Source organism: Roseobacter sp. YIN89 (genome assembly GCF_057219365.1).
The window spans coordinates 1-56,568 of sequence record NZ_JBXVVD010000002.1; the positions used below are offsets into that span (position 1 = coordinate 1).

Consider the following 56,568-nt stretch of genomic DNA (forward strand, 5'->3'; position numbering starts at 1 on the left):
CCCAGGTTGAGGCTTTGCGCAAGCACAGAAACGGCGGCAAGCAGACCGTCACAGTGCAGCATGTCAATGTAGAAGACGGAGGTCAGGCCATTGTTGGCAATGTTGAGACCGGGGGGAGGGGCACATATGAAAAGTGACGCCAACCCCATGCACAAGGCGCACGCGGCCCCTCGATGCACTGCAACCTCGAAGCGCAACGGCCAGCCATGCAGGGCTCCGGCTGTCAAAGGCTGGAATGTATGCCGGATGCACGGCGCTGGTGGCGGACAAGGCGCTGGCAAAGCGAACCCCGCTTATAAACACGGCGTACGCACGCGCGAGTATGTCGAGATGCGCAAGGCGATCAATGAGCTGGTGCGCACAGAACGCGAACTTGCCGCCCTTATTGATGATAGGACGGGCGAAGATCACTTTAATCTGCCCAATTAACTACTCTCTGGGCCAATAATCCCGCGAAATACCAAAAACCGGACGTTCAGGCAAAGCGCAGCTAATGACTGGAACGAGCCCACAGGAGACATTGCCAGTCGTCTAGTGATTATGAAACAAGGCCGCCGGTGGTACGACAACGGCGCGCTCCGGCGAGTAACGGTCGAAAAGATCAACCAGCCTTGCGGCTTCGGTCGCATCACCTGTCACTTCGATTTCACCATTCGCGACCAGATCGCCCGGGGTTTCCGTGCTTACGTAGATCTTCGCCCATGTTTCCCCGCTCATGGCCAGAACCATGTCAGGGTCGCGGTAGTGCTCATCCGGCTCTGCGACGAACTCGGCGACGGCGCGGCGGATGTGCAAACCGGCGCTGCTGCCATCGTCAAAGTTGAAGCGCATGTATGCGTCCGTGTCGCCGCTCAGTTCAGGGTTTATACGGACACGGAAGTAATCGAGGTAGGTGGTCGGAGAGGCCGCAATGACCTCGGGGGCGGGTGGGATCACACGCGGGACTGTGACCTTGCCTTCCAGCGCGAGCGCTTGCGTCATCAGGTGCGCGCGGTCGTTCGCCCCGGTCGAGACATAAGCCATCTGACGCAGCGCGTCGGCCTTGGCCTGCCGTACTTCACCATCTTCCGGATCAAGCCGGTAAAGGTAGTTCACCAGTTGCGCAGCCCAAGCGTATTCCTTTTTCTCCATCGCTTCAGCAGCGGCAGCAAGAACCGCCTCTCGCCCGCCCATCAACGGGACGATGCGCGACGCCTCGTCCCACGGGGCGACCGGCTTCAGGTTGGCGGCATCATTGTCGTACCACCCGACGCATTGGTAGTGGATCGCGGGGGCATAGCTGGAGATTTCACCGTAGTTTTGCAAGTTGTTTGGAGTCTCGTTCAGATACTCTGGGAAAGTAACGAGGTGCCGCAATTCATTTGGGCCTTTCCCGCCGAGAATACCACGCAAGCTTTGGTCCAGAACAAAGCTCGCACCGTCAAGATAGCCTTCCAACGTCTTCTGGATTACATCTTTGCCCACGATTGGACGGGCGGCAGCGGAAATGAGAACCTCGGGTTGCAAGTCGCGATTGTGCTTGAGGCCCTCGATCCACTCGCGTGGGTCACGGAAGATGTCTCCGCGGACGGAATAGAGCTGCGGGGGGCTGGACCAGAGCATGGTGGTAAGCAGGATTTCCCGTTCCGGCAGCCAAACAGTGCAGCGAACCTTGTCATCCGAGCCGTAACGCGTGAAGAACTGCATCTTCACGCCCAGAACCTCCATTTCCTGCCCGTCTTCAACCGGTGTGTTCACTGGGATGAAAGCACCCTCATCAACTTCGAGATTGGTCGGCACCACCCAGGCGTCTGGTCCCTCGTTCGGCATGAACGTGTTGAACTGGATCAGCAAACGCGCGGTCAGGTAGGGCCCGATCTCGGGGAAATAAGCCGGTGCGCCGCCCGCGTTGCGTGCAACCACGTCATTGAGGTTGGGGTGGCCGATAATCGGGATATCATCGTTTCCTTCGGTCAGCACGCCAGCGCCGAGGCAAGTGTGCGAATGGCCGTAGATGATCGCTTTGACCGGTTTGTCGCTGACCGTGCGCAGCGCCTCGAACATCAATTCACCGTCATGCTTGGTGTCGCCGGTGTCAAAGGCGATCAGCCCCTCGGGCGTGTCGATCACGGCCATCGGGGCCAGCCCGTAGCCACCAAAGACCCAGACGCCTTCTGCGGGTTCTTCGATGGTCGGCTCGGGCCACGCAACCGTGTCTATGCCGTCCAGCAGCCGTTTGTTGGTGATGGCGCCGTTTTTCGCAGTAGCCCGTTCGACTGGCGCGCCCATATAGGCGTCGATCTGTGCAGTTGAGGAGGACAGGTCCCGCGTCCGCGCCGCCTGCGCGATGGCCGGACTGGCAAGAAAGCTTCCGGCGGTCGCGGGCACGGCGGCGAGGGCTGCGGAAGAGAAGAGAATATCGCGTCTGTTCGGGTTCGTACTCATCGTTTTTCTCTTATGAAACATATTCTTTGCTTTGGTCTTGCGACAGGGGCGCGCAGGCTGAAGCGCCTGCGCTGCTTGGTTCAGTTCAACTTGCGCGCAATGGGCGCGGACCAGTTTTCGTAACGCTCGAGATCAGGCGCGTAGAGCCGCATGATGATATCGAGGTCCATGTCTGCACGGTTGATGGGCAGCCAGTTTTCCTCCGCTACGCCTTCGGGCTGTTCGGCGGCGATAACGATGCGGATGCCGCCGTCGTCATCGAGTTTGAAGCCTGCGTTTTCACCCACGGAATACTTGAACCGGTCGTTGGGGATGAAGAAACCGGTTTCGTTCTCGTAGAGCGTAGCCGACCAGAACGCATTGACCGGCGGTAGTTCCTCGGCCGTCATGACGATCTCGTAGTCGTACATGGCGTTCATGGGCGCGCCGTCCTCGGTAAGGATCGCCGGGTAAAGCGCTTGGTCGGCGGGTTGGCCGATGGGGCCGGAGACGGACTGAAAGGTTTGCCGCTCGAGGTTGATCTGCCCCTTGGGTTGGAACAGGCCGGTCAGGTTCTCGTCGAGAAAATCCTGATCGCCGAACTTGGCCAGTTCGACCACAGCAACCTTCTGGGCAACGTTGCGCAGCGCTTCGCCGTCGATTTCGGGGGCCGTGTCGGGATCGTAATCCTTTCCCGGTTCGATGCCGAGCGGTTCCAGAGCGACCAGAAGGCCTGCATCCAGTTCGTCATCCGGATCAAAGGTCGTGTGGTTCACCACGAACTGCATGACCTCGATGAAGCGGTCCTCGAAAATATCGAAATCCGAGCCATAGGGCGGGAACCGCGCCGTGTCCTCGCGGAGGTCGAGGTTGCGGCCCACCATGCCCGGGCTACCCCAAGAGCGGACATGCGGTTCACCGTCGCCTTGACCGAGAAACTCCGACAGCGGCTCCACATCGACGCGGCGCATGGCGTCAAGGTTGCGCTCCAGCCGTTCCGGTTCAGCGGCGTGGGGCATGATGCGGAACACGGCACTGACGAAATCGCCCGTGGTCTCCATGATCATGTCCACGCCCTCGACCGGCGCGCCGTCGTAGTCAGGCGTCCGCGCGCTGTAGAACAGGATGTTGGCCGGTTCGTCGAAGTCGCCCTTGGTGGTCGACATCGGGATGTTCACGTAGTGGTCGTAGCCTGTGACCATCAGCGAGACATAGGTTGAGTCGAAAGCCGGAATCTCCAGCACGACGGGCTCTTCGGTGACATCGATCATCGCAACCGTGTAGAGTGTATCGTTGTTTGGACGCGCGATGGCACGCAACGTGTGATCGGCGAGTTCTGTGTTCGGCTTGACGCGATTGTAGCCACTCGTGTTCTGCGGGTTGTCGGGGTCAAGCGCGCCTTTCTGGTTCACGTTGAACATGGCGACATACTGGTAGGAGCGGCGGACCAGATCCTCCATCTGGGCGTCGGTCAGGTTCACCGTTTCGCCGGACTGGGCAGAGACGGCGCCGGGCAGCGACAGGCCGGCGGCCAGCGCCAAAGAAAGTACGATGTGTTTCATTCTTGAGACCTCTTTCAGTTGTTGGGTGAATACCAGATGGGGGAGGTGTAGGCGCGTTCCTGCTGCACCATCACTGCGTCCTCGGGCAGGTCGATAGTGCCGTAAAACGCCTGATCGTAGGCCAGCCAAGACGGCGTCGGAATTTCGAGAATGCGGACGTAGTAGTATGCGCGTTGTGCCGGGTCGAATTCGGGGTCCACCCAGTAGCCGCCGAGCGCCGCCGCCCCAATGGTGTTGGAGAACTCGGCTCCCTCGACGGTACTGCCCATAGGCGGCAGCTTGCCATCTGCGTCCATTTCACGCTCGCCTGACCACGCCACATCGAAGACCTTGGTCATCGGCTCACCGTCGTCGCCGACCCAGCCCTTGACCATTTGGATGCGGTCGAGGTTGGCGCCGTCGGGGTCGCGCAGCGCGCGGATCATAAAGGTGGGTGCGGCACCCTCCGGCCCGGCGAACATGTCAGCCCCCATCGGCACGCCGCGCGCGTAACCCTCGGCCGCGAAATCCGCACGGTGCACCTCATCGGCCTCGAAATCCCAGCCGGCAAAGACGCGCACGACCATACGAGAGCCGGTGGTAGCGTAGACTTCCTTGCGCTGAAACGCGTCCCAGATTTCTTCACGGGTGTTTTCGCGCGCCCATGCAACGGCAAGACCAGCGGCGAGCGTCTCGTAGTGACGGATTGCAACCTCTTCACCGATGATAGCGTCCTGGACAATCAACTCCTCGTAGCGTTCCGCGCCCGTACCAGGCTCACCCGGGGTCGCTTTGCCGTAATAATTGTCCTCCCGCGTGGTTGCGAGCGAGGTGTGGCTGTCGGTAGAGCCGATCTGGCCGAACTTGAAGGGGTTCGCGCCGATCTCCTTCTCTATCACAAGGCCGCGCGCCAGTGCCTCGCGCGCATATTCCTTCGGCAGCATCTCGGGCGATTTGAGCTCGAAGCCGAAATTGCCACGATCCCACCGGTAGTAGTCGGCGAACTCATCGTTTGGGCTGAGCATCGGGTGCGTTTCGCCGTCGCCTTTGATCTGCGTCATCTCGTATACCGGCTCCCATCGCGCCCGGCGTTCGGCATAGTCTATGTCGATGGGTTCCCCGTTCAGGCGGATTGTATCGAACATCATTCCGTTCGACAGGTTGCCGCCATGCGGGATTGCCATGACCTTGCCACCCGTTTCCTGCTCATAGTCCTGCATCCAGTTCCACAGGTCTTCGGGATCGCTGCTGTCGTAATTGGAAAAGGGTATCCGTGTGCCAACCTTGTCGGCATCATCGCGGAACATCACCACCCGGTGCAGATTATTCCCTTCGGGCGTTGATGTCCATTCGAACCCATGCAGAGAGGTGAAGACACCGGGCTCGTTGAAGCGCTCGGCGCTCTCGACAATCCGGTCCCAGATCGAGCGTGTCAGATCGTCATCGTTGATGGGATCCGACAGCTCTGCCATCGCGGTTCCCCACATGACATAGGCTTCGTTGAGTTGCCCTGCCTTGACGAGATCATGCACTTCGCGCCCCCACGTGAGCGTCAGCAACGCCGGGTTTGATTCCGCAATCATCGGGGCCAAACCAAGGTTCTCGGCGTGATCGGCGATCACAAGAAAATCCAGCGGCCGGATCAACTGGGCATACTCGCCAGCCGAAGCGCGCACCTTTTCGCCGCGCGCAAAGCGGAAGGCTTCGTCCGGTCCAAGCGTATTGCCTATCATCCCCGCATCGGTGGAATAAGAGGTGTGCAAGTGCGTGTCGCCGAAGAAGACCCGGTTCGGGTAGGACTGGTCGAGATAAGGCGAATAGTTCTTTTGCCCGATCACCACATCCTCTTCATCGATGGCAACGTCGCCAACGTAGCCTTGCGCCAAGGCAGTCGTGGCCCAGAGGAATGCCGCACCCGCGACAGTGATTGGAAGTATGCGTTTCATGTTCCTTTTCTCCTCTTTAATCGGTTGGCTCAAGTGCTGGGAAATTCCAGCTTCCGTCGAGGATCTCTTGGCGCGGCTGGTAGAGGCGCACGGCATAGCTCCACTCTGGCGTGATGGGGATACAGTTCACGCGGCCGTCGTCGCAGCCGCCCATGTGGATGGTGATGGAGCCATCTTGGTTCGGCTCGGCGGTCACATTGTTGTAGTTGTTGCGGCCCATGTCGTTGGGTTCCATGTAACCAGCCGCGTTGTAGACCGTGATCGACCAGAAGGCGTCTACCGGCACGTCCTTGGCTGTTACTGCGTAGGGTGTTTCACCGTCGTTTTCATCTACGGAATCGACGAGATAGATAGCGCCTTCCGGGGGCAGGCCGGCCCACCCGGCGATCCCGCCGACCAAGTAGTGTACAGGGTCCACATCGTCTTTGCGGCCGAAGGCCAGCGCGGAATCGAAACTCACCTCGGCGGCGAGGTCATTCAGCGCCTTGCGCACTGCCTCTAGTTTCTCGGTGTCCCAGTCTGGTGCCTCGAATGGTCCGTCCCCGCCGCCCGAGACAATGATCCCGTCCTGTGCCGCATGTGCCGCTTGCACATCCTCGGGGTCAGACGGCTCGATAAAGGTGCGGAAACTCACCGCCGCAAACCGTGTTCCAACGTTTTCTTCGGTGAGTTCGTAGGTTCCGGGTGCGGCTTCGACGAACATGTGGTGGTCTTGATTGACCACGTGCATCGACTGATAGCGCCCGTCGATTTCGGGCAGCGTGACCTCGACCGGTTCTGTCAGATCGAGGACAAGCGAGGAATAAATCGTATCTACGTTCATCCGGATCACAGGCTGATTGGCCAGATCCACCGTCTCGCGCTGGTGGACGATCTGCCCAACCTCGAGCCCAAAGGCCTCGATATTCTGGCGGATCATGTGGTCGGTTTCCGCCCGAAGCAGGTTTTCAAGGGTAATGTCTTCGGCGAAGACCACCGTCGGAGCGCAGAGCGCAAATGCAAGTAGCATTCTCATGTCAGCTTTCCTTTTCAGTTGACTGGTTCGACGTCCGGAAATGTCCAGCTGCCGTCGAGAATTTCCTCTCCGGGCTGATAGAGGCGGACAACATAGTTCCAGCCCTCCATGATCGGCAGGCAGTTCACGCGGCCATCGTCACACCCTCCGAAGTGGACGGTCATCGAGCCGTCGTCGTTGCGCGCGCCCATCACGGAGTTGATAACGTAACCATCGATGGCGTTTTTCTCGAAGAACCCGTCTGCGTTGTAGAGGCTTACAGACCAGAAGGCGCCCACGGGCACCTCGGCGGGCACCTCGATCCTGTACTCTCCCACAGGCAGATTAGGCGCATTGGAGGGATACATCGCCTCGGTCTCGGGCAGGCCGCCCCAGCCGATGGCCGTTCCAAGCAGGTGGCGCACCGGATGGACATCTTCTTTCGCGCCAAAAGTACCCGTGATGCCGTCGACAAAGGGCAGGAACCCTCCGATCAGTGCGATCAGCGCATCGTAGGCCTCTTCGTCGTAGTCCGGAAGGATGAAGGGATTCGCCGAAGCTGCTTCGATTTTTATCTGGTCCTGAATCGCGTTGACTGCTGCGACGTCCTCTGGATCGTCCGCGTCCACCAGCGTGCGCATGTACACGATGACGTAGGGCGTATCGAATGTTTCCATGTCGAGCGTGTAGGTGCCGCCGCCGTGGAACACCTTGTTGATGAAGTGGTCTTGGTTGACGATCATCGCTGACATGTACCGCTCGCCCACGTCCGGCAAAGTCAGTGTCGCGCCTTTGGATATGTCGACAACCGCGGTGCTGTAGAGCGTGTCCCGGTTCATCCGGATGGTCGGCTGGTTGTCCACCGGCGTGGGTTCGCGGAAGTGGTAGAACCGGTTTATTCCTCCAGCGAGCGTCACGTATTTGTCGAGCTCGATGTCACTCGCGGCTCGCGCAAAGTTGTCGATCGTCACCGGGATTTCGCGGGCGTCAATCAGTTCGGTCAGGTTGTCGTCGGCCAATTGCGCTGGCGCCTGCGTGGTGACAGTTGCCGTCAGCCAAATCGCACACAGAAAAGTCTTGCTCAAAGTCTTCATCTTTCACCTCCTGATTGAAGTTCCACAGGTATTTTATAGTTGATACTATCAATTATAATTTGATTGATCATGTCAATTACTAAAGGTACGAGTTACGCATGAAATCGACTGCTAAAACCGAAACCAACGTATCAATTCATCAAAGCGTAGGGTATTGGGTGGGACTTCTGTCGCGTTCCATGGAAGCCGAATTCAACCGTTGCCTTGCGCCGCATGGTATAACCCGCATGTCCTATGCTGTTCTTGGAGCGATGGTTTTTGACGGCCATAAAGCACCTTCTGGCATCGCTGACTTTCTTGGTGTTGACCGTGCTGCGGTCACGCGCTTGCTGGATAAACTCGAAGCACAAAAGCTTATCTCACGCGACCGAGATAAAGGAGATCGCCGGTCGATCTTGATCCGTGTGACACCAGCAGGCAAAGCTTTGGCGTTGGAAATGCAGGCCCATTCGCGCGCCGTAAATACCCAATTCACAGAAGCTCTTACCTCCGAGGACAAAGAAAGACTGGTCTCACTCATCAAGGCGATGCTGGCCAAATCGGATACCCTGCCGGAAATTCTCTGATCTCAATCGTATTGCTCCATCGTTTCCTTGATCGCGATATCCACAGCACCGGCCAGCAACATGCCGGGATCATCGTCGCAAGCGTCTTCCAGTTCTTCTACGAATTCGTCACGTAAAGCACCGCTTTCAGCTTCTTCCGGCGCAACTGCAAGCACGTCGATTTCCCTGTTGTAAAGCGAGACGAAAGCCATTTCCCGCACAATCGTATTGATTGCTTCTTCGTCATCGGCGTAGGTCTCAAGGATGCTTGCGCAGCTGTGGTGCATGTGAGGCATCGCGGACTGGATGACTTCTTCGATGTCCACCTCTTCGGCATGCGCAATTCCGGAGAACGCGATAACAGATGCCGTGGCGTAGGTGATAATTCTATTTTTTTTGAGCATTTTTTTGTCCCTTGTTCCCAAAGCGGAAGCCCTGATTTGATGAATTATTTCTTCACAGCGCCAGCGATAGCGCCAACGACCAAGCCAGTACTGGCGCCACTTTTGCCACCAACCAGCGCGCCTACGCCTGCACCGATTGCGGCCCCCTTAACGGTTCTCTTGAATTGCCTATTGCTTGCATCGGCAGGGATCGCAAACCCGAATGCCAGAGCTAGGGTGATTGCAGTTGTGAACAGTTTTAGTCTTGTCGTCATTACATGGTCTCCATCATTGCCAATTCTCGCACTGCTTTGTGTACAAGCGTCATCACGAGAACATCTGAAACGCGCTGGTTCGTTTAATCATCCTGTGCGACCCCCTTTTCACGGGATGTGGTTATAATTCAAAAGCGAAACGTGCCGCCCAAGACGGGGCCCGATTGCGCCACGTTGTAGAGAATGCCGTTGCTGTCATAGTCGACATCCAGATGGCGCCAGCCCAGGCTGACCGTGAAACGATCGTTGATATGGTATGTGGCCCCAGCAAGAAGCGACCATTCGCTTTGGGCACCGACGCCAAATCCTCCAATGTCGAATGCCCCGAACAGGCTCCATTTTTCGGATAGGGTGTAGTACCCTGCGGTACCGATCAAAGGACTGATCCAATCCTCCTTTTCCCGCACGTTCGAAGATCCGCCACCGACTCCATTGAGTGTGAAGGAATTGTCGAGCCACCACGCGCGCGCGCCGCCATAAACGTCGACCGACGCCTGTGATGTCTCAAAGACTGTGCGCCCGACAGCCAAGGCAAACGTGGCTGTATCACTTTCGATTTCAGCCGCGTCAAAGACAACTCCCCCGAGGCTTTCTCTGGTTGATACTTTGACCAGCGTCGCATCCAGGTAGACGACCCATGGGCCGTTTCGAGCACTGGCCATGATCATGCCGCCAAAGTCGAGGTCGTCCAGAACATCAGAAAAAGAGATATCTACATCAGCAGGCGGCGCGCCGGAGAATGTACCTAACGTCCCATTCAGGCCGGACGTCCACGCGTAAGGGGTCACCTCGAAATCCCAGTCCGAAAGGCTTTGCGCCTGACTTTGACCGCTTGCGCTCAGACCAGCCACGAACATCGATAGAAAAATGTATTTTTTCATAGTTTCGCCATCGCCTGCATGGTCGAAGATTAGCATGGCCAATAGGATCATTTTGCGACAAAATGCGGTATGGCTTACGAAGTGATAAACTCGATCGAATTTTCACATGTAATTGATTTACTTGATCGAATAGCTTCCCCAACGCTTGTAGATCGGGCTCTCAGGGCTTCAGGTCTCAGTCGCAGGGCGGTCAGGCAATCCCGCGGTTATTTGCCGTACCGACTGGAGGCCAAGGTAATAGAATATGTCGCCCGCGCGACCGGTGACAGCCAGCTCGGTGCAAAGCTGGGTGAGCAATTCAACTATACGGCCTATGACGCTTATGCGCGCTACGTCTTGAGCGCGCCGGATCTGAAGACCGCAGTAACCCGTGGCCGTCAGGCTTTTCCGCTGATCAGTCCAGGCAGTGAACTCCACATCGATGTTCGAGGGGACATCATGGTGGTCGGACGCCTTTCAGGAATTGATGGCGTTGTAGGGCACCGCCACCTTGATGATGGCGCCATCGTAATCATAGCCAAAGTCTTTCAGCACTTCCTCGGCCCGGACTGGCAGCCGGAATGGGTGGAAGTAGGGGGTAAAGATATTCAACGCGCGGCTTACCTCCAAGACTTGTTGGGGGCGCCTTTGCGGACTGGGGCGAGAATGCCGGGGGTCGCCATACATCTCAACGACCTGTCCACAAGAAACCCTTACCCACCCACTCCAAATGAAGTGATCACTCTTGCCCAGCTTCCGACCATGATGGGAATTCAACCCGCGACAACGACCCGTGACCTTGTCTGGCACACACTGGCGGTTCAGCTTGCGATGGATGACATGGCTCAGGAGAAAGTAGCAGAAAAGTTGAATATGGGATCCAGAACGCTCCAGCGGGCCCTGAAGCTTGAAGGCACATCGTTTCGGGATGTTAAGACAAGTTTCATAGAGTCCCGCGCCCGGGTGCTTCTCTCTGAAACTGATTTTGACATCCCCACCATTGCGCGCGCACTGGGCTATGATGAACCCAAAAGCTTCCAACGGGCTTTCCGAAAACAGACAGGCATGACACCCAGAGCTTTTAGAGTGGTTACGGCACATGCCCGATCGCCGAAATGCAGGCGTCGGCCACCAAAGGATGAACCAGATCATTCGTGGTAGCGGCTTCTAGGTATTGACGGAACTTACCATCAGCATCAACAATTGCAGCAGGTGTGTCGCAGCCGAAATTCATGCGGATGATCGCTGGACCGACATCTGGAGGCCCCAAGTACATGGAAACTAACCTCATTGAATTGTACAGCGGCTTCACCAAGCCGCTGTTGCCGTTTCCCTATCTCGTTGTTGTGATTTTGATTTCGTTTCCGGTCGCAGTGTTTGTAGGGTTCAGGATAGGGGCGTTTGAAAGACGTCGACTGGGATATGAAAAGTTACCTGCAGACCAGTTACCCGGTGCGACATCTCTTGGAGCGATGCTTGCGCTTTTGGGGCTGCTTCTCGGTTTCGCGTTTAACTCCGCGATTAACTGGCGCGAAGACAGGCAAGCTGGGCTGGTGCATGAAGCCAATGCGATCAGCACCGCATTCCTCACGGCGAGCCTTCTTGCGGAGCCAAGTCGAACCACTCTCCAAGAAAAGATACTGGCCTACGGTAAAACGCGCATCGCAACAGCGGATGACATAGCATCGGTCGAGGCATGGAACGCATTCCTATCAAGAACGATACAGGCGCAGTCAGCGATCTGGCCAGCTGTGGAAAATTCCCTTTCCAACACAGTTTCTGATCCGATCCGTGCGACCGTTGTCCAGAGTTTAACGCATATGCTTGACGCTCATAATCTTCGAATAGCTGCCGCTGCTCAGCAAATCCCAATACCTGCAAAAATGATGATCTCAATCGCCGCCCTTGCAGCATTGGCGATTGTTGGCAACCGGTCTGCGCTGCACGGAAGATCACTTACTTGGCGGACGTTCGCGTTAGCCTTTTTGCTCGCGGTTGTAATCCTCGTAATTTTCGATCTGGATCGATCACTTGAGGGCACAATGAGAACCAAACCCGACACTATGCTTGCAGTTCTTTATGAAATCGAAAGTACGCTGGCAATCAGAGAGGAATAACCGATATTCGGCTAACCCTTCCGTAATTTTGCGTGGAGGCTTTGTCCTAAGTCTTCCCAGACTGTATCCCCTAGGCCAGTTCTCTTACAGATTATACTGCAACCGGCAGGCTGACAAAGTTACCGGTTCCGCAAGAACCTCCTTAGAGGAATGAGGTGGGAGTGCCAGGCGGTTTGAATGGATGTTTTGTCCCGCTGAGCAGTCGACTACCTGAGTTTGCCAAATGACCGCTTTTATCCGGAAATTTATAGGCAAAGATCTTGACTATTCTGCGATGAATTCACCGCTACCACCCCAATCGGCCGGCATGTCCTTGAGTTTTGGCAAACCGTCTTTGATCGGCAGCACTGCATTTTCGTAGTTGAGATGAACCGTTGGAGTGAATTTTAGATCAGAAAAGAGACCAGCAAAAACATCGAATAAGTCTGCGTCAGCCAAGTATACCCCGACCAGCCCATTGCAAACACTGCACGTAAAGACGCCACCTTCGGGCTGATTGTTTTTGGAATAGCGCCGAAGTTTGTCCTCCCCAGCGGTAAACCGAATTTTTGGTCTCGGCCAGAGAACTGGCGCGCTCAACGGACTTCCTGTGCGACTACGACATGAATTGCAGTGACAATAGCACTGAACAAGTGGTTCTCCGTCTGCCTCTAGCTGCACCGCCCCACAGGAGCATTGTGCGTGATAAATCATATCGAGCCTCGTGATCCTGAAAACGTCACTGGCACAGTTGCACAAAAGCTTGTTTTAACCAAGGCAAAGCCATTTTGCATGCGCTTTGAATGACTGCTTGGTCCCGCAGAGCGGAAGTAGAAACACTGCTCTACGAAGGTCCGCTTTGCCACGGGTGACGCTGTGCCGATGTCGTGTTTATGGACCCTAGGGCGGAGACCTTCAGCGGACATTACTGCATCAAAGTGTAGCGCGCCACCTCGCCCCGCTCCTGCGCGGCGTCATATTCATCAGCCAAGCGCATTTCGGCACGGGCCGAATGTCATTAGCGGCCATTCAGTGGGGTTTGAGGTAATGGCTGAGTTGCGGACCAAGCAGCCTCTTGAATTCCAGACATTTCATGTACCTTCGAGCGCTGAATGCCTGGAGTGACGCTTTTTTGATCCACCGCAGGTCTCACTGTCGTACTTCTGCTCAAAATTTCCAGCGTGCCCCTAGCGCGACTACGTCGATGTCAGAGTAGGTCGATCCAGGCTCGCGGAATTCATGCCGTCGCCACGCAACGTAAAACTCGAGATTGTAATCGCTCACTGCCTGAACCACGGCCAGTCCGACAGACTTGCTCTCTGATCCATCCGCGACGTAATTGTTGCCGTCAAAGAAATCCACCGATAGCGACGTGATCCCTATGGCAAACCAGTCCTGTACCCAACCAACCTTACTATAAACGTAGCTGTCGTTGCCCTTCTGTTGCGCGCCAGACGCAAACGCGAGGTTGAGCCCCGTAGGCACGTGAAACACGGCAGCCGAACCGGAAAGCAACTCTTCGCCACCGCTGATCCATGAATAGCCAAGGCGCGCATCAAGCTTTACATCGCCGAAACTCGCGGCGTATTTGGTTGCTATATCATAGTATTCGTTGTCGTCGTCCTCGTTCAGCACCTCCTCGCCGCCTGTGATAGAAAACACGAGCCCGCTCCACGACGGCGTGTCGTAGCGCAGCCGGAACCGTCGCGCACCGTCGAAAGACTTGAATACGTCAGCGATGGCGATGCCAGAACCCATCCCGGCAGCATCTCGAAACTCAAAGCTGCCTGCGAGATCTGCGATGCCCGAGTAGGCAATAACACCCGTCCCGGACAAATCCGCCTCCGCGACACCATCTGTGGCCATGCTGCCCTGACCAAGATTAAAGCTGCCGATATCGGGCGTGGTGTAAATGAACTCAAACTTTCGCAACTCTTGGCGGTCATAGTCGAACGCAAGGTCCTGGTCTTCGATAGTAACACTGCTAGACCCATCCAGCCCCAGTGCGGTTTCGAAGTTGAACCGCAGCGAGCGATTTCCACCGAAGTCGTAGAGCCAATTAAAGCCGATACGGGAATTGGAGTTGTCGTTGTCTGTGAGATAAGTTTCAGTCTGGAAGCCGTCATCGGTACTGTTCAGCCCGAAATTCAATTGTCCGTAGAAATCAAATGAGGATTGCGCCTGCGTAGCCATGGGCGCTGCACAAGTGACGATTGCCAAAAAGCAAGAAACTACACGGGACATGAGTTAAGTATGACACAAAAATAACAGGTAGGAAGCCATTCTTTGCCGCAGCACCGCACGCATGAGCACTTTCAATACCATTTAAGCGGGGGCAGACGTCTTATTGAGCGTCTCCTATGGGCTCAATGCAGTCATTCACGGCGAGGCGAGTGAATGACTGCTTGGGGAGAATGATGTGTTCTCGATGGTGGCGCGTCGGACTTTAAAGCGGCTGCATCGAAACACATGCACTTGATATTACAAGCGAGCTTGCACCAAATTAGTCGTCGAGACGTGTAATCTTGGAACCTTCGATAGTCGCGCTGGCCATCAATCCGGTTTCATCGAAGACGAAGGCAATGGTATCCGCTTTTATGCTCGTTGTATCAACTTCGACCGTCGCTCCGGTTTCAATCACGGCAACGGAGCCATCTACTCCTAGCTCAAAACCTTTCTTGGATTTAAAGCTGTCCAAAGCCTCCTGTGTCATGAACAAAATGACGTAGCCGTACGTTTGGAATCCTGCCTGCGCACCAACAGAAACGCTCAACGTACGGTAATAACCGTCTTTGCTGTCGCCCACGTGCAGAACACCTTTACCTACTTCTCCGCCAACGCCCAAACCAGCCTTTGTGATTTTGGGGAAAACGAGCTTGGCAACAGCGTTTTGCGACAGCTCTCTGGCAGCGCTGTTTTCGTCGTATAATTTTGTAAGCGACGCCGTCGCGAGCGCATCTACTTCCGCGTTGTCGGCCGCAAAGACGGACCCCGACAATGTAATCGTCCAAAGCGCCGCAACGCCTGCGAAAAGCAATGTGCCAAAAAATCTATGTTGAAAAATTACCATCCTACTGTCTCCTTGGTTCGGTTGACTCGATCATTACGCCCTCAGTTTGGCACTAGAATACAGGCCCGCAAAGCGACAACTCTGATTTTGGCAAAATTGGAGAAGGCATTAGTACATTATTTGTCTGCTTCGGGCTCTAAGCAGTCGATCACTGCAACGCGGGCAAATGTCCGCTTTAACCTGTAGTAGCATTTTTGATGCTCCTGAAGCAGTTTAGTCATTCTATCAGAAAGCCGCGTTGAAATTCCTTAAGAAAGCAATGCGTAAGCATGGTCGGCCCGAGGTGATCGTCACGGACCTGCTGCGCTCTTATGGTGCTGCGCTCAAAGAGATCGGCGCCGCAGACAGGCAGGAAACGGGCCGCTGGCTGAACAACGGAGCGGAGAATTCACATCTGCCGTTTCGACGACGAGAACAAGCCATGCTTCGGTTCCGGCGCATGCGAAGTTTGCAGAAATTCGCCTCCGTCCACGCCTCGGTCTATAATCACTTTAATCAAGAAAACAGCCACTACTCACGAAACGATTTCAAGCTGAACCGCAACGCCGCACTTACCGAGTGGCGTCAGCTATGTTCCGGATAAGTTCCGGCATTTGGCGGCCAACTGAGACTGGTTCGAATTCGTCTGGCAGCACCGAGCGGTGGCCTATTCGGTCGGGTTGCGGTCGTCGAGAAGGTCTTCGCCCGCCGCTGCGGCTGCGGTCGCCCTTTCGCGGTTCACCACATCCTTGGCGCTGTCCGTACTGCGGGTCGGGTCCGAGGCTTCATGCACCTCTGTTGGTGCGGAACTTTGCGGTTCAGGTGCGGGGGCCTTTTCAGGAGGGGCTGCTGCGTCGGTTTCCGACAAAACGGCATTGGCCAGAGCGCTGGCCTGTTTTGAGCCATCGACGCGCAGCCGGTAAATCGGTTCCGGCAGGCCGTATCCGGCAGCTTCGAGCGCCTCTTTCGCGATGCGGATCGCCTCGCCCCGTCCTTTGAGAAAATCGGCGTTACGCTGGTCGAGCCATGCGGCAAAGGACAGTATCACATTGCTGTCGCCGACTTCGCTGATCCAGGCGGAAACGGGTGGATCTCGCAGTACGAAGGGCAGGGAAGAGATGGCATCCGCCGCCGTCGCCAGCGCGCCGGACAGATCTGCATCTGCATCGACACCCAGATCAAAGGTAAAGCGACGGTTGGGGTCGCGCGTGTAGTTGATGATGCGGCCCTTGTAGACGGTGGCATTGGGGATGCGGATCAGGTTGCCATCGGGCGAGATAAGGATGGTCGCCCGCGAGGTCAGCCGAGCGACCGAGCCCAGGTCGCCGCTGATGTCGACGAAATCATTGGGCCGGAAAGGCTGGCGCAGGCTGAGCAGTATCGAGGCGATGAAATTTTCGACCGTATCGCGAACCGCGAAGCCAAGCGCCAGCCCGACAACACCGGCCGCCCCAAGCACAGCGCCCAACAACGCGGTCAGGTTCAGAATATCGAGGGCCACAACCACCCCCAGCAGGACAAACACGATCCGCGCCACCGCACGGTAGATATCGGCAATAAACCTGTTTGGCGCGATCCAGTCCCACAGGCGCAGCCGCGGTGTGAGTTTCCACCCAGCCCATGCGATCAGCAGAAATACGGTGAAGGCCAAAAGATAGATGGGCGCATTGGCCAGAACGATTTGACCGCGTTCGGTCATCCGCTCCAACGCGGGGGCGAGACGCTCTTCAAGGTCGGTGCTGACGGCGGTTTCGTTCTTGATCGTGACGACGCCGGTGACGCGGTTGACGATCGCGACCAGCTCATCCCTGCGGGTGGTGTCGAGCACTTCGCCGCGCAGGGTCACAACGCCACCGGACACTGTTATGGTCACCTCGTCATAGCCGTCGATCTGGCGCAATAGCTGCTGGATGCGGGTGCGAATCTGCGCATCGGAGGCGGCGTTGTCCTCAACTGCGATGCTTTGGTCTGTCTGCACAGTTTCCGGTGTGCTTTGCGCAGCAGCAGGCAAAGGCGCAACAGCGTGCAGGGCAATCATCAGCGCAAGCGCGCAACGGGTCATGTATGTCATGGTCAGTATTCTGCTTTGAACGTCTTGATCAGTTTGGTGATGGCGGCGGCATCGGTGCCGCTGGCGTGGCTGTGCAACCGGGTCAGCAAGTCGCGGGCGTGATCCCGTACCAGACTGTCTGTAGTGACATAATCGGCGCTGGCGCCGAACGAGGCGGCCAGCAGCGCGGCAAAATCAGTCTCAGGCACGGTGACCAGCGGGTGCGACTGCTGCTCTGGAGGTTCTCTTAACCGGCTCGACAGACCCGCGTAGAGCCAGTTCAGGCAGTTGATTGCGGTGAACGGGTCGTTGACGCCGGGAGACAGGGCGCGCGCAACCATTTCCACCAGCTTGTCTGCGATAAAGCGGCTGTTTTGCGCCTCGGTTGGGCCGTTGCCCATTGCAATGGCGGTGCGCAGCGCGTCCTGGTCATCGTGATCAATGGACGGGCCGCGCAGTTCGAACACCGGATCACCTTGGGCGACAAACCCGCCGGGTCCATGCGTCAGGGTCACGTGTACGCCGGTGCGTTCGGCCACCTCGACAATGCCGCCGACATCAACGGTCTGGATGTAGCCGGTCTGGTTGGCCAGCAGATCAACGCGTGGTGCGGTACGGGCAGGGGGCTTGGGCAGGTCGTCGCCCGCTTCGGGCAGGGGCAGGTCATGCGCGCGCACCGCCGCGCAAAACCGCTGACCCAGACCGGCGGAAATAATGCTGACGTTCACCGCTTCGGGAATGTGGTGAAAGAAGTAGATCATCGTCGCAACAGCCAGCAGGGCAAGGATGATCGCGGTCAGCAAAGAGTACTGGGGCACAAAATAATCTTCGGTGCCGACGCTGCCCTGCACCTCGCGCAGGACGATGAGCGCGTAGGTGAAGGTGGCAATCAGGATGCCAAGGCTCCACTGGTTGCCGCGGTCGCGCATGAAGTTATCGATCAGCCGCGGCCCGTATTTGCCGGAGGCAAATGTCACGGCAACGATGGTGACGGAGAACATGACACCGGTGACACCGATGATGGAGGTGGCAATAACGCTGAGCACCGATCGCGCGCCCGCAGCCTCGGCATCGCGCATTTCTTGCGGCAGAATGTCAGGGTGCCATTCGGGTGTGCTGTCGAACCAAGCCATCACCAGCGCAAGAAGCACAGCCACCGTCATAAGCGCGCCGGGGATGAACCAGTAACTTGCGCGTAAATCTGAAACGATCTTGAGCAGCTGCGCCGTTGGAAGCTTCATCTAGGCAGCCTCGCCCTTGCTGTCCGGCGTTTCATTCCGGACGGGCAGAGGCTCGTTGAAAGTGAGCGTACGATACGGGAAGGGAATTTCGATCCCGGCTTCATCCAGCGCGCGTTTGACGGCAGCAATCACCTGATCGCGTGATTGCCGGATGTCGATGGGACGCGACCCGGTCCACCATGTCACCTCGAAATTGATCGAACTGTCTCCGAATTCCTGCGCGAATACCTGCACGTCGCGCACATCATCGCGCACTGTATCCACTTTTTTCACAGCATTGAAGATCACCTCGCGCGATGCGTCGACGTCTTCGCCATAGGCAACGCCGCAAATGACGGTAATGCGGCGCAGGTCGCGGTCAGTGCGCACGGTGACGGGGTTTTTGAACAGCATGTGGTTGGGCATGACGACCAACTGACCATCCGTCTGGCGGATGTGCGTGTCGCGGATCGTGATTTCCTCGATCTGGCCCTCGACGGCTTCACATTCGATAAAATCGTGAATGGCGAAAGGCTCGCGCAAAAGAATAAGGATGCCCGCGAGGAAGTTTTCAAATGTGTCCTTGAAGGCAAAGCCGATGGCGACCGACCCGAGGCCGAGTGTGGTCAGTGCTTTTGCCGGTGTGATGGTCGGAAAAATCACCGCCAGCGCAATCAGAGAGCCCATGAGCCACAGGCCCGTGCTGGCCAGCATCTGCAAGACATCGGTGAGGTTGCTGCGCATTCGGGTGCGTTTGGCGACCTGCCGGATGGCAAAACGACAAAGCTTTACGGCACCTAAGGTCAAAATCAGGATAAGCACAGCCGCCGCAATCCGCGGCGTGGCGGCAACAAGCGCCTCTGCATATCCCACGAGTTTTTCCTCGACGAGCGGTACGATGTTGTCCCAGTCCATTTGCGCTCCGTTCAGTTTTATCTGCAGCCCAACGCGCTGATGCAACAAGCGGTTCCTCAGGCTTGCGGGAACATTTCAGCGCAGCGGCACGTTGGCTAGGTGAATGCCGCACCACATGCGGCGCTTTTGAGCAAAGGAGAAAGCCATGGCTAAAGACGACAAACTTGTAAGCTACCCCGATCTGCGCGGGTCCGACCAACATCACGACCTCAAGAACCAGCCGGGCGAGAAGGGTGACAAGGACCACGCGGAAACCGACGGCGAACTGTCAAAGGAAAACGCCAAGGCGGTGAAGTCGTCAGAGGCTGATACGCAGTTGGCTGACGCTCTGCGCGACGTGTCCAAGTAACACGCGCACCTTCCCGGCATCGAGTCCCATATGACCCTGTCACAGACAAATAGCACCGCCGCCGTCCGCGCAAAGGCGTCGTCTTATGGCGACGACCGTGCGCGGCGTTTGGCGCGACTGGACCGTGTTGCATCAGTGATGGACACTCGATTTCGCATTCCCGGGCTCGGGTTGCGTTTTGGCTGGGACAGTATTCTGGGTCTTGTGCCCGGCGCGGGTGATCTCATCACTGCGGTGCCAGCAGGCTATATGATTTACGAGGCCTACAGGCTTGGCGCGCGGCGCAGGCTTTTGGGGCAGATGGCGCTGAATTCAGTGCTGGATATTGTCATCGGAGGCGTTCCGGTTCTGGGCGACGCCTTCGATCTGTTTTTCAAGTCGCACAAGCGCAATATGGCGCTGCTGCGCGACGCCTTGGGTGCCGAAGCGCGCACCCCTGCTGTTGCCTGATCAGCGCGCCTTGCTAAGCTCTGATCCGGATTTCAACACCTCATCACCATCTTCCTGTTCAACAAGGTAGGCCGGATCGTTTTCTGTGGCGCTTCGCGACACGTCGGTTCCCTTTATGGTGCGGGTCACGTCGCTGGTGAAGGTTTCCTTGACCTCGCCGGAACCTGTGCCGTTGCCCCAGTTCCATTCGACCTTGTCGCCTTTTGCATATGTTCCCATGTACTCACTCTCCTGATGTTATGCGCAGTCAGAACGTGCCGCGCGGTCGGTTTGTTCCCACGCAACCAGGGCGCGCTGTTGGCGCACAAAAAACCCCGCTGCGAGGGGCAGCGGGGTAATACTCGTTACTTCAAATAGGGCGGCTGAATTAGGCAGCGATCAGCCGATACGGAACTGAGACGTTGCACTGGGGAAGTGATGGCCTCAGCAAACTTGCTGGTCAGTCGGGGGGGAAGAAAACCGTGCCAGCACAAGGATAACCCCCCGCCCGGTCAAAAGTTCCCGAAGAGGAGATGTTTTTCCTAAATATTTTTCGGCAATAATTTCAATACGCTGGAGACGATTGGCGGCAGAGCAGGGGGCTGCTCTGCCGCGAAAAGCGATGGGTCCGGACGAGGTAAATTAACCGGTCATCTGCGCCTCAACGCGTCGGGGCCTTGTCGGTTCTCTAGATAAAAAAAACCGCGCTCCGAAGGAACGCGGCTTTTGGACAAATGGTGTCAGTTATTGACTTTCAGCGACACGATCGTCTTCTTCAGGTGCCTCAATGTCGACCGTTGGGACTGTTACTTCGACTTCGGTTGTACCAACGTCGATGTCGCCGGTTTCTGCTTCGAATTCAGGCAGGTTGCCACCTTCTACACTTACATCCACGTCAGGAAGCGATGCTTCTTCGGTCTGGTCGATGTCGATAAAGAAGATGCCGAAGGCGATGACTGCAACGGCGGCGATGGCTGCGATGATTGTACCAGTTTTCATTTTTACAACTCCTTTTGCTTTCATCGACAAAACGCGGCCCCCCAAAATTATGTTCCGAAATTTCTTTGCGGCAGTCCGGGGAACCATTGTCTGTGCAGGGGCGTTGACCAGCCAATCGACACGTCATCAAAAGGAGTAAGACAATGGAATATGGTATCATCGGTTTGATCGTCCTGATCGCTAACATCTACGCGCTGATCAAAACATGGACGAGCAGCGTATCGCTGGGTGCAAAACTGCTTTGGACGCTGTTGATCCTCGTGCTGCCGGTCATCGGCTTTATCATCTGGTTCTTTGCAGGGCCAAAAGGCTCCACACAAGTTTCCGCTTAAGATCAAAAGCTTTGGTGCCGACCTTCTTGCGGGGTCGGCACATTCTTTTCCACTTTTTTAAGGCGGTCCGTGATGAGTCTCGACAAGAACACCAATTATCTTCTTCGCATCGCTTTGACCTGCCTCGGTTTTGCAGCGCTGGTGTGGCTGTTTGAAACCGGAACGCCCGTCTTTCTGCCGCTGGTATGCGCGCTGGTGGCAGGCGTGGTATTTGCACCGCTGGCTGATTTTCTCGACAAGATCGGCGCGCCGCGGGTTGTGGGCGCCATGGTGGTCCTGTTGCTGATCCTTGCCGCTGTTGTGCTGGCAATCGTTGTATTCTATCCGATCGTTTCGTCATTTTTCGCACGCGTCCCGTATCTGTGGAGCGAGCTGCAGTCCTCGTTCAGCGGACTTAAGGAAACGATGGAAAACGTTGAGAGCGTTCAGGACAAGGTGTCGGAGACCATCAATTCCGATGCCGGTGCGGAGACTGTGAAAAAAGGCGTGGAGGTACCGGGTCTGGCAAACATCCTGTCTTATCTGCCTTCAATTGCCGCGCAGATCATGGTGTTTGTCGGCTTGCTGTATTTCTTTTTGCTCACCCGCACCGATATCTACGAGTTCATCGACCGCAAAAGCGACACGGTGGATTTTCGCGTGTTGTGCCGTGCCGAGGCCGAAGTTTCGCGCTATTTTCTGACCGTGACGACAATTAACGGCGTCTTCGGCGCGCTGGTTACGCTGATGCTGATGCTGTTGGATATGCCAAACGCTATCTACTGGGGTATCGGCGCGTTTTTGGCCAATTTCATTCTTTATCTCGGGCCGATCAGCTTTGCTGGCGCGCTGCTGATTGCCGGGCTGGTCACATTTGACGGCGCGAAGAGTTTTGCGCCACCGCTGTTGTTCCTCGCGATGAACATGGTCGAGGGCCAGTTCGTCACGCCGAGCCTTGTAGGCCGGAACATGAAGGTGAACCCGCTGCTTGTGTTTCTGTCACTGGTTTTCTGGCTTTGGATGTGGGGGCCGCTTGGTGGCATCATCGCCATTCCAATCCTTGTATGGATGCGCCAGATCAACAAGGCGGTGCATGCCACGGACAGGGCCGAAGCAGCCCCTGAGCCGGTTTTCATTCAATCGACCTCGACACAGGTAACGTCATGACCAAACTGAAAGCTTTCGACGTTCTGATTACCGCGCAGGAGGCCTATCCTGCTCTTGAGCGTGCGGTCATCGGGGCCAAGGACCGTATCGACATGGGGTTTCGTGTCTTTGATCCGCGTACCGCGCTGCTGAGCCGGCGGGCCCGCGAGATCGGGGGCACGTGGGTGGACCTGCTTGTAGCCAAGCTGGACGAGGGCGTCCGCATCTCGATCAGCCTGACGGATTTCGATCCGGTGGTACGGGCAGAGATGCACGCCGGCACCTGGAAGGCGCTGCGCGTCCTGCAGGGAATTGCAGAGATGTCGAAAAACCCGAACCTGATGCAGGCGCGCGTCTATGATCATCCCGCGCGGGTGGGCTGGGCGCCGCGGCTGGTACTATGGACAAAGATCATGGATCAGCTGCGCGCGACTTGCAGCTGGCTGGGCGAGCTTGACCGGAGCGCACGCAAGGATGTCCTGCGCTCCATGCCACGTTTGCAGGGCATGGTATGCGAAAACGACGACGGTAGCTTTGCCCCGGTACAGGCGAATATCCCACCGATGATCCCGGTGACGCACCATCAGAAGGTCGCGGTCATTGATGACAGATGGTTGTACATCGGCGGGCTGGATCTGGACCGGCGCAGGCTGGACACGCCTGAACACAAAACGGCGGCGGCACAGACTTGGCATGATGTGCAGGCGATATTGCACGATCCGGATCGCGCGCGCGCCGCCCGTATCCATCTGGACAGGTTCCAGCGTGAGTGCGCGGGGAAATGCGCGGTGCGTCCGCCTGCCGGGTTGCTGCGCACCCTGTCGGTTCGCCGGACAACGCAAGATACCCATCTGTCACCGCGCGTCTGCGATACGTCGATCCTTGACGCCCATCTTGATCAAATCTCGAAAGCCGAGCAGTTCATCTACCTTGAAAGCCAGTTTCTGCGCGATCCGGTGCTGACCGACGCGCTGGTAGAGCGCGCTGAAACCGCGCCGGATCTGGGTATTGTCGTGATGCTGCCTGCGGCCCCGCTGGAAGTGGCCTTTGATCACGACGAAGGGCTGGATATGCGGTATGGCGAATACATGCAGGCGCAAATGCTGACGCGCCTGCAAGACGCCTATGGTACACGACTTTTCATCGGCTCTCCGGGCCAGCAGCGCGCCTCGACCAGCAACGATCGCGCCGCAATTTGTGGTGCGCCCATGGTCTTCATCCATTCCAAGGTGTCGGTGTTCGACAACCGGTCTGCGATGATCACTTCGGCCAATCACAACGGGCGCAGCATGCGCTGGGACACCGAGCTTGGCATCGAAGTCACCGACCCCGAGCAGGTGGAAATGGTCCGCAAGCGGGTCATGGGCACCTGGCTGCCGGACAACGCACCGGACCGGATGACAGAGCCGGGACGCAAGACCGTCGGCCTGTGGCGAAGCCTTGCGCAATCAAATGCCAACACCGATCCCGCAGAGCGGCGCGGCTTTGTTCTTCCACATGACGTCGAGGCCTCGGTAAAGTTTGGCCAATTGCTGCCCGGTGTACCTGTGGAAATGGTTTAACATATTCATTTTATTTCTTTTTCCGCGACGTAATTTTGAAAATAATATCAGGTAATCCGTCGCACCTGCGGAACCAAAACAGCCCGCCGCGCGTTTGTCAGTCAAGCAACTCAACGGAGGGTTTCATGACTGAAGACCGCAAAACACAGACCAAGGCCGCCATTCGCGACGGCGTGGATCACGCGGCTGAAGCCGCACATGACAAAGCCCGTGAAGCAACCGATCACGTGGCGCAGAAGGCCGAGCAGCGTGTGAGTACAGCGGCCGATGCTGCCGCTGCCGCATCTGCCGAATTTGAACCGGGCAGCCTGCAGGCGCAGGCCACTCAGCAGGTGGCTGCGCATCTGACCGATGTCGCCAATCGCATCAGCCGCACCGACTTTGATCAGGCCGCGGGCAAGGTCACGCAGTTTGCGCGCGAAAACCCGCTGATGTTTCTGGGTGGTGCCGCGCTAGTCGGATTTGCCGCTGCACGGTTTCTCAAAGCCAGCGACCGCACAACAACTGTCTCGCGGACACCGTCCGAAGACCCGTGGACGGGCTATGTCAGCGCCGCGGATACGGCACCGCAGGGTGATCCCATGTCACGGGGTTACACCAACGGGAGGGCAGACGCGTGAAGGACCATGTGCATCCCCAACCCGACGTAACGGACGCGCCGGAACTGATGCGCTCGGCGCTAGATCACGGCGCACGCCTTGTGCGCAACGAGATCGAATATGCCAAGCGCGAAGTCACCGCCGGCGTGACGCGGGCGCTGATCGGCGTGGTCATGATCCTGACAGCACTGCTGCTAGTCTTTACCGTGCTCGACATCCTTGCTGCTGCCGCCATTGCCGCGCTTGCTGCGGCTGGCATCCCCGTGGCTTGGGCCTCGTTGATTGTCGGTGGTGTGGCCATCGCCATCGCCGCTGGTTTGTTTCTTGCCGGCAAAGCACGTCTAAACCCGAAAAACCTCAAGCCGCAGCGCACGATGAAGCATCTGCGCCGCGATGCTGAGACCATCAAGGAGACAGTCAATGTCTAACGACCTGAACCAACTCGAAAATGATATCCAGCAGGACCGTTCCATGCTGGAACAAACGCTCAGACAGTTGACCACCGCGCTGTCACCTGAGCGCATCTCATCCTCCGTGGCACGCGAAATCGATGCCCGCGGCGGTGCGCTGGGTCAGACGGCGATGGATATGGCACGGGCAAATCCCGCCGCCTTGCTGTTGGTTGGTGCAGGTGTGGCCGCGATGCTCGCAGGCCCGCGCAAACCGAACTCCGCGCCGCCCTATGACGCGCGCGCAGGTCGTTCGCCTGTGGGCGAGTTGCAAAATGATGCGTTAACCGGTGCGTTCGACCGCCGGGTCGCGGCGGCAGACGCGGCCATGGACGATGAACCGCGCGCGCCAAAGCTGCGCGCCGCGCTGAACGCCGGTCTGGCAAATCTGCCCGAACCGGCACGTCACCGCGTGATCAAAGCACGCGAAGCGGCCATTCAGGCGCAGGAAAAGGTTGACCGTCAGGCTGCAATCGCCAAACGCAAGGCGCGGAGTTTTCACCAGCGTCAACCATTGTCGACAGGCGCTGTTGCGCTTGGGCTTGGTGCCGTTCTGGCGGCTGTTCTGCCCCGTACCCGCGTTGAAGACAACTTGATGGGCGAGCAGCGCGACGCGCTGTTGCAGCAGGCCGAATTGACACTGCGCGACGAAATCGCGCGCGCCCGTGCGACCGGCGAGGCCGCACTGCGCGAGGGGTTCGACGCAGGCACACAACGCATTAGCCAACACTGAACCCGCTCCGGTTGCGCCCTTTGAAGGTGTACCGCGACATCAACACAGACAGGAGAACGAACATGTCTACTATTCATTCCGCCGATCCCGAAACACTCGACACAGCCACGACCCTCGATACAGAGCGCGGCACGACCGACAAGGTCAAGGAAACCGCCATCGAGGCGCGCGACAAGGCCACCGAAATGGCCCGCGACGGTCTTGAGACCACACGCAACGCCGTCGAGAGAGGCGCGACCGAAGTGCGCGACAACCTTGTCACGGCTGGCGAGAAGGCCCGCAAGTTCACCGAAGAACAACCGCTTGCCGTGGCCGCCGGCGCCCTGGCTGTCGGCGTCATCCTTGGCATGGCACTCAATAGCCGCCGCTAAGTTAACAGCGGATCTGAGACTGAAGGGGCGCGCCTTAACCGGCGCGCCCTTTTTCTTGACGTTGGGTCAGTCCTGTCGAAAACCGCAGTTCTTATGTCATAGATTAATGCGACAATTTAGGTTCTTTGCCATCGTTGCTCTTTAACAATTGGGGGGCTGGACGTGTTGGACCTGAAGCGAATAGCCATCATCGAAAAGAACATGTTCATCTCTATGGACATGAAAGACATCTTTCTTTCCGAAATGCCGACCGCTCAATGCGAGATTTACGACAGCGTCAGCGCCGCGCGCGCGGCCAACAAGGGCACAACGCCGGATCTGGTGGTCGTTGCGGCAAACCAGAACGGCCAGATCGATGCCTCGGACAAAGATGTGATGTGGTTGTTCCAGTCGCGTGTCATCGTCATTGACCCACGCCTGAGTGACGCCCCGCCCGGCTGGGCGCATCTGAACAAACCGTTCACCGAAGCACAGCTGATCGACGCCGCGAGCAGCTTGCTGTCAGTTTCGAGTGTCGAGGGCCATTCCCATCAGCCCTGACCGGCAGACATACTTTGTTTTTCTGCTTCAAAGTCAGCAACCGGGAAATCGACCCGAAGGTGATACTCACCTTCGCTTTCGTTGGTTCTTAACTCCCCGTCCAACTGGCTGGCAAAGGCGCGCATGAGCTTGCTGCCCAGTGATGTGCTTTCAAAGTCTTGTTGTTTGCTTTTGGCATGAACAACATTCGACATTTCGAGCGTTGCGCGGCGTTGTGCGCCAGCTTCTTCTGGCGCTGAATAGGCTTTGAGAGATACAGCGATTTGCGCATCGCCAGACTGGGAGTACTTGAGCGCGTTGGTAATCGCCTCGGATACCAGCAGTATAAGAGGCAAAGCCTGATCGGGGTAAAGCACCACGGCATCCAGATCAAAACTCACCGGTGTTTTCGCCCCCTTTGGGACGCCAACCGCGATGCTTTGGTTGACGACCTCTTCGACGATGGGTGCGGCGTCTACCCTGTCCATCTGCTCGGCTTCGTAAATCATTCGATGCACCGACGCGAGCGCCAGTACGCGGTCTTGCAACCGGCGTACCACGTATACTGTCTCATCGCTCGGCTTGCCCCGCAGCACCATGTTAATGATCGAATTGATGAGCTGCAGGTTGTTCTTTACCCGGTGGTGTACCTCTTTGAGAAGCACGTCTTTTTCATGTACGGACGCCTCGAGCTTCTGCTCGTCTTCGACCAGCGCCCGGGCAAGCGTTCGAAAGTCTTCCTCCATCGCGTATAACTCGCCGCGTCCGCTTATTGCCCCCTCCGGGACTTGGCGCGCGGCATTGAATCTCGACATCTGCCTCGAAAGCCGTTTGATCCCGCGGATCACAAGCCGGTGCATAATCAGATACACCGTCAGGACGCTCACGGCCCAAGCCGCAACCGCAAAAAGTGTGGTGTTGAGGAACGTGCGATTGGTATTGATCAGGGCGGCGTCCGAAGGCCAGGTTGCCAGCGCATAAACGGCATCCGGCACCAGTGGCAGTACGATATAACGATATGGCTGCCCGTTTCGCGCCGTATCGTCAAATGCGTATTGGAAAGGCCGGGTCAGTTCGGCGAGGTTGATCTTTGGCGGCAGAAAATCCAGCGCCGCTGGCTTGTTGTGATCCTCAACCGTCAGCACCTGACCCAGGTTGTTGAAAGTAATGAGCCCCGCCGGTCGTTGATCCGATGACGCCTCTGGCCGTGGAAAGAGAAGTTGCGGCGAGACATGCAACTGCAACTGGCCGCGATATGCGCCATCTTCCAGCACCGGTGTGACCACCACCAGTGATGCAGAACCGGCCACGTCATCCGCTTCGCTGCGATAGACGGCAATATCCCCTCGTAAGGGCAAATCCTGCACTCTTGTGTCTAACAGGTCTTGATCCTCCGAGGGCACAGAGGCACAGGCAAGCCTGTTGGTATCATCGAAAAAAGCCACAAAAGTATAAAGCGCGGAATTTCCAACGAACCGGCGCAAAACGGTGCGGCACAGGGCGGGTCGGTCTTTGAGGGAAAATGCGCTGGTTGCCAGTGCGGCAGCGCCCCCGATTGCGCGTTCCATGATCTGACGGTCTCTTGCGGCTGCCTTTTCGGACAGCGCGATCATGCCACGCTCACCGGCCTGTCGCTGATCCTGCAAAATAAGGCCGGTTTGCCAAAGCGCAATGAACCCAAGGGGCAGCAGCGCAATCGACACATACAGCACGGCGCGAGTGCTCAAACTTATCAAGCGAAGGTTTCTGACCATTACTGATGTGCTTATTCATGATCTGCCGTGGGACGGGATGGCGCGTTCGTCTGTTCCTTCAATGCCTGTAGCAAGCGATCAAAAATCGCATCAGGCTCAGGCGCTTGCGCGTCCGGAAAGGCGCGGCGTAAATTCTCTTCGACCAATTCGGTCGAGCTAAAAGGTCTCGAACGTACCACTCAGATGCTCACAAATTAAATTTTTTCCGACTTTGGGGAACTAACGCGCTGCCCAGACGTTTGTTCCCGAGTTTTTTAAAAAAGGTACATCATCAAATGAGCTCGACACACAACAGCCCGGATCTTGCAACCGCTATCGGGGAACAGTTGCCTTTTTTGCGGCGCTACGCCCGCGCGTTGACGGGAAACCAGGCAGAGGGTGACACCCACGCCGCCAAAACGCTCGAGGCGATCCTGCACGACCCATCCATGTTTCAAACAGACGTTCCGGCGAAGCAGGCGCTTTTCACCATATTTCATAAGGAATGGAACAGTGTAACCTCGGCAGAGACGCCGGATCACGGCGGCATCGAAGCGGCGGCACGGCGGCATTTGTCAAAATTGGCACCCGGTTCACGCGAAGCGCTGTTACTTTCGGTGATCGAGGAATTCACACCCGACCAGATCGCGGGGATCATGGCGCTGCAGACCGAAGACGTTCACAACCTGCTGGCGCAAGCCTATGACGACATGGAAAAATCCATTCGCGGCAAGGTCATGATCATCGAGGACGAAGCGATTATCGCAATCGATCTTGAAGGGATCATCACAGACCTTGGTCACGCGGTGACAGGCGTGGCCCGTACGCGTGATGCTGCGGTCAATCTGGCGGGTCAAACCGCACCGGACCTTATTCTGTCGGACATTCAACTAGCGGATAATTCGTCTGGCATCGATGCCATCGACGACATCATGAAGGATCTCACTGTGCCTGTGATTTTCATCACAGCCTTCCCCGAGCGGCTGCTGAGCGGTGAAAAACACGAACCGGCGTTTCTGATCTCCAAACCTTATACCGAGGAACAAGTACGTGTCGCCGTAAGTCAGGCCATGTTCTTTGCCTCGACAGAGACGCTTCGCGCATAAGAGTTTGACAGAAGCCTCGTGCACGCGCCTTGCGGCGTCACCGTTTCGGTACCGTGTTCAGCACAAAAGAAAGCCGGTCAGCACGTTCACACGTGCGACCGGTTTTTCTGTGTCGCAGCCGCCCACGAAATGTTGCGCGACGCTCGGCATCGTCCGTTTGGTAAAGGGCGGCACTTGAATGGCCCTGTTGCGGGCGATTGGGCTGCGCGCAACCCAACTGCGTTAGATCAACGGGCGCTTTTTGACCTCTTCAAGCTCCATGTCCGCCGCGTTGGCCAAAGCGCCCAGATCATGCACTGTCAGCTTGCCTTCAGCCCATGTTACGAGCTGCCTTTCGCGCAGTCGCGCCAGTGTCTTGTTTGTATGCACCAACGACAGCCCGAGCGCATCCGCTATGTCCTGTTGTTTGAAGGGGAAGGGCATTGTGTTTTCATTGACCAGATTCAGCGACTGGCCGCGCTGAAATATCCGTACAAACGCCCATGCCACTGCAGCAAAAGCATCGCGTTGACCTACCGTGGTCAGCGTGTCGCCGAGAAAGTGTTCCTCCGTCGCCGCCAGCCACGTGATGTCAAACGCGCGGTTCGGGCTGCCGCTGAAGAACTCAAAAAAGTCGCTGCGGTCGAACACGCAAAGTTTCATCCGCGTTGTCGCCTCAACCGAATGCCCCATCTCGCCCAGCATTCCGGCCTGAAGACCGATGAAGTCGCCGGGGAAAATCAGATTGATGACCTGTCGCCGCCCGTTGGGGAGGATCTTATATCTCAACCCCATACCCTTTAATGCCGTAAACAACTGTGGCGAATTTGACCCCTCCATCAGGATGGGCGTGCGCGGATCCACATCCAACTCGCCCGATTTGTACCGGCTCGTCCGCTCCAGTTCCGCCTTTGTCATGTCGTCGAATATTTCGAGTTTACGCAGCGGACAGTTTGTACAACTGGTAACCATAAAAAAACCTCCCGTGAGTGTCTTAGTTTAATGCGGCAAACGGGAAAGGGTTCCATAAGTGGATCAGGTAGACCGAGAAGCCGTACGACAAAAAACGATCGTTTGGGGTATCTAGGAACAACGCCGCAGGGTGTCCGACGATACCCTTGGGCCTGTGTGTGTGTCCGTACCGGTCGAATATGTTGTAGCGCCACTTGGTGGACCGCGAAGAAGGCGCGTAGCGCCTGCGCGCCTTCTTCGAAACCTGATCTTGCGCTGTTGTACCGTTCCAGCCATCGACGTTACGGGACGATCAAACGCCTACAAGGGCCTCATGAAACGCCATAAACGCTCGGTAGCTGGTTGGTTTTGCGCGACGCCTTGCTGGATGTCGGACAAATTGGGTCGTCGCTCATGCCCTGAACACGCGCAAGAATTGCAACGGGCTGATCGCACAACGGTATGCGGGCGATCTTTTCGCGTTTTCAACTGCTCGTCCGGTATAAACATCTTGGTCCCAAGATCGATTTCCTTCTCGGCCGCATGCCGTTCTTCTGCGCTGCGGGTCGCGGTCAATATGATCCAGCGCAGGCAAAGGCGGCCACGGCTTTCTTTTGCTCCGAAATGGCACTCCGTCGCGGTGGATACCTCCCGTTGATAAACACTGTCGTGGTCTAGCGCCGGCAGAGCCTTAGGCAGACCGCCGTCAACTGCGTTTGGTTTTTCCGGTAAATTTACCGTTGGAACACGCGAAAGTATCCCTGAAACACTGTTTCAATCGTTTGGTTACCGGGTGTCTTTCGATGGAGATTGGGCGCAGGACATTCAAGTTTATCCTGCCTATGAATGGTGGCTTCATCGCGATCGCCTGACGGTTTGAAGGCGTTGTTTTGTGTGCAGAAAGCTATTGCGCTGCGTTCTTTTCATTCTTGAATCTGCACTTGAGTGAACTGTGCTGCTCTTGAGCAGCTAACTTGAATAAAACCGTAAGGACATCACGTTCGGCTTTGCCATCACAACCTGTTTGAGCCTGCTTTGAAGATCTCACTGCATATTTGCGCCCGCGTCACAGATACAAAACGGCCCGGGCCGTATTCAGTGGGCGAAACGCACAGAACGATCCCAACAGGTTTTTCGCCCGATCCGAGGCATCAAAAATAAATGGAGCGAAGCACAACCAAGTGCTTCGCTCCATTTTGTGGTTCGAGCCCTGCTGCTTGCACCTCAGGGCAGTTTTGAAACGGGTTTATTGTGACATGCCACCTTCGCTGGAAACCTGTTCTTCGACGTTATTTTGGTTTGCAACTGCAGAGCCACGCGGTGGAAAGTCCTGAAAGCTTTGCAAGTGTTTTTGTACCAGCTTGGCTGCCGGCCCAAAAGCCCACATTTTTTTGCCCATCCAATTGGTATACATACCGGATTCTTCGGCAGCCTTTTCATATGGATCGCGCCGCAGGTTGAAGAGCAAAGGCGCATTCAACTCATCTTTTGGTCCAGCCCAGCCATGATGCTGTACAACAAAATGCGCTTTCCAGTCGCGGTACCTGACGGCCTGCAAATTGGTGCCTTCGTAGTAGATGATCTCGTCGCGGCTGCTTTCTTCGCCACCGGTGAGATAGGGCAGCTGGTTGTAGCCATCCAAATGGACCTTGTAGCCCTGATAGCCCGTCAGCAGTTCCGCAGGAAGATCGTCAGGCCCGCCGGCTGCGGCGACCAAGGTTGGCATCCAGTCCATTCCGGAGAATATGCCGTTGGCGACCCTGCCTTCGGGGACTTTTCCCGGCCAGCGGATGATGGCTGGGACGCGGAAGCCGCCTTCCCAAGTCGTGCCTTTTTCGCCATGGAAGGGGGTTGTGCCACCGTCAGGCCATGTCAGCGTTTCAGGGCCATTGTCCGACGTAAAGACAACGATCGTATTTTCCCTGATGCCCAGTTCGTCGAGGCGCGCGAGCACTTTGCCGACGTTGTCATCAAGTTCTTTCATCACAACATCTTGCAGTCCGCGCCCGTCACCGAGCATTGCCTCGTACTCCGGGCTGAGGTGGGTCCAGACGTGGGCGCGCGCAGGTGCCATCCACACAAAGAATGGCGTTTCGCTCTCGACGGCTCGGTTGATGAAATCAACCGTTTTCTCGGTGACTTCGTTGTCCAGCGTTTTCTGACGCTCTGGCGGTGCCGGCCCGTCATCGATGATGCGCTGGTTGCCGACCAGTCCCCACCGGGGATCAACGGTTTCATCTGTTTCTTCGGTCGCGTAGGCATGGATGACGTTGCGCGGGCCAAACTGGGCCGCAAATTCCGGATCATCGGGCCAATCCGGGTCGGATGTATATTCCATGGCGTTCAGGTGGTAGAGCCATCCCCAATACTCATCAAAACCCTTTGTTGTCGGCAGAAACTGGTTTTGGTCGCCCAAGTGGTTTTTGCCAAACTGGCCGGTTGTGTACCCCAGTGACTTCATCATGTTTGCCAGCGTCGGGTCCTCGTTGCTCAACCCCACGGGATCGCCCGGCAATCCAACCGTATGCATGCCTGTGCGGATCGGCAGCTGACCAGTCAGAAACGACGAGCGGCCTGCTGTGCAACTCGGCTCTGCATAGTAATCTGTAAGCCTTGTGCCCTCGGCAGCAAGTTGGTCGAGGTTCGGGGTCGCTATGCTTTTTATGCCTTGATGATAGCTGCCCAAACTGGCCCATCCGACGTCATCTGCCATGATAACCAGAATATTGGGGCGCTCCTCCTGCGCCGTGGCAGCGGTTGCCATCACCACGGTCGCCAGAATGGCGCCCGCGACCGAGCGGCTGCTTTTCAGATTAAAGTTCAACAATTCTCTATCCTTCTTTTAACTTGGGGTACGCGTCTGATTTCGGCCAATGCATCGGCAGCAGATGCGCACTGAAGGGGACATCTGCTGGCCGGTATCATCCGAGGTTGTCTTTTCATTCCCAGATTGCTTTTGTGAAAGTCTCAGTCAGTCTTTTGTTCAACATTGCGTGGGGTTTAGCGGACTGACCGTAGTGCAACTCGGCCAGCGCCGCGATGTCATTATAAAGCACAATCGTTTTGCCATCTTCATCCGCATAGACCAGCAGCTTTTGACAGAACGCATCCAGCCCGATGGAGGGATACTCCGCCATTGCGACCCCACCTGGCGCAGGCCCGCCAAACAGGAGAAGCTGCGCGGGTTTCACCTCAACACCGTGTGCTTTCGCTTCTTGACGAAAGTCGATTTCACCAAACCAGATCGTGTCAGACTGCGCCGTAACCGCTGACCTGAGCCGGGCAACGGTTTCTGCAACCGGAAACGGCGATACCAGTTCAATGATGCCAAAGTTCTGGGTCACGCCGTCAACAGCAACGGGATGCGGAACGACACCTTCAACATCCGCAAGAACGGTCGCGATGCGGTCGTCGAAGTCAGACAGGGCGGCACCGTTCGCCAGTGCGTGGCGCTGCGCCAGAAATGCGCCGGAGGTGTAGGCAAGAGCAGACCCTCCGTTTTCAGCGTAGGACAGGGCACGAAACGGCAAGTCCAGCCCCGCGCGCAAGTTTTCCTGCAAAATCAAAACGTTCAGGCGCGTGTCTGAAAACAACTGAACCCGCGCAGGCGGCATTTCCACCCCCTCGGCAGCAGCGAGACGAGCATGGTCAATGCTGAGCACCGGCGTAAGTCCTGCATCCTCTACGGCGCGGGCCACTGAGCTAAATGATCTGTCAACGTCCGCCTGTAGCTGTTCTTCGCTCACTGCGGGAACGGCAAGGCAAAACGCCGCGAGCGACGCGAGACCAATCCTTGAAATCAGGGTCACATTATTCTCCTAAACCACGGCGGCGTTTTGTTTTCTCAGATTGGCCACGGCCAGGAGGGCAAAGGCGATCTCTGCGCAAAGGTAGAACAGCAGCACGAAATTTGGCAAGCCATCTACCACAAGGCTGATCAGCCGACCCGCCGCAAGGCCTGTCATAAAGACCAAAAGCAGCCAAAGCGCAGGCCGTGTCAGGTTTTCATTAAACGCACCCGCAATCCAGAACACGAGGTTAGCGAAATATAGCCCCATGATCGCACGAAAGACATGCGTGAGGTGCGTGCCTTCCACCTGAAATTCCAGCAGCAGGGGCAAGGTGACAGAAGGTGCGAGACCGTAGGACAGCGCAATAGGTACAAGACCTGCGGCTGCTAACAGCAAAAGTAGTCTATCGGACATCAATTCTCTCCCGATTCAGCGTTTTGAACTTCCACAAAGTACCTGCAACGCGTAACGGCAATACTTCGGGACGGGCATGGTGACGTATGTGCTTTGACCGCGTCCGCATGATCCCCGCAGAGATCATGCAGGCGCGACGCTTGCGTGATTTGTCACGCAGCATTTTGCTGTTGGTCGGTAGCCGCTTTTGCCGCTGCCGCTTCTGCGCCAGCCATCGAATCCACAACCACACGCGGCGCTGCAAGTTCAATGTCGTTTTCGGCAAATGCCTTTTGGATCGCAATCAGCGCCTTGCGACGGATCAGGAATTGCTCACCCGGTTTGGAGGTGAACTTAACACCGATCTTGTAGTTTGACCCTACCAGAGCAACAGCGCCCTGACTTTTGAGAGGTGCCAGAAACTGGCCTTCAAGCTCGGGATCATCCATCAACTGGGTGCCAACTTTCTTGACCAGTTTGCGCACCTTTTCGAGATCTTGTTTCGGGGATACTTCGAAGGAGAGCTTGACAGTAACCCAGTCACGGCTGTGGTTTTGAATTGTCCCCATGGAACTGAAGGGGATGGTGTATACTGCACCCAGATGATGGCGCAGTCGGACCGATCGCAACATGATCGCCTCGACAACACCTTTGCCTTGGCTCGTTTCGACGTACTCACCCTTTCGGAAGGCGTCCTCAACCAGATAAAGCACCCCGGCAATGATATCTTCGACGATTTTTTGCGCCCCAAAACCGATCGCAAGACCAAGAATACCTGCTCCGGCCAGAAGCGGCGCGATCTGAACCCCCAGCGACGACAACGCAAGCAAGACTGTCACCGTGCCGATGAGAACGGCGAGGGCAGTGCGCAGAATCGGAAACACGGTTTCAATGCGACTGCCGCCGACACCGCCTTCGCCCTCAGGCACACCGTCGCCGCCATCGTTCTGATCCGGTGTTCCAATGGTGAGAAAACCGCTCAACGCACGCCATGCAGAAATACCGATGACCGTTACAATTGCAGCGCTGACGAGGCCGGGCAGAATACGCTGGGCACCTGTCAAATCTGTCGCGAAAGGATCAATGTCCCATGCATAGAGGATTAGGATGGCCGCTCCGACAGTGACGCCGCCTTCCAAGATCGAAAAGATACCTGCAATTCGGCCGGGATATGCTTGTTCCTGCCGGGAAAGCAGATGTTGTTTCCAGCCATTAATGGCAGCGACAATAAAGGGGGTGACGACAAACACGGCAAAAGACCGTTTTAGAGCTGCCGCCTCGCCACCAAGGGTGCCTGACAGGTAACCCCGTGCCTCTGCCAGAACCTGAAGCACGAACAGGACCATATAAAGCGCTGGCCAGAAATTGCTGAGCATGCGGACCGACGGAACAGGTCGCTCTGGATCGCTGGACAGCGCCCGCGTGATCAGTTTGCCAATAGGCCGCCGGATCGTGAGGAAGAACATCGATGCAGCGATACAATCGAGTACGCGTGTCAGGACGGCAAACAATGCTCCGCTTTCGCCTGCGTCAACAACGCTGATGACGAAGTCACGCGCAAAGGCTGTCGCTGCGAGAACGAGGACCAAGAACATTGCTGCACGCATAATGCCGGTCGCTTCGTGGTCAGACAGGCTGTTTGCCCGCCTGCTGGCATCACGAGATGCGCTGAGAAGCTCAACGACAAAAAGCCATGCACGCGGCAGCATCACACTGGACAAGGCAACGGACGCCAGCGCCGACGCTTCGTTTTCTGAGCCGATGATGGCTTTGATCGCGATGAAGCTTGCTGCGAAAAAGAATAACAGACCAAAAGCTTTCACGATGCCCCACTGGAGTGCTGCGCCGATCGGATGGCGGTCTGTCGCAGGATCAGATGAGCGGCGCTGCAGATTTCCAAGGGTCATTTTTGTTATGACCTGCTCAGCCAGATAAACGGCAACAAAAATCGCCGCGCAGATGACCAACGTCATGAACGGTTGAAGCTCCGCAGACGATCCAACCTGTGCAAACCAGTTATTCACCAGTTGCCCCAGCCCACTGCTGGCTTGCAAACCAGATGCAAACAACTCTGCCAGCGTCGGGACTGCGACGTTGTCCGTGACCACCTGAGCATCAGTGGGAAGTTGGGATGTGATTTGCTCCAGCGTCTCGGCGACATTATCGCCAGAGACAATTATCTCGATATGGGATTGGGTCACGTGATGTCCTTCTTCGTGTTTAACGCTTCGTATCAGCGGCGATTAATCTTCAACTGAGGTGGAACTACCCGCGATCTTCCTATCCGGCAAAAGTGTAAAAGCATGGTTAATCTATCCTTTCGGATAGGTTCCAAGCCCGCCGGTCGGTTTGTCTGGATGAAGCGGGGCGGCTCTGTGCTACGGCGGCCATCCGCTTGATTTACTGGGGTGATCGCACCTTGAGCAGGTCGCAAGACGCGATCCGGCTTCTTAAAATTTGTTGTTAATGCATTGAACAAGCTGCGACCGGCGGCATTACGGACCGGTGCATTTGAACCAATCAAATTTTGCGTGACCATCGCAGTTTGCGCCCAAGTCGCTGCACATGTCGCAAGCGGGCATTCGGACGCGACAAAAGCCGCAGCACTTGGTCTTGAAGTTGCCAAACATTCAGGCTGCGGCCCAAGAATACCCGGATGCACGTGTCAGGTCACACCCCGCCGCGATCTTATCCGGTGAGACTATGGCGTTTGCGGGCGTGCGCGCCACAACTCCAACAGCGGTTCGGTCAAAGGATTGGTCGTCTGCGCGTACAAGGTGATGTCGAGCGATTCCTTACCATATCGCGACGCCAGTGAGATGAGTTCGCCGCTTTCGATCTCTCGGTAGACCAGACTAACCGGCAGCCAGCCAACCCCAAGCCCCTTCATCGCCATATCTTTCAAACCACTGGCAAAGGCTGTTTCGCAAGCCACCGAGCGCGACAAACTACGCGTCGCAAAGGCGCGCTGCCGCGCTGTCAGGATTTCGCCAAAGTAGCTGTCCTCTGGGTACACGATGGCTGGCGTATCCTCTGGCAGGTGATGTTGATCGCGCACTTTGAACCGCAAAGCGCCCCCGACAACCGGCACGAGGTAATCTGTCCGGCAATGTTCTCTTCGGATGGAGTCGCCGAAGGGCAGGGGTGCCGCATCCTTCTTTTCGTAACATAACAGCATGTCGGTTTCACCGCGCAGAAACATGCTGGCACAATCCCTGAGATTGCCGACGCGCAACCGCACATCCAATGTCGGGAGGACATGGCGCGCTCGCACAGCGAGGTCTGAGAAAATGGAATAAATTGTCGAATGTTGCGCCGCCACCGACACGGCGGTCTGGGCGCTTTGAAAGTGACGGAAACGGCTTTGAAGTTCTTTTATTCGGGCGACCAGCGCACGAATTTCCGCCTCGTTCGAGGCGAGTGCGTCGCTGATCCTGACCCGGTTTGCACCACGTTCGAGGACTGGCACACCCAGCCAGTCCTCAAAGCCGCGAATGCGTCTTGAAAATGCGGGTTGGGTGATGTTGCGGCGCGCGGCCGCGCGGGTCATGTTCCGCTCTTCCAGAAGTACCAAAACGTCGTCCAACCACTGCATATCCATCGCATTACCCCTTTTAGCCAAAGAAATTGTATGGGTAGGCCAAACAGATTGCATTATTTTTCTGCTGCAATCAGCGCCATCATGGCCGCGGTAACAAATTTGGGGGGCACCACGTGAGCGATATCCAGACGGATCCCGTTTCTAATACCGAGACGTCATTAACGCCGGAACTGAGCATGGGTTTGTGCAAGGACCTGTCACTGGCGCTGGCAAAATTTCCGCGCACACGGCTGGGCCATTTACCAACACCACTGGAACCCATGGACCGTTTGAGCGAGGCACTTGGCGGCCCGCGCTTTTGGGTCAAGCGGGACGATTGCACCGGGCTGTCGTCCGGCGGCAATAAGACTCGCAAGCTGGAGTACCTGATGGCCGATGCGCAACAGCAGGGTGCGGATACCATCATAACCCAAGGTGCCACGCAGTCGAACCATGCGCGTCAAACCTGCGCCGCAGCCGCAAAAATGGGAATGGACTGTCATATTCTGCTGGAGGACCGCACCGGCTCGAATGATGAAAACTATATTCTGAACGGCAACGTATTGCTCGACCAACTCCACGGCGCGACGATCTCCAAACGCGCAGGCGGTACGGACATGAATGTCGAAATGCAGACACTGGCCGACAAACTGCGCGCCGATGGCAAGACGCCTTACGTGATCCCCGGCGGCGGGTCCAATGCCGTTGGCGCATTGGGCTATGTCAATTGCGCGCGCGAAACCGTCGAACAGGCGCATGAAATCGGGTTGGAGATTGATGCGTTGGTCCATGCAACCGGCAGCTCCGGCACGCAGGCAGGTCTTGTTACCGGGCTCGCTGCACTGCAAAGCGACATCCACCTTCTTGGCATCGGTGTACGCGCCCCGCAGGACAAACAGGAAGGGATGGTCTTTGACCTTGCCGAAAAGACGGCAGATCATTTGGGCACGGGCATGACGATCCGGCGCAGCGATGTTCGCGCCAATTGCGGCTATGTCGGTCCGGGATACGGGTTACCAACCGATGGCATGATCGCCGCAGTCAAGATGCTGGCGCGGCTCGAAGGTCTACTTTTTGACCCGGTCTATTCCGGCAAAGGCCTCGATGGCATGATTGATCTGACCAAAAAAGGTTATTTCGACAGCATGTCAAACGTTGTCTTTCTACATACCGGCGGGAGCGCTGCACTTTTCGGCTATCCAGAAACTTTTGACTTGCCTGGATACATCTGACACGCATTATGAAACCAGTTACAGAACACTAAAAAAGACCAACAAGGAGAAAATTACCATGGCTTTGCAAAAAACCTTGATCACTGCTTCGCTGATCACGGCCCTCGGAATGCCAGCTTTTGCGGCGGAAGAGGTCAAGATTGGCGTGCCAAGCTGGACAGGTGCGCAAGCGATCGCACATCTGCTGGCTGCGGTTGTTGAAATGCGCATCGGCGGTCAGGCCGAACTGGTGCCGGGCAACAACGCGACGATTTTCCAGGCAATGGATCAGGGCAAGGGTGACATTGACGTGCATCCCGATGTCTGGCTGCCCAACCAGGAAAGCTTTACCAAGAAATACGTTGATGAGGCTGGCACGGTTACCTTGTCGTCCAATCCATATGAGGGAAACCAAGGCTTTTGCGTCTCGAAAGACTTCGCGGCCGCCAATGACATTACCGACATCGCCGATCTGGGACGTCCGGATGTTGCTGCGCTGATGGACAGTGATGGCAACGGCAAGGGCGAGATGTGGATCGGCGCGCCGGGCTGGGCCTCGGCCAACGTCAACGAAGTCAAAACGCGCGATTACGGGCTTCTTGACTTTATCGAGCCGATCCGTGCCGAAGAGAGCGTCAAGACCGCGCGGATCAAAGACAGTATCGCCAAGGGCGAAGGCTATGCGTTCTACTGCTACAAGCCACACGCGGTCTGGTTCATGTTTGACGTCGAAATGCTCACAGAGCCGACGTACGACCCCGCGAAATACGTGATGGTGCAGCCCTCTGATGATGCGGACTGGTATGAAAAGTCGAACGTGGCGTCGAAGGACGCTCTGAAAAACGTGCAGATTGCCTGGTCAAACTCATTGGCGGATCGTTCGCCGGCCATCGCTGAGTTTTTCAGCAACTTTGGTCTTACTGCCGATGACGTCAGTGGCTTCGCCTACGAGATCAGCGGCAAGGGTCGTGAACCTGCCGATGTTGCGCGCGAGTGGGTCGAAGCGAACCCTGATCGCGTAGACGCCTGGCTGGGTCTCTGATCGCTCTCTGATACGGTGAGGTCCGCCTGCTGCGGACCTCACACTGCCGCATTCCCCGACAGATGGAGACCACGTAGATGACACCTGAAACCGTCATTGAAATCGAGAACGTCTGGAAAATCTTTGGCGCCCGCCCGCAAGAAGCGCTGCGCGCTATTCGGGAAGAAGGTCTCGACAAGGCGCAAGTGCTGGCGCGGTATAACGCCGTGGTCGGCGTCGCCGACGTGAGCCTGTCCGTCAATCGGGGGGAAATCTTTTGCATCATGGGGCTGTCGGGCAGTGGCAAGTCCACACTTGTGCGTCACTTCAACCGACTGCTTGAACCAACGGACGGCAAAATCCTCATTGAAGGCACCGACGTGATGGGCCTCGGTGCGCAAGAGTTGCAAGAGTTCCGAAACCGCAAGATCGGCATGGTCTTTCAGAACTTTGCACTGATGCCGCACAGATCTGTGCTGGATAACGTGGCGATGCCGCTGGAAATCCGAAAGGTGAGCAAGAACGAGCGTATGCGCCAAGCCGCTGCAATTCTCGACATCGTCGAGCTTGGCGCGTGGGGATCAAAATTTGCGCACGAACTGTCGGGAGGTATGCAACAACGCGTCGGGCTGGCGCGTGCGTTGGCGGCAAACCCCGATGTATTGCTGATGGACGAACCGTTTTCCGCGCTTGATCCTCTTATTCGCAGGCAACTTCAGGACGAATTCATCCGTCTTTCCAAGATACTGAAAAAGACGACCGTATTCATCACACACGATCTGGACGAGGCGGTTCGCATTGGCGACCGTATCGCCATCATGCGCGATGGTCGGTTGGTTCAAACCGGTACGGCTGAAGAAATCGTCATGAACCCTGCGGATGACTACGTCGCGGATTTCGTGGCAGGCATCTCTCGCCTCAAAGTCGTGCACGCCCACGCGGTCATGCAGCCTTTGTCGCAATATGTCTCGACATCGGGTCCGGTATCTGCCGACGCACCGCGTGTGACCGGCGACGAAACACTCAGCACGCTGATCAATCTGTCGATTGAAAGTGACCATGCCATTCTCGTGCAGGAGGATAACAAGGATGTCGGCGTCATTACGCGAGCAGATATCCTGCGCACTGTCGTTGAAGGGACGGAAATGTCATGACCGATGCCACTGCAAGTTCCATTGATCTAGAAGATAACACCAATCCTTTGGAAGCGACCGACACCGAGGCCGCCATCGCCTATCAGGAAGAACGGCGCGAGAATATCCGGACCTTTGTGCGCACGAACCCGGAATATTACATCGCTCAGTTCAACAAGATCGGCGAAAGCGCAAGGTTCACGCCTACTTTCAACGCAATGGCGGGTCTTTTCGGGCCTGTGTGGTTCGGTGCGCGGGGCCTGTGGTCTTGGGCACTGCCGTTTCTGATCATTGAGACACTGGCGCTCGTTCAGATCGCACGCGGCCTGTTCGGAGATCTTGCCGCAGACGCGTTCGAACGTATTGCCTCTATCGAAGGCGTGCTGGAGTTGCGCAAGCAACAACTGGCGGCAGCCATTGAGGCTGAATCTGACAGGGTGGACGCCTACCAACGCGCGGTGGAATCGCTCGAAGCAAATATCGGCGGCATCCGTGAAGAGGCTCAGATACTGGCCGAGCAGGGGCCTTGGATCGCGCTTTCGGGGCTGTTTATTCTGCTGCTGGTCAAGGCTGTCCAGTCTGCGGTCGCGAACTGGGCGCTTGAAGCGCGGTTTTCAGACTGGCTGTCCGACCGCAGCATCCGTTCTGGCCTGCCGGTCTCGCATATCGTTTTCAGCGCACTCTTTATGTTTCTAATCGCGATTGCTGCGATGACCCACTACAGTTTTCCGGGGCGGTTCGATCTGCTCAGCTCTTTCCCGACAGACCCGGACATTCGCCTCACGGGCATCGCCTGGGTCGAAGACCTTATCGCGTTTTGCGTCCGCAACAGCGAGGCATTTTTCGATGGGTTGACCTTTGGGATCCGCGCTCTGCTGGATGCACTTGAAGTTATCCTTGTGCAGACGCCATGGATAGTTATTGCAAGCCTGATCGTGCTCCTGACCTGGCTGACGGCAGGTATTCGCACAGCGATCTATTCGGCGGCCTTTCTCGCCTATATGGGCCTGCTGGGTTTCTGGGAAGCGGCGATGACCACGCTGGCACTGCTTGGTACTGCCGCGTGCCTTTCGATCGCGATTGGCATCCCGTTGGGGATGTTCGCGGCACGGCGTCCGCGGTTTTACGCCTTTATCCAGCCGATCATGGACTTCATGCAAACGATGCCAGCGTTTGTATTCATGGTGCCCGTGATTGCCTTTTTCGGCGTGGGGAAACCGGCGGCTGTTATCGTCACAATGATTTTCGGCGGCACGCCTGTGGTACGGCTGACTGTGTTGGGGTTGCGGGGTGTGCCTGAAAGCGTACGTGAAGCAGCCATCAGTTTTGGCGCGAACAAGTGGTATCTGCTGACCAAGGTGGACCTGCCGCTTGCCAGCCCGTCGATCAGGGCGGGGATCAACCAGACCATCATGCTCTCACTGGCGATGGTTGTTGTGGCCTCTCTTATCGGGGCTAAAGGGCTGGGCGAGGACGTGTTGGAAGCGTTGCAATACGCAAACGTAGGGCAGGGTATCCTTGCCGGATTTGCGATCCTCTTTTGCGCCATGATCCTTGATCGGATCGTGCAGGGCCAGAGAAAGTGACACCGCTTGTTCTCGTCCATGGCTTCATGGGCGGCAGCGAACAATGGCGCGCGCAAGTAGAGCATATGAGCACGCACCACAGGGTGATAACCCCTGACTTACCGGGCTTTGGCCGCAACAATCACCTGCCGGTCATCAACAGTATCGCGGGGTTCGCCACATGGGTTCTGGATTATCTTGAGGCACAAGGCATCAAAAAGTTCCATCTGCTCGGCCATTCAATGGGCGGCATGATCGCTCAAGAGATGGTAGAACTTGCAGAGCGGGGTGTGGTGGACCGCCTTATCCTTTACGGGACCGGAGCGGTTGGCGTTTTGCCCGGACGCTTTGAAACAATTGAGCAAAGCAAGCGGCGTGCGGCTGACGATGGCGCAGATGCCACCGCGCGCCGTATCGCTGCCACTTGGTTTTTGCGTCGGGAAAGTGACCCGGCCTATGCCGCCTGCGCGAACATCGCAGCACAAAGCGCGCCAGCAGCCCTGCCGGCGGGATTGGACGCGATGCAGGCATGGTCAGGTGAGGCGGCACTATCCTTGATCGAGCATCCGACGCTCGTGCTTTGGGGAGACAGTGACCGGACGTACCCGTGGACACAGACGGAAATCCTGTGGCGCAATATTCCAAACAGCAATCTGTCAGTTGTACCCGGTGCGGCGCATGCCGTTCACCTTGAAAAACCCGCCTTGTTCAACGCGTTGATCGATGAATTTCTCACGGCAGCTGCCCCCTAATGCTGGCGCGCGGGAATCTCGCACCAGAGCCCTTCGACACACACGGTACAGTCCCTTTCAAACCCAAAAACGAAGTAAGTGAAGGACGTGTGATTTTTGCGCGAAATACGCCCCCAGCCCGCCAGTTCCGAAGCAGGCTTGATCGCGCCGGAGCCGACACTGGGCCCGATGTGAAGCAGCTGTGCAGGAGATAGCAATACATCGGTTTCAGGGCGGGTGGGGCCGAAAGATCCTCCGGGGATCAGCATGGGCTGTGCGCTTGGTTGCACTGACATGAACTCCGCATCCAGCCCGAATTTGTCGACCCATGCTACTTTGAGGAAATTGCCATTGGCAGTCTTTACCGGATCGTTACGCCGCAAAGCTTCTACAGGTAGTTGGCCGAAGGACGTCAGAACGCGCGCCTTGGCTGCGAAACCCGGGGCTTTCCAGTCGATCAACTGGCGCGTGCGCCGCCGTTTCTTGGCGGCCGCCTGCGTCAGGCGGGATTTGTTCAGGACGTTAGACAGGATGTCATCGTCGGACAGGATTTCAGTCACGCGTTACTCGCTCTTCACACTTTGCCGCTGACATGCGGCGGGTCTTCCAGATCGTCGCCGGGATGGGAGCAGACCATCCCGGCAAACGATCGTAAGTTCTCATTAATTGGCCCGGGGAGGGGATCGGGTGGGGTTTTGACCCGGGCACAACAACACTCGTTACAATTTCGGTTATGCTGTCGTCTCGTGGTCGCGATGTGACGAGAATGGATGGGATTGAACACATTTTCGGCGGAAAGGTGGCTATCGACCCGTTTGCTGAACCGAACTTCTACCTCGGATTGGAAACAATAACGATCTTCAGCCAGCGTCTGATCTGATATCAATGGCGTCTTTGCGCGCTTTGTTTCCAATTCGGTGTTCGTTGCTCTCGCATTCCGAGAAACCAAAAAATGGCTTTCATGACGCAATCGCGGCGATCAATCGCTTGAAACAGTCTGTTTCCAGTCCGGTCAGTGAAAATACGATGAGGCGCATGGAATTGTTTTGCCAGCGATACTGTCAAAGATGGCCAGAATAGTCGCATTTTACTGGCACTAAACCGGACACCTTCGAATCGTCGGGCAAAAAGAAAGCGGCCCGAAGGCCGCTTACCAGTTATTCTTTCGAACCGTCTTTTGTTTTACCGTCCCCACGTGCGGACGACACCGCAATCCATGTGGACGAAGTTTGATCCTGAGTATTTGCCGACACCGCCGCCCTTGCAGGCTGCGGCGGCGCGCGCCATCTGGCTCACCGAACGGGTCGACATGCGCAGATCGGCCGCTTGGCCTTTCATATGAAGCGAGTTTTTCGCCACACCGCGGCTGCGCGATCTCAACATCGCATTCGTCTGCGGGCTGCGATACCCCGAAAGCAACATGTAGGGCTCGTTTGCGTCCATAAGATTATGGGCGGCGGCCATGATGTCGACGGCCCGTAAATCCATCGACTTGACCCCGTCGGTGCGCCAGTCGCGCATAAAGTGGTTAATCTCTTTCACCGCCTCAGGCACATATTTACCCTCGATCCAGTAGATCATGTCGATCCGCTCCCCGGTGCGACCGGAATACATCCGGATACGGCGAATGTCGCCACCGCCGCGCAAAAATCCGGCGGCATTTGCAAAAGTAGGAGCTGCGGTAACTGCTGTTGCTGCGAACGCACCCAAAAGGGCACGGCGGGTTAACCCCGTTGAACCTTCGATAGCCATGTTTCAGTCCGTTTTAATTCCTGCCTATCCCGTGATGTTACACGGGCGTCTCATCTCTTCCCCAGATGCAACATTGGTATGACATATGCTGGATTGTTAACCAAGTGATGAAAAAGCAATCTGCGGAATCCAGACAAGTTTAGGCAATTTTTCGCGCATACACGCCTGCGAGGGCGAATTCGCACAACCGGTGCGCGGATGCTACAATTTCACCTTTCCTTGAGATTGTTCTGAAATGTTATTGGACAGGTCTTGTGGGAGTTGCCAAAGATCAGGATCAGTTTTCAGTTTTTGTGTCCAAGGACCCACGATGACCTCTACTTTTGGTACCCGCTTTCTTCCGCTTCTGTTCGCTTTTGCCGTGGCAATCGCCAGCGCAGCCTTGGCCCCTAATGCGGCATGGGCACAGTCAACAGCCTTCAAACAAGCGGTGGCAGAAGCGGCAGCGCGCGACCGCGACATCGCCGAGTTTTACAAGGAAACCGGATTTTCCGGTATTTGGACCAGCAACAAGGGTCGTGATCGATCACGGCGCAACGCGCTGATTAAGGCACTGCAACAAGCTGACAATCACGGTCTCCCTTCCGAGCGCTACGATCTTGAAGGGCTGCAAACGCGGATGCAATCTGCGCGCACCGATCGCGAGCTAGGCCAGTTGGAAGTGGAGATGTCACGCGTCTTTCTTGACTACGCCCGGGATGTTCAAACCGGGGCGTTGGTGCCGTCGCGGGTAGACAAGGCCATCGTCCGCCAAGTGCCATATCGCGATCGCAAATCGTATCTGACCAATTTCACCAAGTCATCGCCAAAGGGCTTCTTTCGCGCTCTGCCACCCAAAACAGCGGAATACAACGCCTTGATGAAGCACAAGCTGGTGTTGGAGCGCTTGCTCGCCAAAGGGGGGTGGGGCGCAGTTGTCAAAGCCAAAAAGCTGGAACCCGGTGACAGCGGCAACAGTGTTGTGGCCTTGCGTGACAGACTGGTGCGCATGGGATATCTGCGGCGCAGTGCGGGCAAAACCTATGACGCCGCCATGACCAAGGCGGTTCTTGAATTCCAGGCCGATCACGGTCTGGCGCAGGACGGCATTGTCGGACCAGGCACGCTTAAAGAAATAAATGTCAGTGTTAAGGAACGCCTGCAGTCAGTGATTGTGGCGATGGAGCGAGAGCGCTGGGTCAACAAAGAACGCGGCAAACGGCACGTTGAAGTCAACCTGACAGACTTTAGCGCAAAGATTGTGGACAATGGAAAGACCACGTTTGAAACGCGCTCGGTCATTGGTCATCGCGAAACCGCCCGACAGTCACCAGAGTTCTCTGACGTCATGGAATTTATGGTCATTAACCCAAGCTGGTACGTTCCGCGTTCCATTGTAACAAAAGAGTATCTGCCAGAGTTGCAAAAGAATGCCTTTGCCGTCAGCCACATCGAGATTACTGACAGCCGCGGGCGGCAGGTAAACCGCAACGCGGTGGATTTCTCGCAGTACACGGCCCGCACATTTCCTTACGCCATGCGCCAGCCGCCCAGCCGGGGCAACGCACTGGGTTTGGTAAAGTTCATGTTCCCCAACAAGCACAACATCTACTTGCACGACACTCCCGCAAAGAACCTTTTCAGTCGAGAAGTGCGGGCCTACAGCCACGGGTGCATACGTCTGGCTGAACCGTTCGAATTCGCCTACGCGCTGCTCAAACCCCAAACCCGCGACGCCGAAGGCTATTTCCAGTCGGTTCTTGCCACAGGTAAAGAAACTCAGGTTGACCTCAAGCAACCTGTTCCCGTGCACATCATCTACCGCACGGCCTTTGCAAACGGAAAAGGCCAGATGAACTACCGCCGCGATGTCTACGGGCGGGATGCGCGGATCTGGCAAGCCCTGTCTCAGGCAGGGGTAGCATTGCGGGCCGTTCAGGGTTAAATCTGCCTTTCTGCACCGCATGAAAGGCAACATCGATGGCACGTTACGGCTATAGCGTAGAGCAAATTGCAAAATCGCTCGGCGCGGATGCGTTTGGGGACGTCAGCATAAAAGTCGAGGCCGCTGCCGAACCGCAGGCTGCCGGTGCGCATGACCTGGCCATGGCCACAGACAAAACCTATGCCGAGCGGTTGAGCGAAGGCAGCGCGCGCGCCGCGGTGCTTTGGCAAGGTGCTGATTGGCAGGCGCTGGGGTTGGAGGCCGCAATCATTCCGCACCGCCCACGCTACGCCATGGCGGGGTTGACGAGGCTTCTGGATCAGGGGCAGGGGTTTTCCGCCGGAATTCACGACAGCGCCATCATCGACCCGACAGCCGAGATCGACGCAGACGTCAGCATCGGGCCGCTGACAGTTATTGCAGCGGGCGCAAAAATCGGTGCAGGCAGTGTGATCGGCCCGCAATGCTATGTCGGCTGGAATGCCACGCTTGGGCCAGACAGCCAATTGCGCGAGCAAGTGACGATCGGCGCGCGCGCGTCCATTGGGGTGCGTTTCAAGGCCCAGCCGGGCACGCGCATCGGTGGTGATGGCTTTTCCTTTGTCACCGAAGACAAGTCAGGCATCGAAGCGGTTCGGGAAACACTTGGGGATCAGCAGGACACCAAAGCACAAGGGTGGACGCGGATTCACTCGCTGGGCGCAGTTACGATCGGAGACGATGTGGACCTCGGCGCGTGTGTAACAATCGACAACGGGACCATCCGCGACACAACAGTCGGCGACGGCTGCAAAATGGATAATTTTGTGCATATCGGACACAACGTGGTGATCGGCAACGATTGCCTGATCTGCGGCCACTCCGGTGTTTCGGGGTCAACGGTTGTTGGCAACAATGTCGTTTTGGGCGGCATGACCGGTGTCAGCGACAATATCCGCATCGGCGACCGCGTGATCACAGGAGGCGGAACCAAAGTGTTGTCGACAATACCGGCGGGTCGCGTGGTCTTGGGTTACCCTGCGACACGCATGGACAGGCAAATAGAGATATTCAAGGCCATCCGCCGCCTACCCAAACTGGTGACCGATGTCGCATCCTTGCAGAAAGCTGTTTTCAAATCCGATGCCAATGACTAAATCGCGGTGACAATCGCAATACAGGAACCTTCTGATGAGCACGCAGGACAAAGTCATCGCGATCATCGCCGAGCAAGCCGTACTGGACCCGTCAGATGTGACGCTGGACAGCACGCTCGAAGAGTTGGGGATCGATAGCCTCGGTCTTGTCGAAAGCATTTTTGCAATCGAAGAAGAATTTGATATTTCGGTGCCTTTCAACGCCAATAACCCAGACGCCGGCGAATTCGATATCTCGACCGTGGCCTCGATCATTTCTGGTATCGACCGACTGCGCGCGGAACAGCACTGAGGTGCCATGATGAATCGCGTTGTTATCACCGGCGCTGGCACGATCAATGCCTTGGGGCATGACGTGCCCGCCACGCTGCGCGCGATGCGAGAGGGTGTCTGCGGCATTGGGCCGTTGGATATTCGCGACGTGGATCGGTTGTCGATCCAGATCGGCGGGCAAGTCAAAGGATTTGAAGCGGAAGGGCGGTATAACCGGCAGCAGATGTCGCTTTATGATCGCTTCACACAGTTCACGCTGGCTGCCGCCAAAGAAGCGATCGACCAGTCCGGCCTCAGCTTTTCCGGCGAACTCTCTGCGAAATCGGGTGTCGTCCTTGGCACTGCCGGGGGTGGTGTCAGCACGTGGGATGACAACTACCGCTCGGTCTATGAGGAAGGCAAAAACCGCGTGCACCCGTTTGTCGTGCCCAAACTGATGAACAACGCGGCGGCAAGCCACGTCAGCATGGAGAATAATCTCAAGGGGCCGTCATTTACGGTTTCAACCGCGTGTGCATCGTCGAACCACGCTATGGCGCAGGCTTTTGCCATGGTCAGGTCCGGCATGGCGCCGGTCATGATTACCGGCGGCTCGGAATCCATGCTCTGCTTTGGCGGCGTCAAAGCGTGGGAAGGATTGCGGGTCATGTCGCGTGATGCCTGCCGGCCATTTTCGGCCAATCGCAACGGCATGGTTCAGGGGGAAGGCGCTGGGATATTTGTCTTCGAAGAGTACGAACATGCGCGCGCGCGGGGCGCGGATATTCTCTGCGAGGTTGCCGGTTTTGCCATGTCTTCCGATGCGGCGGACATCGTGATGCCGTCCAAAAACGGAGCAGCCCGAGCCATGTCTGGGGCGCTGCGCGACGCCAGGATCAGCCGAGACGACGTCGGTTATATAAACGCGCATGGCACCGGGACCGCGGCCAATGACAAAACCGAATGTGCCGCTGTGGCCGATGTTTTTGGTCCGCATGCAGACCGGTTGATGATCTCGTCGACCAAGTCCATGCATGGGCATTTGATCGGCGGTACGGGGGCTGTCGAACTGCTTGCCTGCATTATGGCGCTTCGTGATGGCATTGTTGCCCCAACCATCGGCTACGAAGAAGCGGATCCAGAGTGCGCGCTCGATGTCGTTCCCAACACGGCACGCGAAGCCTCTGTTGCTGTTGCGCTGTCCAATGCTTTTGCATTTGGCGGGATGAATGCAGTTCTGGCTCTCCGCCGCATCTAGAAATGAAAAAGGCCGCGTAAAACGCGACCTTTGAAATTCATTTGAGCCAACTGGATCACGGCATGTCGAGCACGCTGACCTGTTCAAATGCAGCTGTAAAGCCGCCCAAGGACATGGTCACGGTGACAGTTTGGTTCGGTGCAGCAATCGGCACAATGCTCAAGGACGCTTCGGCACCACGTTTGTATGCTTCAATGTCTTCCGCCGTCAGGCCAATGCGTGCGTAGCACCCAATCGTATTGCAAAAGGCGAACGGGTACCGCTTGGGCGGTTGTGAATCCACTTGGATCGCCAGTTGCCCCTGAAGCGATGTCTCCAGCGGCACGATGATCGTCGCGCCTGCGGCGGCCTGCCCACCTTCTGGCAGCCGGAACATCGTGAATTCCGCGATCGGTGAATTGCTTGAATCAGCCAAAAGCTGATACATCTGGCACGGATCATCAACATCCGGCTGTACGATACAGCGTAGGGCCCAATCATCGAATTCTTGCTTGATGTATGTTTGACCCGGCTGCGGCGTGTCACTTACCTCTTCGCCCATGGCAAGGCCGTTTTCTACTGGCGCCGCTTCCTGTTCTGCGGCGGCATCCTGATCATCCGAGCTTTGTGCGAGTGTGGAAAAAGACGTCGCGACAAGTGCAAAGCCAGCCGTCGCCGCAACGGTCATCCAATTTGTAGTATAGGGCATGTTTGCTCCCTCATTTATCATTGCTGGTGATTTAGCATGCCCGTCCGGCAGTGTCAGGTCTGATGACCAGAGATTACACCCAAATCACCAAAATTTTTTTACACCTTCGGATATGAAAAAAGGGACGCACAAGTGCATCCCTTCTTCCGTTTTTTGTATTCTCCCCGTCGGACTGGCCGACTTATTGACGAGACGTTACGAGACACCAACCAAGGCGTCAACCGGAAATATCGTGATTGTTCAAGTGCGTTAGCCTGCGCCAGAAAAAGGGCCGCACCGGGATACGGCGCGGCCAGTCGAACAGGGAGGATACCCGGCAGGAAAGGACATAGATCTGCTGCCGGGTGCATTGACTATGGCGGCAAATAGTTAACATCCTGTGCGCAGACCAATGAATTTGTCGAAAAGGGTGGCAGCGCATGTCGGACGGAATTTTTATCGGTGGCGGCGGGCCGGATTACGGCACCAAACAATTCCTTGCATTAAAATACGCCAATCGCCACGGGCTGGTCGCCGGCGCAACCGGCACGGGCAAGACTGTCACCCTGCAAATTCTCGCTGAAGGCTTTTCTGCCGCAGGCGTGCCAGTCTTTCTGTCAGATGTAAAAGGCGACTTGTCCGGGCTGGCGAAAGCGGGCAGCGAAAGCCACAAGCTGCATGGCCCTTTCACGGAACGCGCGGAAAAAATCGGGTTTACCGATTATTCCTATGATCCTTTTCCGGTGACCTTTTGGGACATCTTTGGCGAACAGGGGCATCCGGTACGCACAACAGTTGCGGAAATGGGGCCATTATTGCTGTCGCGGCTGCTCGAATTGACCGATGCTCAGGAAGGCATTGTCAATATCGCCTTCCGGCTTGCGGACGATCAGGGCCTGCCGCTGCTGGATCTCAAAGATCTACAAGCCTTGCTGGTGTGGATCGGCGAGAACTCCAAGTCTCTCTCCTTGCGCTATGGCAATGTAGCGTCGTCCTCTATCGGCGCGATCCAACGCCGCTTGCTTGTTTTGGAAAATCAGGGAGGTGCCGGATTGTTCGGCGAACCAGCGCTGGCGCTGTCGGATATCATGCGCACCGCACCGGACGGGCGCGGGCAGATCAACATTCTCGCGTCAGACAAGCTGATGGGCGCGCCGGGGCTTTACGCAACCTTCCTGCTGTGGCTGTTGTCTGAGCTTTTCGAAGAATTGCCAGAGGTCGGTGATCCGGAGAAGCCAAAACTGGTTTTCTTCTTTGACGAAGCCCACCTGCTGTTTGATGACGCACCCAAAGCGCTGATCGACAAAGTTGAACAGGTCGCGCGGCTGATCCGGTCCAAGGGGGTCGGTGTTTTCTTTATTACGCAAAACCCAGCGGACGTTCCCGAGGATATCCTTGGTCAATTGGGTAACCGCGTTCAGCACGCGTTGCGGGCCTTTACAGCCAAAGACCGAAAGGAATTGCGATTGGCTGCGGAAACCTACCGCGAAAACCCTGCCTTTGATACTGAGGCCGCGATCCGCGAGGTCGGGGTCGGCGAAGCGGTGACATCCATGCTTCAGAAAAAAGGGGTGCCGGGCATTGTCGAGCGTACGCTGATCCGCCCACCGTCATCCCAGCTGGGTCCAATCACCAAAGCCGAACGCGCCGAGATCGTGGCGATATCTGATCTGGATCGGAAGTATGCCGACCCAATTGATCGTGCATCCGCATACGAAATCCTTCAAAAGCGCGCAGAGGAGGCCGCAGTCGAAGCCGCCAAGGCAGAGGAAGCAGCAGAAGAGGCCTCAGCGCACGAACGTGAATTCAACGCTGGGCGCCGGTATTCCGGTCAGCGCGTTTCCCGCTCAAGCGCGCGGCGCACCAGCAGCCGTCAAGAGGATACGCTGGGCTCGGCCGTCGCCACGGCTGTGCTGAAAGAGCTCAAAGGCACGACCGGACGGCGCATCGTGCGCGGCATCCTCGGCGGGCTCTTCAAAGGGCGCTAGACTATCGTTCGGGGATCAGACCGCGGGGCGAGAACCTCAAGACCAGCAAAAGCAGCACGCCAATGGTCAAAAGACGCATATGTGCTGCTGATTCAATCAGATGCGCTTTGAGCGCTGAACCATCAGGCATCGTGGCCGTTACCCATTCCATCACCTGCAGCCCGATTGTCTCACCTTGAATCCACATCAGGTAAATCAGCATTCCACCAAGCACTGAACCAAAGTTGTTGCCCGATCCACCGACGATGACCATCACCCAGATCAGGAACGTGAACCGCAATGGCTGATAAACGGTCGGGGCATAGGTACCTTCGAGTGTTGTCATCATCGCACCCGCAATACCGCAGATCGCAGATCCCAGAATAAAGATTTGCAAGTGCCGCGCCGTGACATCCTTGCCCATTGCCTCTGCCGCCACTTCGTTGTCGCGTATGGCACGCATCAGCCGGCCCCAAGGGCTTTTCAAGGCGCTCTGAGCCATCCACAGCAACAACACAAGAACCAATGCAAACAGTCCGGTATAGAGCAGTTTGACGTAAATCGTGGATGCTGTAACCACATCGAGCCCAAATCCTGCGGCGCGATCGATAAATGCCGGATCGTTTTGCAAGTCGATTTCGTAGGGAACGGGGCGTTCGACACGCTGCACGTTTTTCACCCCGCGCGACAGCCACTCCTCGTTCTTCATGATTGCAATAATGATTTCGGCAATCCCGAGGGTCGCAATGGCCAGATAGTCGGAGCGCAGGCCCAAGGCGGTTTTGCCAATGATCCACGCAACACCAGCGGCCAGCAGACCGCCCACAGGCCAAGCGATGATCACCGGAAGGCCCAACCCGCCAAGGTATCCGGTCAATGCCGGATCAATCGCCTCGACTGCTTCAACGTTAGGATCAAACACCGCACGGTAAAGAAAGAAACCGCCAATCAGGATGGCAAGGAAAAGCGCCGTGCGGGATTTGCCCGGTGCCATACGGCTGCGCACGACAATCGCCAGAACAATGGTGGCGCCCCCCATAAACAGCGCCAGGAGGATCCCCCAGCCTCCCGCCGACCATGTGCCCGGCGTAACAGGGTTGCCAACAAGCACAGCAGCAAGGCCGCCCAACGCGACAAACCCCATGATGCCCACGTTGAAAAGGCCCGCAAAACCCCATTGCAGGTTGACCCCTAACGCCATGACCGCCGAAATCAGCCCCATGTTGAGAACCGTCAGCGCGGTGTTCCACCCCTGAAAACTAGCGATCAGCGGCACCATGCCAAAGACAGCAACAAAAAGCAGCGTGTTCTTGAGTGCCGAGTTCATACCGCTTTCCCCTTAAACAGACCCGTGGGTTTGAATAACAGGACGATCAGCAGAATGAGGAAGCTGACCGCGAGTTTGTAGTCAGTCGACAGCAACTGTACCAGACCACTGGGTTCAAGACTCTCCGGCATCAGATATCCCAGCACTTTTTTCCATGCATAGGTTACCGTGACTTCGGAAAATGCAATGACGAAGCCTCCCGCGATCGCACCAAGAGGGTTCCCGAGCCCGCCGACAATGGCAGAAGCAAAAATGGGCAACAGAAGCTGAAAGTAGGTAAACGGCTTAAAGGATTTGTCCAACCCGTAAAGTACACCGGCGATCGTTGCCAGCCCGGCCACGATCAACCATGTGATCGCGACAACCCGCTCTGGATTGATTCCAGACAAAAGGGCCAGATCTTCGTTGTCGGAATACGCCCGCATCGATTTGCCGGTGCGCGTCCGATTCAAGAACCAAAAGAGCAGAGCCACGACAATCACGGCCGTTATGACGGTGATGCCTTGTGTTGTCTTGATCGCCAAGCCTTCACGCAGCCCAGTCATCTCCTTGAAGGTGCGCGCCGAAACGATGAACCGTTCCCCATCTGCAAACCTTTGATCATCGGGGCCAATGATGAACCGGACGATGCCGTTCAGCACAAATGTCACCCCCAGTGATACAATCACGAGGATCACGGGTTTTGCTTTTTGTGCGCGATAAAAGCGGTAGACCACACGGTCCGTAAGCAACAGCAATGCCATACACCCAAGAATGCCAAAGGGCAGGGCGAGCAGGGCAGTCGGCAAAGGACCAAGACTGACGCCCCAGCTTTGCAACAGCCACGTGACCAGCACCGTTACCATGGCGCCAAATGCCATGGTGTCGCCATGGGCAAAGTTGGAAAACCGCAAAATCCCGTAAATCATGGTGACGCCGAGCGCGCCAAGCGCCAACTGGCTGCCGTAGGCCATTGCAGGGACAACAACAAAGTTCAGCAACGCTATGATCGCGTTAAGAAAATCCATTAATCCGCCCCTCCGCCATGACCCCGTAAATGGTCCACATCAGCGCAGTTCACGCCTGCAAGGCGCAGCCCTGTCTCGAACACCTCAAAACGGTTGATGCAGACTGTCCCACTGCTGGCCAACGCCCGTTCAGTTAAGGTCTGACGACCGCGATAAGACTGCAGTTCGTTCTCTGCTGGCCCATCAGCGTGGCGCGGCTTTCCGTTCAACACAACACAGGCCCGCTTTCGAGCCGCTGCATACAACTGCATTTCACGCGCTGACGTACATTCAAACGGGCAAGGCCCTTGCAGCAGACTTTCGGATGCCGAGGCAGCCGGTCCCGCGCCCATGAAAGCCGGACCACCGGCGGATCGTTCAAAATTAAATACAGCCACCACTCAGCCCCCCAGAAACGATTTGCGGACTTCGGGATCGGCCAAAAGTTCTTTGCCGGTCCCTGTGTACGCATTGCGCCCCTGCACCAGAACGTATCCTTTGTCCGCGATCTCAAGCGCTTGCCGCGCATTTTGTTCAACCATCAGAATGGGAATGCCGGTGCGTGCCACCTCGATAATCCTGTCGAAAAGCTCGTCCATGACAATCGGGCTGACACCGGCTGTCGGCTCGTCAAGCATCAGCACCTTTGGCTGCGTCATCAACGCGCGACCAACAGCGACCTGCTGACGCTGTCCGCCAGACAACTCCCCCGCTGCCTGATGCCGCTTGTCACGCAGGATCGGAAACAACTCATAAATCTGTTCCATTGTCGGGCGGATGTCGTCGGTCCGGATGAACGCGCCCATCTCCAGATTTTCCTCAACGGTCATTGAAGTGAAGATATTCGACGTCTGCGGCACAAATCCCATGCCCTTGGCCACCCGTGCCTGTGGTGACAGGCCCGTGATATCCTCGCCATCCAGCTTCACATGCCCCTTGCGCAGGTTCAACATGCCAAAGACCGCCTTCATCCCCGTGGACTTGCCCGCGCCATTCGGCCCGACGATCACCGCAATCTCACCGCTGTCCACCGCAATCGTGCAATCATGGAGAATGTCAGGGCCAGCGCCGTAGCCGCCCGTCATGTTCTCACCAATCAGAAACGGGCCGCCCGGAGATGCATAGGCGGAACCACCCGATTGAACCGGCTGCGCCGTTCCCATTCCCGCCGGATTGCCCAGCGACAAATCCTTGTTGCCGCGATCAGTGTACGGATCAGAGCTCATAACACAGGCTCCATGTCACTTTGCCAGAAAAACTCCGGGGG

55 protein-coding genes and 1 pseudogene are annotated in these 56,568 nt (G+C 56.6%); 26 read left to right on the forward strand and 30 right to left on the reverse strand.

All coding sequences use genetic code 11. The annotated features are described in order from the left end of the window. The first annotated feature begins 126 nt into the window (after window positions 1-126). Window positions 127-429: a hypothetical protein gene (locus tag AC2D8V_RS06190; RefSeq protein WP_484732669.1), complete on the forward strand. Its 303-nt coding sequence runs from the start codon at window positions 127-129 to the stop codon at window positions 427-429. A 102-nt stretch (window positions 430-531) separates the two neighbouring features. On the opposite strand, the gene AC2D8V_RS06195 is transcribed toward AC2D8V_RS06190, so the two are convergent. The 5 genes from AC2D8V_RS06195 to AC2D8V_RS06215 all read right to left on the reverse strand — a co-directional run bounded on the left by AC2D8V_RS06195 (window position 532) and on the right by AC2D8V_RS06215 (window position 7,978). After that, window positions 532-2,424, reverse strand: coding sequence for an alkyl sulfatase dimerization domain-containing protein (locus tag AC2D8V_RS06195; protein ID WP_484732670.1), 1,893 nt, complete (start codon window positions 2,422-2,424; stop codon window positions 532-534). Window positions 2,425-2,504: 80 nt separating this feature from the next. Beyond that, window positions 2,505-3,965, reverse strand: coding sequence for a DUF1214 domain-containing protein (locus tag AC2D8V_RS06200; RefSeq protein ID WP_484732671.1), 1,461 nt, complete (start codon window positions 3,963-3,965; stop codon window positions 2,505-2,507). Between the two features lie 14 nt (window positions 3,966-3,979). After that, window positions 3,980-5,890 (reverse strand): DUF3604 domain-containing protein, encoded by a 1,911-nt coding sequence (locus AC2D8V_RS06205; RefSeq protein WP_484732672.1) that lies wholly within the window; start codon window positions 5,888-5,890, stop codon window positions 3,980-3,982. A 16-nt stretch (window positions 5,891-5,906) separates the two neighbouring features. Continuing rightward, complete coding sequence (locus AC2D8V_RS06210; protein WP_484732673.1) at window positions 5,907-6,905, reverse strand: DUF1214 domain-containing protein; 999 nt, start codon at window positions 6,903-6,905, stop codon at window positions 5,907-5,909. 14 nt (window positions 6,906-6,919) lie between these two features. Continuing rightward, window positions 6,920-7,978, reverse strand: a complete 1,059-nt coding sequence (locus AC2D8V_RS06215; protein WP_484732674.1) for a DUF1254 domain-containing protein — start codon at window positions 7,976-7,978, stop codon at window positions 6,920-6,922. Between the two features lie 98 nt (window positions 7,979-8,076). Here AC2D8V_RS06215 and AC2D8V_RS06220 point away from each other — a divergent pair, with 98 nt between their 5' ends. Continuing rightward, window positions 8,077-8,544 carry a MarR family winged helix-turn-helix transcriptional regulator gene (locus AC2D8V_RS06220; protein ID WP_484732675.1) on the forward strand — a complete coding sequence of 156 codons (468 nt, stop codon included), beginning with the start codon at window positions 8,077-8,079 and terminating at the stop codon, window positions 8,542-8,544. Between the two features lie 2 nt (window positions 8,545-8,546). Here AC2D8V_RS06220 and AC2D8V_RS06225 read toward each other — a convergent pair whose 3' ends face one another. The 3 genes from AC2D8V_RS06225 to AC2D8V_RS06235 form a co-directional block, all read right to left on the reverse strand. Beyond that, window positions 8,547-8,927, reverse strand: a complete 381-nt coding sequence (locus tag AC2D8V_RS06225) for a hypothetical protein (protein WP_484732676.1) — start codon at window positions 8,925-8,927, stop codon at window positions 8,547-8,549. 44 nt (window positions 8,928-8,971) lie between these two features. Next, the gene (locus AC2D8V_RS06230) at window positions 8,972-9,181 is read right to left on the reverse strand and encodes a YMGG-like glycine zipper-containing protein (RefSeq protein ID WP_484732677.1); all 210 of its coding nucleotides are present in this window, start codon (window positions 9,179-9,181) and stop codon (window positions 8,972-8,974) included. Window positions 9,182-9,309: 128 nt separating this feature from the next. Then, window positions 9,310-10,062: a hypothetical protein gene (locus AC2D8V_RS06235; RefSeq protein ID WP_484732678.1), complete on the reverse strand. Its 753-nt coding sequence runs from the start codon at window positions 10,060-10,062 to the stop codon at window positions 9,310-9,312. 69 nt (window positions 10,063-10,131) lie between these two features. Between AC2D8V_RS06235 and AC2D8V_RS06240 the strand changes: the two genes are divergently transcribed. Then, entirely contained in the window at window positions 10,132-11,202 is a 1,071-nt protein-coding gene (locus AC2D8V_RS06240; protein ID WP_484732679.1) for a helix-turn-helix domain-containing protein, read from the forward strand. Window positions 11,203-11,279: 77 nt separating this feature from the next. Then, window positions 11,280-12,158 (forward strand): bestrophin-like domain, encoded by an 879-nt coding sequence (locus tag AC2D8V_RS06245; protein WP_484732680.1) that lies wholly within the window; start codon window positions 11,280-11,282, stop codon window positions 12,156-12,158. Between the two features lie 264 nt (window positions 12,159-12,422). On the opposite strand, the gene AC2D8V_RS06250 is transcribed toward AC2D8V_RS06245, so the two are convergent. The 3 genes from AC2D8V_RS06250 to AC2D8V_RS06260 form a co-directional block, all read right to left on the reverse strand. Next, window positions 12,423-12,851: a GFA family protein gene (locus AC2D8V_RS06250; RefSeq protein ID WP_484732681.1), complete on the reverse strand. Its 429-nt coding sequence runs from the start codon at window positions 12,849-12,851 to the stop codon at window positions 12,423-12,425. 453 nt (window positions 12,852-13,304) lie between these two features. Next, window positions 13,305-14,381 carry a porin gene (locus AC2D8V_RS06255; protein ID WP_484732682.1) on the reverse strand — a complete coding sequence of 359 codons (1,077 nt, stop codon included), beginning with the start codon at window positions 14,379-14,381 and terminating at the stop codon, window positions 13,305-13,307. Between the two features lie 259 nt (window positions 14,382-14,640). Then, entirely contained in the window at window positions 14,641-15,207 is a 567-nt protein-coding gene (locus AC2D8V_RS06260; RefSeq protein WP_484732683.1) for a lipid-binding SYLF domain-containing protein, read from the reverse strand. Between the two features lie 226 nt (window positions 15,208-15,433). Between AC2D8V_RS06260 and AC2D8V_RS06265 the strand changes: the two are divergent. Next, window positions 15,434-15,790: pseudogene (locus tag AC2D8V_RS06265) on the forward strand (DDE-type integrase/transposase/recombinase); the annotation flags it as partial. 63 nt (window positions 15,791-15,853) lie between these two features. On the opposite strand, the gene AC2D8V_RS06270 reads toward AC2D8V_RS06265, so the two are convergent. Genes AC2D8V_RS06270 through AC2D8V_RS06280 form a run of 3 tightly spaced genes read right to left on the reverse strand, consistent with a single transcriptional unit; the run spans window position 15,854 to window position 19,371 of the window. Next, window positions 15,854-17,257 carry a mechanosensitive ion channel domain-containing protein gene (locus AC2D8V_RS06270; protein ID WP_484732684.1) on the reverse strand — a complete coding sequence of 468 codons (1,404 nt, stop codon included), beginning with the start codon at window positions 17,255-17,257 and terminating at the stop codon, window positions 15,854-15,856. 2 nt (window positions 17,258-17,259) lie between these two features. Beyond that, complete coding sequence (locus tag AC2D8V_RS06275) at window positions 17,260-18,477, reverse strand: DUF2254 domain-containing protein (protein ID WP_484732685.1); 1,218 nt, start codon at window positions 18,475-18,477, stop codon at window positions 17,260-17,262. Then, window positions 18,478-19,371 (reverse strand): mechanosensitive ion channel family protein, encoded by an 894-nt coding sequence (locus tag AC2D8V_RS06280; protein WP_484732686.1) that lies wholly within the window; start codon window positions 19,369-19,371, stop codon window positions 18,478-18,480. 145 nt (window positions 19,372-19,516) lie between these two features. Here AC2D8V_RS06280 and AC2D8V_RS06285 point away from each other — a divergent pair, with 145 nt between their 5' ends. Then, window positions 19,517-19,720 (forward strand): hypothetical protein, encoded by a 204-nt coding sequence (locus tag AC2D8V_RS06285; RefSeq protein ID WP_484732687.1) that lies wholly within the window; start codon window positions 19,517-19,519, stop codon window positions 19,718-19,720. 30 nt (window positions 19,721-19,750) lie between these two features. Continuing rightward, a complete protein-coding gene (locus tag AC2D8V_RS06290) occupies window positions 19,751-20,170 on the forward strand; it encodes a DUF4112 domain-containing protein (protein ID WP_484732688.1) in 420 nt (139 codons plus the stop codon). Here the strand turns inward: AC2D8V_RS06290 and AC2D8V_RS06295 are convergent, their stop codons facing one another. Then, complete coding sequence (locus AC2D8V_RS06295; RefSeq protein ID WP_484732689.1) at window positions 20,171-20,389, reverse strand: hypervirulence associated TUDOR domain-containing protein; 219 nt, start codon at window positions 20,387-20,389, stop codon at window positions 20,171-20,173. It abuts the gene before it with no gap. 504 nt (window positions 20,390-20,893) lie between these two features. Then, window positions 20,894-21,148 (reverse strand): hypothetical protein, encoded by a 255-nt coding sequence (locus AC2D8V_RS06300; protein ID WP_484732690.1) that lies wholly within the window; start codon window positions 21,146-21,148, stop codon window positions 20,894-20,896. Window positions 21,149-21,291: 143 nt separating this feature from the next. On the opposite strand from AC2D8V_RS06300, the gene AC2D8V_RS06305 reads away from it, so the two are divergent. From AC2D8V_RS06305 to AC2D8V_RS06340, 8 genes are all read left to right on the forward strand, one after another. Beyond that, window positions 21,292-21,480 (forward strand): PLDc N-terminal domain-containing protein, encoded by a 189-nt coding sequence (locus AC2D8V_RS06305; RefSeq protein ID WP_484732691.1) that lies wholly within the window; start codon window positions 21,292-21,294, stop codon window positions 21,478-21,480. Window positions 21,481-21,552: 72 nt separating this feature from the next. Further along, window positions 21,553-22,626: an AI-2E family transporter gene (locus AC2D8V_RS06310; protein ID WP_484732692.1), complete on the forward strand. Its 1,074-nt coding sequence runs from the start codon at window positions 21,553-21,555 to the stop codon at window positions 22,624-22,626. Continuing rightward, a complete protein-coding gene (locus AC2D8V_RS06315; protein ID WP_484732693.1) occupies window positions 22,623-24,167 on the forward strand; it encodes a phospholipase D family protein in 1,545 nt (514 codons plus the stop codon). The genes AC2D8V_RS06310 and AC2D8V_RS06315 overlap by 4 nt, the downstream gene beginning before the upstream one ends. 125 nt (window positions 24,168-24,292) lie before the next feature. Further along, window positions 24,293-24,787 carry a hypothetical protein gene (locus AC2D8V_RS06320; protein ID WP_484732694.1) on the forward strand — a complete coding sequence of 165 codons (495 nt, stop codon included), beginning with the start codon at window positions 24,293-24,295 and terminating at the stop codon, window positions 24,785-24,787. Beyond that, window positions 24,784-25,194 carry a phage holin family protein gene (locus tag AC2D8V_RS06325; RefSeq protein ID WP_484732695.1) on the forward strand — a complete coding sequence of 137 codons (411 nt, stop codon included), beginning with the start codon at window positions 24,784-24,786 and terminating at the stop codon, window positions 25,192-25,194. The genes AC2D8V_RS06320 and AC2D8V_RS06325 overlap by 4 nt, the downstream gene beginning before the upstream one ends. Next, window positions 25,187-25,948 carry a DUF3618 domain-containing protein gene (locus AC2D8V_RS06330; RefSeq protein ID WP_484732696.1) on the forward strand — a complete coding sequence of 254 codons (762 nt, stop codon included), beginning with the start codon at window positions 25,187-25,189 and terminating at the stop codon, window positions 25,946-25,948. Before AC2D8V_RS06325 ends, AC2D8V_RS06330 begins: the two co-directional genes overlap by 8 nt. A 62-nt stretch (window positions 25,949-26,010) precedes the next feature. Beyond that, window positions 26,011-26,319 carry a hypothetical protein gene (locus AC2D8V_RS06335; protein WP_484732697.1) on the forward strand — a complete coding sequence of 103 codons (309 nt, stop codon included), beginning with the start codon at window positions 26,011-26,013 and terminating at the stop codon, window positions 26,317-26,319. A 162-nt stretch (window positions 26,320-26,481) separates the two neighbouring features. Then, window positions 26,482-26,859: a hypothetical protein gene (locus AC2D8V_RS06340; protein WP_484732698.1), complete on the forward strand. Its 378-nt coding sequence runs from the start codon at window positions 26,482-26,484 to the stop codon at window positions 26,857-26,859. On the opposite strand, the gene AC2D8V_RS06345 is transcribed toward AC2D8V_RS06340, so the two are convergent. Continuing rightward, window positions 26,850-28,565: a sensor histidine kinase gene (locus tag AC2D8V_RS06345; RefSeq protein WP_484732699.1), complete on the reverse strand. Its 1,716-nt coding sequence runs from the start codon at window positions 28,563-28,565 to the stop codon at window positions 26,850-26,852. The genes AC2D8V_RS06340 and AC2D8V_RS06345 overlap by 10 nt on opposite strands. Before the next feature lie 302 nt (window positions 28,566-28,867). On the opposite strand from AC2D8V_RS06345, the gene AC2D8V_RS06350 reads away from it, so the two are divergent. Beyond that, complete coding sequence (locus tag AC2D8V_RS06350) at window positions 28,868-29,677, forward strand: response regulator (protein ID WP_484732700.1); 810 nt, start codon at window positions 28,868-28,870, stop codon at window positions 29,675-29,677. Window positions 29,678-29,899: 222 nt separating this feature from the next. Here the strand turns inward: AC2D8V_RS06350 and AC2D8V_RS06355 are convergent, their stop codons facing one another. The 6 genes from AC2D8V_RS06355 to AC2D8V_RS06380 form a co-directional block, all read right to left on the reverse strand. Then, window positions 29,900-30,628 carry a Crp/Fnr family transcriptional regulator gene (locus tag AC2D8V_RS06355; RefSeq protein ID WP_484732701.1) on the reverse strand — a complete coding sequence of 243 codons (729 nt, stop codon included), beginning with the start codon at window positions 30,626-30,628 and terminating at the stop codon, window positions 29,900-29,902. Between the two features lie 1,225 nt (window positions 30,629-31,853). Beyond that, a complete protein-coding gene (locus tag AC2D8V_RS06360) occupies window positions 31,854-33,431 on the reverse strand; it encodes an arylsulfatase (RefSeq protein ID WP_484732702.1) in 1,578 nt (525 codons plus the stop codon). Window positions 33,432-33,546: 115 nt separating this feature from the next. Then, on the reverse strand, window positions 33,547-34,416 hold the full coding sequence (locus AC2D8V_RS06365) for a DUF302 domain-containing protein (RefSeq protein ID WP_484732703.1): 870 nt from the start codon (window positions 34,414-34,416) through the stop codon (window positions 33,547-33,549). Window positions 34,417-34,425: 9 nt separating this feature from the next. Further along, the gene (locus tag AC2D8V_RS06370; protein ID WP_484732704.1) at window positions 34,426-34,812 is read right to left on the reverse strand and encodes a DUF4345 domain-containing protein; all 387 of its coding nucleotides are present in this window, start codon (window positions 34,810-34,812) and stop codon (window positions 34,426-34,428) included. Window positions 34,813-34,964: 152 nt separating this feature from the next. Next, complete coding sequence (locus tag AC2D8V_RS06375; RefSeq protein ID WP_484732705.1) at window positions 34,965-36,992, reverse strand: mechanosensitive ion channel family protein; 2,028 nt, start codon at window positions 36,990-36,992, stop codon at window positions 34,965-34,967. Window positions 36,993-37,492: 500 nt separating this feature from the next. Next, window positions 37,493-38,392 carry a LysR substrate-binding domain-containing protein gene (locus AC2D8V_RS06380; RefSeq protein ID WP_484732706.1) on the reverse strand — a complete coding sequence of 300 codons (900 nt, stop codon included), beginning with the start codon at window positions 38,390-38,392 and terminating at the stop codon, window positions 37,493-37,495. A gap of 200 nt (window positions 38,393-38,592) precedes the next feature. Between AC2D8V_RS06380 and cuyA the strand changes: the two genes are divergently transcribed. The 5 genes from cuyA (at window position 38,593) to AC2D8V_RS06405 (ending at window position 44,053) form a co-directional block, all read left to right on the forward strand. Then, window positions 38,593-39,603, forward strand: coding sequence for a D-cysteate sulfo-lyase (gene cuyA, locus AC2D8V_RS06385; protein ID WP_484733862.1), 1,011 nt, complete (start codon window positions 38,593-38,595; stop codon window positions 39,601-39,603). A 58-nt stretch (window positions 39,604-39,661) separates the two neighbouring features. Next, complete coding sequence (locus tag AC2D8V_RS06390; protein ID WP_484732707.1) at window positions 39,662-40,624, forward strand: ABC transporter substrate-binding protein; 963 nt, start codon at window positions 39,662-39,664, stop codon at window positions 40,622-40,624. A gap of 77 nt (window positions 40,625-40,701) precedes the next feature. After that, window positions 40,702-41,757, forward strand: coding sequence for a quaternary amine ABC transporter ATP-binding protein (locus AC2D8V_RS06395; RefSeq protein WP_484732708.1), 1,056 nt, complete (start codon window positions 40,702-40,704; stop codon window positions 41,755-41,757). Next, the gene (locus AC2D8V_RS06400; protein ID WP_484732709.1) at window positions 41,754-43,322 is read left to right on the forward strand and encodes an ABC transporter permease; all 1,569 of its coding nucleotides are present in this window, start codon (window positions 41,754-41,756) and stop codon (window positions 43,320-43,322) included. Before AC2D8V_RS06395 ends, AC2D8V_RS06400 begins: the two co-directional genes overlap by 4 nt. After that, window positions 43,319-44,053 (forward strand): alpha/beta fold hydrolase, encoded by a 735-nt coding sequence (locus AC2D8V_RS06405; RefSeq protein ID WP_484732710.1) that lies wholly within the window; start codon window positions 43,319-43,321, stop codon window positions 44,051-44,053. Before AC2D8V_RS06400 ends, AC2D8V_RS06405 begins: the two co-directional genes overlap by 4 nt. Here AC2D8V_RS06405 and AC2D8V_RS06410 read toward each other — a convergent pair. Together AC2D8V_RS06410 and mepK are read right to left on the reverse strand one after the other, a co-directional pair. Then, window positions 44,050-44,592: a Hint domain-containing protein gene (locus AC2D8V_RS06410; protein WP_484732711.1), complete on the reverse strand. Its 543-nt coding sequence runs from the start codon at window positions 44,590-44,592 to the stop codon at window positions 44,050-44,052. The genes AC2D8V_RS06405 and AC2D8V_RS06410 overlap by 4 nt on opposite strands. Window positions 44,593-45,214: 622 nt before the next feature. Further along, a complete protein-coding gene (mepK, locus tag AC2D8V_RS06415; protein WP_484732712.1) occupies window positions 45,215-45,784 on the reverse strand; it encodes a peptidoglycan L,D-endopeptidase MepK in 570 nt (189 codons plus the stop codon). A gap of 310 nt (window positions 45,785-46,094) precedes the next feature. On the opposite strand from mepK, the gene AC2D8V_RS06420 reads away from it, so the two are divergent. From AC2D8V_RS06420 to AC2D8V_RS06435, 4 genes are read left to right on the forward strand one after another with little or no spacing between them, the layout of a single operon-like run. Then, a complete protein-coding gene (locus AC2D8V_RS06420; RefSeq protein WP_484732713.1) occupies window positions 46,095-47,708 on the forward strand; it encodes a L,D-transpeptidase family protein in 1,614 nt (537 codons plus the stop codon). A 35-nt stretch (window positions 47,709-47,743) separates the two neighbouring features. After that, the gene (locus AC2D8V_RS06425; protein WP_484732714.1) at window positions 47,744-48,844 is read left to right on the forward strand and encodes a UDP-3-O-(3-hydroxymyristoyl)glucosamine N-acyltransferase; all 1,101 of its coding nucleotides are present in this window, start codon (window positions 47,744-47,746) and stop codon (window positions 48,842-48,844) included. Window positions 48,845-48,878: 34 nt separating this feature from the next. Further along, window positions 48,879-49,136, forward strand: a complete 258-nt coding sequence (locus tag AC2D8V_RS06430; protein ID WP_484732715.1) for an acyl carrier protein — start codon at window positions 48,879-48,881, stop codon at window positions 49,134-49,136. A 9-nt stretch (window positions 49,137-49,145) separates the two neighbouring features. Beyond that, entirely contained in the window at window positions 49,146-50,354 is a 1,209-nt protein-coding gene (locus AC2D8V_RS06435; protein WP_484733863.1) for a beta-ketoacyl-[acyl-carrier-protein] synthase family protein, read from the forward strand. A gap of 55 nt (window positions 50,355-50,409) precedes the next feature. Here the strand turns inward: AC2D8V_RS06435 and AC2D8V_RS06440 are convergent, their stop codons facing one another. Further along, window positions 50,410-51,042 (reverse strand): invasion associated locus B family protein, encoded by a 633-nt coding sequence (locus AC2D8V_RS06440; protein WP_484732716.1) that lies wholly within the window; start codon window positions 51,040-51,042, stop codon window positions 50,410-50,412. A 419-nt stretch (window positions 51,043-51,461) separates the two neighbouring features. On the opposite strand from AC2D8V_RS06440, the gene AC2D8V_RS06445 reads away from it, so the two are divergent. Then, complete coding sequence (locus AC2D8V_RS06445) at window positions 51,462-53,009, forward strand: helicase HerA-like domain-containing protein (protein ID WP_484732717.1); 1,548 nt, start codon at window positions 51,462-51,464, stop codon at window positions 53,007-53,009. 1 nt (window position 53,010) lies between these two features. On the opposite strand, the gene AC2D8V_RS06450 is transcribed toward AC2D8V_RS06445, so the two are convergent. From AC2D8V_RS06450 to AC2D8V_RS06465, 4 genes are read right to left on the reverse strand one after another with little or no spacing between them, the layout of a single operon-like run. Then, complete coding sequence (locus tag AC2D8V_RS06450) at window positions 53,011-54,315, reverse strand: branched-chain amino acid ABC transporter permease (RefSeq protein ID WP_484732718.1); 1,305 nt, start codon at window positions 54,313-54,315, stop codon at window positions 53,011-53,013. Continuing rightward, window positions 54,312-55,322 carry a branched-chain amino acid ABC transporter permease gene (locus tag AC2D8V_RS06455; RefSeq protein ID WP_484732719.1) on the reverse strand — a complete coding sequence of 337 codons (1,011 nt, stop codon included), beginning with the start codon at window positions 55,320-55,322 and terminating at the stop codon, window positions 54,312-54,314. Before AC2D8V_RS06455 ends, AC2D8V_RS06450 begins: the two co-directional genes overlap by 4 nt. Further along, window positions 55,322-55,699 carry a hypothetical protein gene (locus tag AC2D8V_RS06460; protein ID WP_484732720.1) on the reverse strand — a complete coding sequence of 126 codons (378 nt, stop codon included), beginning with the start codon at window positions 55,697-55,699 and terminating at the stop codon, window positions 55,322-55,324. Before AC2D8V_RS06460 ends, AC2D8V_RS06455 begins: the two co-directional genes overlap by 1 nt. Before the next feature lie 3 nt (window positions 55,700-55,702). Then, window positions 55,703-56,527: an ABC transporter ATP-binding protein gene (locus AC2D8V_RS06465; RefSeq protein WP_484732721.1), complete on the reverse strand. Its 825-nt coding sequence runs from the start codon at window positions 56,525-56,527 to the stop codon at window positions 55,703-55,705. Window positions 56,528-56,568: the final 41 nt, after the last annotated feature.

Bases quoted from the DNA above. Each gene is read 5' to 3' on its own strand.
- AC2D8V_RS06205 (WP_484732672.1), bottom strand. From the start codon at position 5,890: ATGAAACGCATACTTCCAATCACTGTCGCGGGTGCGGCATTCCTCTGG.
- AC2D8V_RS06335 (WP_484732697.1), top strand. From the start codon at position 26,011: ATGTCTACTATTCATTCCGCCGATCCCGAAACACTCGACACAGCCACG.
- AC2D8V_RS06195 (WP_484732670.1), bottom strand. From the start codon at position 2,424: ATGAGTACGAACCCGAACAGACGCGATATTCTCTTCTCTTCCGCAGCC.
- AC2D8V_RS06190 (WP_484732669.1), top strand. From the start codon at position 127: ATGAAAAGTGACGCCAACCCCATGCACAAGGCGCACGCGGCCCCTCGA.
- AC2D8V_RS06400 (WP_484732709.1), top strand. From the start codon at position 41,754: ATGACCGATGCCACTGCAAGTTCCATTGATCTAGAAGATAACACCAAT.
- AC2D8V_RS06350 (WP_484732700.1), top strand. From the start codon at position 28,868: ATGAGCTCGACACACAACAGCCCGGATCTTGCAACCGCTATCGGGGAA.
- AC2D8V_RS06445 (WP_484732717.1), top strand. From the start codon at position 51,462: ATGTCGGACGGAATTTTTATCGGTGGCGGCGGGCCGGATTACGGCACC.
- AC2D8V_RS06250 (WP_484732681.1), bottom strand. From the start codon at position 12,851: ATGATTTATCACGCACAATGCTCCTGTGGGGCGGTGCAGCTAGAGGCA.
- AC2D8V_RS06315 (WP_484732693.1), top strand. From the start codon at position 22,623: ATGACCAAACTGAAAGCTTTCGACGTTCTGATTACCGCGCAGGAGGCC.
- mepK (WP_484732712.1), bottom strand. From the start codon at position 45,784: ATGGCTATCGAAGGTTCAACGGGGTTAACCCGCCGTGCCCTTTTGGGT.
- AC2D8V_RS06220 (WP_484732675.1), top strand. From the start codon at position 8,077: ATGAAATCGACTGCTAAAACCGAAACCAACGTATCAATTCATCAAAGC.
- AC2D8V_RS06295 (WP_484732689.1), bottom strand. From the start codon at position 20,389: ATGGGAACATATGCAAAAGGCGACAAGGTCGAATGGAACTGGGGCAAC.
- AC2D8V_RS06225 (WP_484732676.1), bottom strand. From the start codon at position 8,927: ATGCTCAAAAAAAATAGAATTATCACCTACGCCACGGCATCTGTTATC.
- AC2D8V_RS06280 (WP_484732686.1), bottom strand. From the start codon at position 19,371: ATGGACTGGGACAACATCGTACCGCTCGTCGAGGAAAAACTCGTGGGA.
- AC2D8V_RS06440 (WP_484732716.1), bottom strand. From the start codon at position 51,042: ATGCCCTATACTACAAATTGGATGACCGTTGCGGCGACGGCTGGCTTT.
- AC2D8V_RS06200 (WP_484732671.1), bottom strand. From the start codon at position 3,965: ATGAAACACATCGTACTTTCTTTGGCGCTGGCCGCCGGCCTGTCGCTG.
- AC2D8V_RS06270 (WP_484732684.1), bottom strand. From the start codon at position 17,257: ATGACATACATGACCCGTTGCGCGCTTGCGCTGATGATTGCCCTGCAC.
- AC2D8V_RS06275 (WP_484732685.1), bottom strand. From the start codon at position 18,477: ATGAAGCTTCCAACGGCGCAGCTGCTCAAGATCGTTTCAGATTTACGC.
- AC2D8V_RS06285 (WP_484732687.1), top strand. From the start codon at position 19,517: ATGGCTAAAGACGACAAACTTGTAAGCTACCCCGATCTGCGCGGGTCC.
- AC2D8V_RS06215 (WP_484732674.1), bottom strand. From the start codon at position 7,978: ATGAAGACTTTGAGCAAGACTTTTCTGTGTGCGATTTGGCTGACGGCA.
- AC2D8V_RS06240 (WP_484732679.1), top strand. From the start codon at position 10,132: ATGGCTTACGAAGTGATAAACTCGATCGAATTTTCACATGTAATTGAT.
- AC2D8V_RS06300 (WP_484732690.1), bottom strand. From the start codon at position 21,148: ATGAAAACTGGTACAATCATCGCAGCCATCGCCGCCGTTGCAGTCATC.
- AC2D8V_RS06380 (WP_484732706.1), bottom strand. From the start codon at position 38,392: ATGGATATGCAGTGGTTGGACGACGTTTTGGTACTTCTGGAAGAGCGG.
- AC2D8V_RS06260 (WP_484732683.1), bottom strand. From the start codon at position 15,207: ATGGTAATTTTTCAACATAGATTTTTTGGCACATTGCTTTTCGCAGGC.
- AC2D8V_RS06305 (WP_484732691.1), top strand. From the start codon at position 21,292: ATGGAATATGGTATCATCGGTTTGATCGTCCTGATCGCTAACATCTAC.
- AC2D8V_RS06425 (WP_484732714.1), top strand. From the start codon at position 47,744: ATGGCACGTTACGGCTATAGCGTAGAGCAAATTGCAAAATCGCTCGGC.
- AC2D8V_RS06430 (WP_484732715.1), top strand. From the start codon at position 48,879: ATGAGCACGCAGGACAAAGTCATCGCGATCATCGCCGAGCAAGCCGTA.
- AC2D8V_RS06320 (WP_484732694.1), top strand. From the start codon at position 24,293: ATGACTGAAGACCGCAAAACACAGACCAAGGCCGCCATTCGCGACGGC.
- AC2D8V_RS06290 (WP_484732688.1), top strand. From the start codon at position 19,751: ATGACCCTGTCACAGACAAATAGCACCGCCGCCGTCCGCGCAAAGGCG.
- AC2D8V_RS06455 (WP_484732719.1), bottom strand. From the start codon at position 55,322: ATGGATTTTCTTAACGCGATCATAGCGTTGCTGAACTTTGTTGTTGTC.
- AC2D8V_RS06420 (WP_484732713.1), top strand. From the start codon at position 46,095: ATGACCTCTACTTTTGGTACCCGCTTTCTTCCGCTTCTGTTCGCTTTT.
- AC2D8V_RS06310 (WP_484732692.1), top strand. From the start codon at position 21,553: ATGAGTCTCGACAAGAACACCAATTATCTTCTTCGCATCGCTTTGACC.
- AC2D8V_RS06330 (WP_484732696.1), top strand. From the start codon at position 25,187: ATGTCTAACGACCTGAACCAACTCGAAAATGATATCCAGCAGGACCGT.
- AC2D8V_RS06390 (WP_484732707.1), top strand. From the start codon at position 39,662: ATGGCTTTGCAAAAAACCTTGATCACTGCTTCGCTGATCACGGCCCTC.
- AC2D8V_RS06435 (WP_484733863.1), top strand. From the start codon at position 49,146: ATGAATCGCGTTGTTATCACCGGCGCTGGCACGATCAATGCCTTGGGG.
- AC2D8V_RS06395 (WP_484732708.1), top strand. From the start codon at position 40,702: ATGACACCTGAAACCGTCATTGAAATCGAGAACGTCTGGAAAATCTTT.
- AC2D8V_RS06355 (WP_484732701.1), bottom strand. From the start codon at position 30,628: ATGGTTACCAGTTGTACAAACTGTCCGCTGCGTAAACTCGAAATATTC.
- AC2D8V_RS06230 (WP_484732677.1), bottom strand. From the start codon at position 9,181: ATGACGACAAGACTAAAACTGTTCACAACTGCAATCACCCTAGCTCTG.
- AC2D8V_RS06450 (WP_484732718.1), bottom strand. From the start codon at position 54,315: ATGAACTCGGCACTCAAGAACACGCTGCTTTTTGTTGCTGTCTTTGGC.
- AC2D8V_RS06370 (WP_484732704.1), bottom strand. From the start codon at position 34,812: ATGTCCGATAGACTACTTTTGCTGTTAGCAGCCGCAGGTCTTGTACCT.
- AC2D8V_RS06255 (WP_484732682.1), bottom strand. From the start codon at position 14,381: ATGTCCCGTGTAGTTTCTTGCTTTTTGGCAATCGTCACTTGTGCAGCG.
- AC2D8V_RS06210 (WP_484732673.1), bottom strand. From the start codon at position 6,905: ATGAGAATGCTACTTGCATTTGCGCTCTGCGCTCCGACGGTGGTCTTC.
- AC2D8V_RS06235 (WP_484732678.1), bottom strand. From the start codon at position 10,062: ATGAAAAAATACATTTTTCTATCGATGTTCGTGGCTGGTCTGAGCGCA.
- AC2D8V_RS06245 (WP_484732680.1), top strand. From the start codon at position 11,280: ATGATCGCTGGACCGACATCTGGAGGCCCCAAGTACATGGAAACTAAC.
- AC2D8V_RS06465 (WP_484732721.1), bottom strand. From the start codon at position 56,527: ATGAGCTCTGATCCGTACACTGATCGCGGCAACAAGGATTTGTCGCTG.